52 protein-coding genes (2 of these 52 running past the window's edge) are annotated in these 57,671 nt (G+C 40.6%); 22 read left to right on the top strand and 30 right to left on the bottom strand.

All coding sequences use genetic code 11. The features are described from left to right. Positions 1-618, bottom strand: partial view of an exopolyphosphatase gene (locus G5B43_RS08005; protein ID WP_165294218.1) — the 5' portion only. The gene continues 261 nt to the left of window position 1, outside the view; the window shows 618 of its 879 coding nt (coding positions 1-618); its start codon is at positions 616-618; its stop codon lies off the left edge, out of view. Between the two features lie 142 nt (positions 619-760). Between G5B43_RS08005 and G5B43_RS08010 the strand changes: the two genes are divergently transcribed. From G5B43_RS08010 to G5B43_RS08035, 6 genes are all read left to right on the top strand, one after another. Beyond that, entirely contained in the window at positions 761-1,840 is a 1,080-nt protein-coding gene (locus G5B43_RS08010; protein ID WP_165294219.1) for an agmatinase family protein, read from the top strand. 131 nt (positions 1,841-1,971) lie between these two features. Beyond that, positions 1,972-2,412 (top strand): VOC family protein, encoded by a 441-nt coding sequence (locus G5B43_RS08015; protein ID WP_165294220.1) that lies wholly within the window; start codon positions 1,972-1,974, stop codon positions 2,410-2,412. Positions 2,413-2,650: 238 nt separating this feature from the next. Continuing rightward, a complete protein-coding gene (locus G5B43_RS08020) occupies positions 2,651-2,947 on the top strand; it encodes an HU family DNA-binding protein (protein ID WP_165294221.1) in 297 nt (98 codons plus the stop codon). A 533-nt stretch (positions 2,948-3,480) separates the two neighbouring features. Then, complete coding sequence (locus G5B43_RS08025) at positions 3,481-3,954, top strand: helix-turn-helix domain-containing protein (protein ID WP_165294222.1); 474 nt, start codon at positions 3,481-3,483, stop codon at positions 3,952-3,954. Positions 3,955-4,324: 370 nt separating this feature from the next. Next, the gene (locus G5B43_RS08030) at positions 4,325-7,438 is read left to right on the top strand and encodes a SusC/RagA family TonB-linked outer membrane protein (RefSeq protein ID WP_165294223.1); all 3,114 of its coding nucleotides are present in this window, start codon (positions 4,325-4,327) and stop codon (positions 7,436-7,438) included. A gap of 30 nt (positions 7,439-7,468) precedes the next feature. Then, positions 7,469-8,956, top strand: coding sequence for a RagB/SusD family nutrient uptake outer membrane protein (locus G5B43_RS08035; protein ID WP_165294224.1), 1,488 nt, complete (start codon positions 7,469-7,471; stop codon positions 8,954-8,956). Between the two features lie 61 nt (positions 8,957-9,017). Here G5B43_RS08035 and G5B43_RS08040 read toward each other — a convergent pair whose 3' ends face one another. Beyond that, a complete protein-coding gene (locus G5B43_RS08040; protein WP_165294225.1) occupies positions 9,018-9,689 on the bottom strand; it encodes a tetratricopeptide repeat protein in 672 nt (223 codons plus the stop codon). 283 nt (positions 9,690-9,972) lie between these two features. Here G5B43_RS08040 and lon point away from each other — a divergent pair, with 283 nt between their 5' ends. Both lon and rnhA read left to right on the top strand, forming a co-directional pair. After that, positions 9,973-12,432, top strand: a complete 2,460-nt coding sequence (gene lon, locus G5B43_RS08045) for an endopeptidase La (RefSeq protein WP_165294226.1) — start codon at positions 9,973-9,975, stop codon at positions 12,430-12,432. Positions 12,433-12,494: 62 nt separating this feature from the next. Continuing rightward, positions 12,495-12,983 carry a ribonuclease HI gene (gene rnhA / locus G5B43_RS08050; RefSeq protein ID WP_165294227.1) on the top strand — a complete coding sequence of 163 codons (489 nt, stop codon included), beginning with the start codon at positions 12,495-12,497 and terminating at the stop codon, positions 12,981-12,983. 5 nt (positions 12,984-12,988) lie between these two features. Here the strand turns inward: rnhA and G5B43_RS08055 are convergent, their stop codons facing one another. Continuing rightward, a complete protein-coding gene (locus tag G5B43_RS08055) occupies positions 12,989-13,723 on the bottom strand; it encodes an SIMPL domain-containing protein (protein ID WP_165294228.1) in 735 nt (244 codons plus the stop codon). Positions 13,724-13,952: 229 nt separating this feature from the next. Here G5B43_RS08055 and G5B43_RS08060 point away from each other — a divergent pair, with 229 nt between their 5' ends. Both G5B43_RS08060 and G5B43_RS08065 read left to right on the top strand, forming a co-directional pair. Next, a complete protein-coding gene (locus tag G5B43_RS08060; RefSeq protein WP_165294229.1) occupies positions 13,953-16,694 on the top strand; it encodes a prolyl oligopeptidase family serine peptidase in 2,742 nt (913 codons plus the stop codon). A gap of 178 nt (positions 16,695-16,872) precedes the next feature. After that, on the top strand, positions 16,873-19,062 hold the full coding sequence (locus G5B43_RS08065; protein WP_165294230.1) for a glutamine synthetase III: 2,190 nt from the start codon (positions 16,873-16,875) through the stop codon (positions 19,060-19,062). Positions 19,063-19,109: 47 nt separating this feature from the next. On the opposite strand, the gene G5B43_RS08070 is transcribed toward G5B43_RS08065, so the two are convergent. Further along, positions 19,110-20,147 carry a PmoA family protein gene (locus tag G5B43_RS08070; RefSeq protein WP_165294231.1) on the bottom strand — a complete coding sequence of 346 codons (1,038 nt, stop codon included), beginning with the start codon at positions 20,145-20,147 and terminating at the stop codon, positions 19,110-19,112. Positions 20,148-20,253: 106 nt separating this feature from the next. Here G5B43_RS08070 and G5B43_RS08075 point away from each other — a divergent pair, with 106 nt between their 5' ends. Genes G5B43_RS08075 through G5B43_RS08085 form a run of 3 tightly spaced genes read left to right on the top strand, consistent with a single transcriptional unit; the run spans position 20,254 to position 21,815 of the window. Continuing rightward, positions 20,254-20,808: an NADPH-dependent FMN reductase gene (locus G5B43_RS08075; RefSeq protein ID WP_165294232.1), complete on the top strand. Its 555-nt coding sequence runs from the start codon at positions 20,254-20,256 to the stop codon at positions 20,806-20,808. A 27-nt stretch (positions 20,809-20,835) separates the two neighbouring features. Then, a complete protein-coding gene (locus G5B43_RS08080) occupies positions 20,836-21,414 on the top strand; it encodes a DJ-1/PfpI family protein (RefSeq protein ID WP_165294233.1) in 579 nt (192 codons plus the stop codon). Between the two features lie 17 nt (positions 21,415-21,431). Beyond that, positions 21,432-21,815: a hypothetical protein gene (locus G5B43_RS08085; RefSeq protein ID WP_165294234.1), complete on the top strand. Its 384-nt coding sequence runs from the start codon at positions 21,432-21,434 to the stop codon at positions 21,813-21,815. Positions 21,816-21,891: 76 nt separating this feature from the next. Here the strand turns inward: G5B43_RS08085 and G5B43_RS08090 are convergent, their stop codons facing one another. The 13 genes from G5B43_RS08090 to G5B43_RS08150 all read right to left on the bottom strand — a co-directional run bounded on the left by G5B43_RS08090 (position 21,892) and on the right by G5B43_RS08150 (position 38,594). Further along, the gene (locus tag G5B43_RS08090; RefSeq protein ID WP_165294235.1) at positions 21,892-22,776 is read right to left on the bottom strand and encodes a helix-turn-helix domain-containing protein; all 885 of its coding nucleotides are present in this window, start codon (positions 22,774-22,776) and stop codon (positions 21,892-21,894) included. Between the two features lie 62 nt (positions 22,777-22,838). Next, the gene (gene pruA / locus G5B43_RS08095) at positions 22,839-24,467 is read right to left on the bottom strand and encodes an L-glutamate gamma-semialdehyde dehydrogenase (RefSeq protein ID WP_165294236.1); all 1,629 of its coding nucleotides are present in this window, start codon (positions 24,465-24,467) and stop codon (positions 22,839-22,841) included. A 131-nt stretch (positions 24,468-24,598) separates the two neighbouring features. Beyond that, positions 24,599-25,129: a hypothetical protein gene (locus G5B43_RS08100; protein ID WP_165294237.1), complete on the bottom strand. Its 531-nt coding sequence runs from the start codon at positions 25,127-25,129 to the stop codon at positions 24,599-24,601. 34 nt (positions 25,130-25,163) lie between these two features. Continuing rightward, positions 25,164-28,247, bottom strand: coding sequence for an efflux RND transporter permease subunit (locus G5B43_RS08105; RefSeq protein WP_165294238.1), 3,084 nt, complete (start codon positions 28,245-28,247; stop codon positions 25,164-25,166). Between the two features lie 3 nt (positions 28,248-28,250). Then, on the bottom strand, positions 28,251-29,348 hold the full coding sequence (locus G5B43_RS08110) for an efflux RND transporter periplasmic adaptor subunit (protein WP_165294239.1): 1,098 nt from the start codon (positions 29,346-29,348) through the stop codon (positions 28,251-28,253). 6 nt (positions 29,349-29,354) lie between these two features. Continuing rightward, the gene (locus G5B43_RS08115; RefSeq protein ID WP_165294240.1) at positions 29,355-30,605 is read right to left on the bottom strand and encodes a TolC family protein; all 1,251 of its coding nucleotides are present in this window, start codon (positions 30,603-30,605) and stop codon (positions 29,355-29,357) included. Between the two features lie 69 nt (positions 30,606-30,674). Then, positions 30,675-32,009, bottom strand: coding sequence for a sensor histidine kinase (locus G5B43_RS08120; RefSeq protein ID WP_206367286.1), 1,335 nt, complete (start codon positions 32,007-32,009; stop codon positions 30,675-30,677). Between the two features lie 4 nt (positions 32,010-32,013). Then, on the bottom strand, positions 32,014-32,691 hold the full coding sequence (locus G5B43_RS08125; protein WP_165294241.1) for a response regulator transcription factor: 678 nt from the start codon (positions 32,689-32,691) through the stop codon (positions 32,014-32,016). A 95-nt stretch (positions 32,692-32,786) separates the two neighbouring features. Beyond that, positions 32,787-34,346, bottom strand: a complete 1,560-nt coding sequence (rny, locus tag G5B43_RS08130; RefSeq protein ID WP_165294242.1) for a ribonuclease Y — start codon at positions 34,344-34,346, stop codon at positions 32,787-32,789. 248 nt (positions 34,347-34,594) lie between these two features. Further along, on the bottom strand, positions 34,595-34,885 hold the full coding sequence (locus tag G5B43_RS08135) for a cell division protein ZapA (protein WP_165294243.1): 291 nt from the start codon (positions 34,883-34,885) through the stop codon (positions 34,595-34,597). A 49-nt stretch (positions 34,886-34,934) separates the two neighbouring features. Next, a complete protein-coding gene (locus tag G5B43_RS08140; protein ID WP_165294244.1) occupies positions 34,935-35,243 on the bottom strand; it encodes a hypothetical protein in 309 nt (102 codons plus the stop codon). Positions 35,244-35,278: 35 nt separating this feature from the next. Further along, entirely contained in the window at positions 35,279-37,672 is a 2,394-nt protein-coding gene (gene pheT, locus G5B43_RS08145) for a phenylalanine--tRNA ligase subunit beta (protein WP_165294245.1), read from the bottom strand. Between the two features lie 574 nt (positions 37,673-38,246). Then, the gene (locus G5B43_RS08150; RefSeq protein ID WP_165294246.1) at positions 38,247-38,594 is read right to left on the bottom strand and encodes a helix-turn-helix domain-containing protein; all 348 of its coding nucleotides are present in this window, start codon (positions 38,592-38,594) and stop codon (positions 38,247-38,249) included. A 77-nt stretch (positions 38,595-38,671) separates the two neighbouring features. On the opposite strand from G5B43_RS08150, the gene G5B43_RS08155 reads away from it, so the two are divergent. After that, on the top strand, positions 38,672-39,406 hold the full coding sequence (locus G5B43_RS08155) for a hypothetical protein (protein WP_165294247.1): 735 nt from the start codon (positions 38,672-38,674) through the stop codon (positions 39,404-39,406). A 20-nt stretch (positions 39,407-39,426) separates the two neighbouring features. Next, positions 39,427-39,873 carry an NUDIX domain-containing protein gene (locus tag G5B43_RS08160; protein WP_165294248.1) on the top strand — a complete coding sequence of 149 codons (447 nt, stop codon included), beginning with the start codon at positions 39,427-39,429 and terminating at the stop codon, positions 39,871-39,873. 57 nt (positions 39,874-39,930) lie between these two features. On the opposite strand, the gene G5B43_RS19505 is transcribed toward G5B43_RS08160, so the two are convergent. Both G5B43_RS19505 and rlmH read right to left on the bottom strand, forming a co-directional pair. Beyond that, a complete protein-coding gene (locus G5B43_RS19505) occupies positions 39,931-40,062 on the bottom strand; it encodes a hypothetical protein (protein ID WP_262887169.1) in 132 nt (43 codons plus the stop codon). Between the two features lie 57 nt (positions 40,063-40,119). Next, positions 40,120-40,593, bottom strand: a complete 474-nt coding sequence (gene rlmH / locus G5B43_RS08165; RefSeq protein ID WP_165294249.1) for a 23S rRNA (pseudouridine(1915)-N(3))-methyltransferase RlmH — start codon at positions 40,591-40,593, stop codon at positions 40,120-40,122. Positions 40,594-40,760: 167 nt separating this feature from the next. On the opposite strand from rlmH, the gene G5B43_RS08170 reads away from it, so the two are divergent. Then, positions 40,761-41,354, top strand: a complete 594-nt coding sequence (locus tag G5B43_RS08170; RefSeq protein ID WP_165294250.1) for a riboflavin synthase — start codon at positions 40,761-40,763, stop codon at positions 41,352-41,354. A 19-nt stretch (positions 41,355-41,373) separates the two neighbouring features. Here the strand turns inward: G5B43_RS08170 and G5B43_RS08175 are convergent, their stop codons facing one another. Beyond that, positions 41,374-43,164, bottom strand: coding sequence for a chloride channel protein (locus tag G5B43_RS08175; RefSeq protein WP_165294251.1), 1,791 nt, complete (start codon positions 43,162-43,164; stop codon positions 41,374-41,376). A gap of 16 nt (positions 43,165-43,180) precedes the next feature. Further along, positions 43,181-44,122 carry a hydrogen peroxide-inducible genes activator gene (locus G5B43_RS08180; RefSeq protein ID WP_165294476.1) on the bottom strand — a complete coding sequence of 314 codons (942 nt, stop codon included), beginning with the start codon at positions 44,120-44,122 and terminating at the stop codon, positions 43,181-43,183. Between the two features lie 125 nt (positions 44,123-44,247). Between G5B43_RS08180 and G5B43_RS08185 the strand changes: the two genes are divergently transcribed. Next, entirely contained in the window at positions 44,248-46,416 is a 2,169-nt protein-coding gene (locus tag G5B43_RS08185) for a S46 family peptidase (RefSeq protein WP_165294252.1), read from the top strand. Here G5B43_RS08185 and G5B43_RS08190 read toward each other — a convergent pair. From G5B43_RS08190 to G5B43_RS08210, 5 genes are all read right to left on the bottom strand, one after another. Next, positions 46,413-47,567, bottom strand: a complete 1,155-nt coding sequence (locus G5B43_RS08190; protein ID WP_165294253.1) for an ABC transporter permease — start codon at positions 47,565-47,567, stop codon at positions 46,413-46,415. The genes G5B43_RS08185 and G5B43_RS08190 overlap by 4 nt on opposite strands. Before the next feature lie 13 nt (positions 47,568-47,580). Continuing rightward, on the bottom strand, positions 47,581-48,537 hold the full coding sequence (locus G5B43_RS08195; RefSeq protein ID WP_165294254.1) for an HlyD family secretion protein: 957 nt from the start codon (positions 48,535-48,537) through the stop codon (positions 47,581-47,583). A gap of 2 nt (positions 48,538-48,539) precedes the next feature. Next, the gene (locus G5B43_RS08200) at positions 48,540-49,928 is read right to left on the bottom strand and encodes a TolC family protein (protein ID WP_165294255.1); all 1,389 of its coding nucleotides are present in this window, start codon (positions 49,926-49,928) and stop codon (positions 48,540-48,542) included. Positions 49,929-50,002: 74 nt separating this feature from the next. Further along, positions 50,003-50,563, bottom strand: a complete 561-nt coding sequence (locus tag G5B43_RS08205) for a Crp/Fnr family transcriptional regulator (protein WP_165294256.1) — start codon at positions 50,561-50,563, stop codon at positions 50,003-50,005. Between the two features lie 40 nt (positions 50,564-50,603). After that, positions 50,604-50,915: a hypothetical protein gene (locus G5B43_RS08210; protein ID WP_165294257.1), complete on the bottom strand. Its 312-nt coding sequence runs from the start codon at positions 50,913-50,915 to the stop codon at positions 50,604-50,606. Between the two features lie 111 nt (positions 50,916-51,026). Here G5B43_RS08210 and mazG point away from each other — a divergent pair, with 111 nt between their 5' ends. Continuing rightward, positions 51,027-51,830 carry a nucleoside triphosphate pyrophosphohydrolase gene (mazG, locus tag G5B43_RS08215; RefSeq protein ID WP_165294258.1) on the top strand — a complete coding sequence of 268 codons (804 nt, stop codon included), beginning with the start codon at positions 51,027-51,029 and terminating at the stop codon, positions 51,828-51,830. Between the two features lie 15 nt (positions 51,831-51,845). Here mazG and G5B43_RS08220 read toward each other — a convergent pair whose 3' ends face one another. Continuing rightward, the gene (locus G5B43_RS08220; RefSeq protein WP_165294259.1) at positions 51,846-52,544 is read right to left on the bottom strand and encodes a hypothetical protein; all 699 of its coding nucleotides are present in this window, start codon (positions 52,542-52,544) and stop codon (positions 51,846-51,848) included. A gap of 68 nt (positions 52,545-52,612) precedes the next feature. On the opposite strand from G5B43_RS08220, the gene trpS reads away from it, so the two are divergent. Together trpS and G5B43_RS08230 are read left to right on the top strand one after the other, a co-directional pair. Then, the gene (gene trpS / locus G5B43_RS08225) at positions 52,613-53,614 is read left to right on the top strand and encodes a tryptophan--tRNA ligase (protein WP_165294260.1); all 1,002 of its coding nucleotides are present in this window, start codon (positions 52,613-52,615) and stop codon (positions 53,612-53,614) included. A gap of 3 nt (positions 53,615-53,617) precedes the next feature. Further along, positions 53,618-54,232: a deoxynucleoside kinase gene (locus G5B43_RS08230; RefSeq protein WP_165294261.1), complete on the top strand. Its 615-nt coding sequence runs from the start codon at positions 53,618-53,620 to the stop codon at positions 54,230-54,232. Between the two features lie 11 nt (positions 54,233-54,243). On the opposite strand, the gene radC is transcribed toward G5B43_RS08230, so the two are convergent. Then, entirely contained in the window at positions 54,244-54,930 is a 687-nt protein-coding gene (gene radC / locus G5B43_RS08235) for a RadC family protein (RefSeq protein ID WP_165294262.1), read from the bottom strand. Positions 54,931-55,083: 153 nt separating this feature from the next. Here radC and G5B43_RS08240 point away from each other — a divergent pair, with 153 nt between their 5' ends. Both G5B43_RS08240 and G5B43_RS08245 read left to right on the top strand, forming a co-directional pair. After that, positions 55,084-55,542 (top strand): peptidylprolyl isomerase, encoded by a 459-nt coding sequence (locus tag G5B43_RS08240; protein ID WP_165294263.1) that lies wholly within the window; start codon positions 55,084-55,086, stop codon positions 55,540-55,542. A gap of 13 nt (positions 55,543-55,555) precedes the next feature. Continuing rightward, a complete protein-coding gene (locus tag G5B43_RS08245) occupies positions 55,556-55,960 on the top strand; it encodes a DUF5606 domain-containing protein (RefSeq protein ID WP_165294264.1) in 405 nt (134 codons plus the stop codon). 44 nt (positions 55,961-56,004) lie between these two features. Here the strand turns inward: G5B43_RS08245 and G5B43_RS08250 are convergent, their stop codons facing one another. Beyond that, complete coding sequence (locus G5B43_RS08250; protein ID WP_165294265.1) at positions 56,005-57,075, bottom strand: PA0069 family radical SAM protein; 1,071 nt, start codon at positions 57,073-57,075, stop codon at positions 56,005-56,007. A gap of 57 nt (positions 57,076-57,132) precedes the next feature. Further along, on the bottom strand, positions 57,133-57,671 hold the 3' portion of the coding sequence (locus G5B43_RS08255) for a carbon starvation protein A (protein ID WP_165294266.1). Its footprint extends 1,303 nt past the window's final position; the window shows 539 of its 1,842 coding nt (coding positions 1,304-1,842); its start codon lies off the right edge, out of view; its stop codon occupies positions 57,133-57,135.

Here is a 57,671-nt window from a genome sequence, read left to right on the forward strand (position 1 = left end):
CGAAAGCTTGTTGATATTCCCTCCAGTTCCGATACCATATATTTGTTTATACTTTTTGGTATGATCTTTTATCCATCGTCTCATATCATCCCAAGTATCGGGACTGTCTTGGTTGTCTAATATTCGTATAGTTCCTAAATTAAAAGATTTGGAAGCTACAAGCGTTCCATCCGCGAAAAGAGAAATCTCTGTACTTCCTCCTCCCACATCAATATAGAGATAAACTTTGTCAGCATCCATCTTATCCTGAAGATGGCTATTATAAATAATTTTAGCTTCCTTGCTGCCGTCTATGATTTGAATATCGACTCCCACTTTTTTACATGCTTTTACAATATCCGCTCCATTGTCCGCATCCCGCATGGCAGAAGTAGCACAGGCCATATAGTCAGAAACACGATAAACATCCATCAAATTGCGAAAAGCTTGCATCGTTTTCACCATATTATCAAATTTAGTTTTCGATATATGATGATCTATAAATGCATCATCTCCCAAACGCAAGGGTACACGAATAAGTGCCTCTTTCTTAAATTCAACAGGCGTAGTTTCAGGATTAACCTCTGCAATCAATAATCTAACGGCGTTAGATCCGATGTCTATAGCTCCGTATCTCACAGATAAAATTTTTGATGGTTTTGATTATAACTTTAATAATGTACAATATTAACAAATCCAATATTAATATTGTATTAAGTTAATGTATCATTTTATTTTTATCCTTTCTATTATCTTTACAAAAAAAATCAAACATTAGTCTATGTCTACAAAAGAACAGAAAATAGCAAGTTTTGACCCCTCACAACCGGGATTGGCCGGTGCTAGTATCTATGGTTTACCCTTTACTGCAGAAGAAAGTGAAATTATCGTCGTGCCGGTTCCTTGGGAAGTAACCGTTAGTTATGGTGCGGGAGCATCACTGGGCCCGGAAGCTATTATGGAAGCGTCCTTTCAAGTAGACCTACTTCATCAAGAATTTCCCGAACTATGGAAACTCGGCATCTATCTGGACAAAGCTCCTGAACATTGGCTATCCAATAACAAACGGTACAAAGCGTTAGCCCAACCCATTATTGAAGCTCTGGAAGCAGGAAAGGATATTGAACAAAGCCCCGAACTACAAACAGATTTAGCCGTTATCAACGAAGCTTGTGAGACGTTAAATAGTGCTTTACATCAACGGGTGTCAAATTGGTTGGAAAAAGGGAAAAAAGTAATCCTGCTCGGCGGCGACCATTCTACTCCTTTGGGATATTACCGTGCTTTAGCGGATAGATATCATGATTTCGGTATTCTCCATTTTGATGCCCACATGGATTTACGCATCGCTTATGAAGGTTTTACCTATTCGCATGCGTCTATTATGTACAATGCCATTCAGCTACCCCAAGTCAGCAAATTGATCCAAGTAGGGATACGTGACTTCTGTGAACAAGAGGTTTCCGTTATAAGATCGTCTGACAAAATACATGTTTTTACAGATTCAGACCTCAAAGCAAAACAATTTGAGGGGAAAACCTGGCGACAACAAGTAGATGAAGTTATCAATTTACTTCCCGACAATGTGGCTGTGAGTTTCGATATCGACGCCTTATATCGTTGGTACTGTCCCAACACTGGCACACCTGTTCCAGGAGGACTATCTTATGAGGAAGTGACCTATATGCTGAGCGCTCTGGCTAATTCTGACAAACGCATTATTGGAATTGACCTGGTCGAAGTCTCGCCTGGCGAGACCGATGAATGGGACGGGAATGTCGGTGCACGGCTCTTATTCCATCTATGTGGGGTAATGGCAAAAAGTAACGGATTACATACAGGTACCGCTATTACTTTTTAAAAAGTAATATGCATTCAGGCAGACTACGGTCTGCCTTTGTTATATTTTTCTCTCCATTCTTTTCTTGCCTTATGGCAAGACGTTCCCTTCTCCAAGCGCTTATCTTTGATGTAAACAAAACATCTAAGATCATGACAAGACTACACGCTTACCTCAACTTTAATGGAAACTGTGAAGAAGCTTTTCAGTTTTATCAAACTGTTTTCGGTGGATCATTATTAGGCATCCATCGATTTGGAGATATGCCAGCCGATCCTAATTTTAGTGTCCCGGAGGCAGACAAGAATAAAATCATGCACACGGCATTACAAATTAACGAACATGCGATGATCATGGGTTCAGACTGCATTGAGAGTTTTGGTCAAAAAGCTGTATTTGGCACATCCAACTATATTATGCTAGACACCGACTCACCCGAACAGGCTCGGGAACTACACCACAAACTCAGCGTAAGTGCCCAAACAATGGAAATGGATTTAGGCGAAACATTCTTCGCTGAGCTGTTCTCTTCCTTTATAGATCAGTTCGGTATTGCTTGGATGATTCATTACGAGGGTAACAAAACAATGTAATAATCGATTTCGGCTTCAAAAGCTTATTTTCTAAGGAAAAAAAAATTATTATTATTTAGGATTAATTTTGGTTTAAACGATATTATATTTATATTCGAACCGAAGCAACGATAAGCCTAATGCAACTATAGAAGGGTAGGATATAGATAATTGAGATAAAAAACGATATTGTTATCTAAAATTTATATTTGTGGCATAGAATTAGTACATACACTATAAATCTTAAACTTGAATAATAATGAACAAAACAGACTTGATTAAGCATATTGCCAGCGAGGCTGGAATTACGCAGTCACAAGCAGAGAAAGCCGTTAACAGTTTTACAGGCGCTGTATCTACATCTTTAGCAAAAGGAGAAAACGTTACCTTGATTGGTTTTGGAACTTTTGGTATATCTGATCGTGCTGCTCGCAACGGTAGAAACCCACAAACTGGTGCTACTATCAAAATAGCTGCGAAAAAACTTCCGAAATTTACAGCAGGCAAAGCCCTTAAGGAAGCGGTAGACGCTCCTAAAAAAGGAAAGAAAAAATAGGTAAGTTGTTCAAAAAAAAATAGGGAGCTTTGCTCCCTACTTTTTTTTGAACAACTTACGGCAGCCCCGTTTGACGTGTATACTTAGCGGATTTTAACGAGGCTGCGTAAGTTGGGGATCTTTATCGACTTTAACAGTGGTAGGTAAGTCTCTGTGTTTTTTCCGTTCATACCGGCTGTGTGTCATAAAGTTTGTGTTGTAAACACACTACAAACGGACACATAGACTACTACCACCTATCACCAAATGATAATCTTTCCGTCCTACTTTTTATCAATATATAAAGAACAATTCGATATTAAGGGAGCAAACTCTCCCTTTTTGACGTTTCAAAAATATTAAGCAAATCTTTTTATAAGATTAACATTCAGTTCAACCCTAGCCAACTATTTAGTTACATAAATGCACATATTCGGTTTGCATAGACTAAGATATAGGGTACATTTCAAATATACAACATATTTTATTAAAAGCAAATACCCATCTAATTTTATTTATACAATATTTGCGCAAACAATGATTCTATTTGCGAGGTGCTACGTATCAACCGGGATATACTTATTAGCATCGGCGCGGAACTTCGTGTCCGACGCGAAGCATTGTCTTACTCACAGAATGACATCGCTAATATGACAGGACTTACTGTCAATACAGTCTCTGCCTTGGAAAAAGGAAAGGGCTCTACATTAAACAATTTCTTACTTATTTGCCGTGCTCTAAAAATACAACCCAAGGATGTTTTTGCAAATGATATAGATCTAACGCCGCTCTACAAATTACCACCATCAACGAAGCGCCGAATCGATATTACTAAAAAACTCAACGAACTAGTCAACAATAGCGACTTCTTCTATACACCTAAACGCGTTGCAGAAGTTATCGAAAAACTGAAATCGGACAAAAGCGAAAGCAATAAATTCTCGGTTTACCTCACCGGCTACTGCAAAGAAGGGGAATTGGAATATATCAAGGAGGGCAACATCAAACGCTATGTAAAAAAGAAATAAGTCTGCTGGATACTTGAACGCTAACAATAACTGCTTTCTGCGGATAATGAGATAAACAACTAGACTTATATTAGCTTGATTAGGATAATGATCATGATGACAATTCAAGAATCAATCGGGCATTAATAAATTTATAATCGCTACCGGAAAGTTTACATTATGCTTTTCGATCAGGATCTCGTGGCGGGTGACACTCGTTACTACATCATAGAGAAAAAAATAATTGCATAACAAACCGCAAATAAAGACTACTAAATCTATATATATTATTTATATTTGCACCGCAAACTAAAGAAAGCGGAAACACCCGGCTGTTATGATACCAGCAAGTGTTCGCGCTGAAACAATTTTAATTTTAAATGCCGTATATATGTCTAGAATTACAACACGTTTTTATGCTTATCTGACACTTTTGTTGTTTTTAAGCTTCTCTCCGTCTCTTCGTGGCCAAACACGCACTATACAAGGGACAGTTAAAGATGCGTTTACCGGAGAACCTTTAGCAGGTGTAAGTATTCAGGTTTCTGATCAACTAAACAGCACGTCTACCCAACGAGATGGACGTTACAACTTAGCAGTTGACGATTCCGCTATCGAACTGACATTTTCATATCTGGGTTATGACACGCAACGTCTTCCTCTCACTTCTTCCACAATTGACGTATTGATGGAAGCGTCAAGTAAGGACTTAGACGAGGTCGTAGTTGTAGCCTATGGAACATCGCGCAGAGGAAATATCACAGGATCCGTCAGTACGATTAACAACAAACAGCTTGAAAATCGGCAAGTTTCTGACATTTCAAAAGCCTTTGAAGGACAGGTTCCCGGATTACAGTCTGTAGCTTCGTCGGGGCAACCCGGCACAGGGGCTACCATTCGTATCCGTGGAATAGGTTCCATTAATGCTTCAGCTGACCCGCTCTATGTAGTCGATGGCAGTCCCTATATGGGCGATATCAATGCCATCAATCCGAATGATATTCAATCCGTCAGCGTTTTAAAGGATGCAGCCTCCAGTGCACTTTATGGTTCACGAGGTGCAAATGGAGTCATCATTATTACGACGAAAAGCGGACAAGCGGGCGAAAAAGCTGCTATTAACGTCAACTTTACCCAAGGCGTAACAAATCGAGCAGTTAAAGATTACGAACAGGTAACAACAGACGAGTATTTTATGCTATATTGGGAAGCACTTCGCAATAAAAATCTTTCCAGCAACCTCAGTCCGGAACAGGCTGCCAGAAATGCCAGCAGTACCTTGCTTACTGACTTAAATATTAATCCGTATGGACCAGATTATCCCCAACCCGTTGGGCTAGATGGGCAGTTAGTAGCTGGGGCAAGACCCTTATGGAACGACAACTGGGCCGACGTATTACAACGCACAGGCAGCCGCACACAAGCTGATCTTAATTTGAGCGGTGGCGGCGAAAACCACACCTATTTTATATCGGGTGGTTATCTGAATGAAAATGGAATCGCGATTGAATCCGGTTATAGGCGCTATAATGTACGATCAAACATTGACGCGAAGCTACGCCCTTGGCTGAACGCTGGGGTTAACTTTGCCGGAAGTAGCTCACTTCAAAAGTATCCGCAATCGGAAGACAGTAACACAGCAAACATTATCAATTTCTCCCGACTTGTGCCTTCTTTTTATCCGTATTATAAACGAAACCCAGATGGCAGTTACGAGACGGATGCGTATGATAATAAAATTTGGGATTTTGGTGACTACCGCCCTAGCGGAGCAACTCCTCGAAACAATTTGGCTGCATCCCTCCCGCTGGATAAAAACGATATTCTCCGAGAAAACGTTTCCACTCGGGCATATTTAGAGGCCGTATTGCACCCGGCATTAAAATTTCGGTCCACCTATAGCGTGGATTACATCAACTCCAACACGCACGATTACACCAATCCGCTCTACGGCAACTCCGTCGACCGTGGAGGAACGGTATACAAATCCAATGGACGTACCGTGGGACAAACTTGGAACAACATCTTGACTTTCGACAAGCAATTTGGCGACCATCACCTCAACGTACTAGCGGGGCACGAATATTATGATTTCCATTCAACCAATATTAGCGGAGATCGTGAACGTTTCGTCTTACCCGGGTTTTATGAACCTATTGCTGCATCACAATTGAATTCATTTACAGGGTCATCCTCCGATTATAGGTTATTGAGTTTTTTGGGGCGAGCGGAATATAGCTATCTAAACCGTTATCATCTTTCAGCTTCTTTGCGAACCGACGGTTCATCTCGATTTGCACCAGAAAGTCGATGGGGTACGTTTTGGTCCGTCGGTGGTTCATGGAAAATAGCAGAAGAAAGCTTCTTCCAAGACAAGACACTCATCAACCAACTCACCTTACGCGCGAGCTATGGCGGCCAGGGAAATGATAATCTCGGAACATACTATGCGCATCAAGGTTTATATACAATAGCCAATAATTTAGGCCGAGGAGGTACGATAACTAATCGCCTTCCTACACCAGATTTAAAATGGGAAACAAATCTCAATTTAAATCTCGGTTTAGATATTGCCATACTCCAGAATCGGATCTCGTTGTCTGCGGAGTATTTTAACAGACAAAGCAAGGATCTCCTATTTACTATGCCGCTACCACCGTCGTCCGGCTATAGCGGATATGATGCAAATATAGGTTCCATGAAAAATACAGGTTTCGATATAGATTTACGCACGATACCCGTTAGAACTTCGGATTTTAGGTGGAACCTAGACGTAAATTTCTCTCATTATCGCAACCAGATAACGGAACTCCCCACCGAAAACAACGAACCCTTAGACGCAGGAAATAAACTTTTACGCATCGGAGGTTCTATTTATGATTTTTATATTCCCGAATGGGCTGGTGTAGATCCAGAGAATGGGAATCCATTATGGTACCTAGCTGATGAGGATGGCAACAGAAGCAACAGGACGACTTCAATCCATGGAGATGCAGGGAGATTTATACAAGGGAGTTCGCTACCCAAGCTTGTAGGCGGTATAAATAACAGTTTTTCCTATAAAAGCATAGATTTGTCTGCACTGCTAAGCTTTAGTATCGGCGGTCAGGTTTTAGACAATGATTATCTAATGATTATGCATAATGGGAATACGCCCGGTCGCGCTTGGAGCACGGAGATCTTAAACCGTTGGACACCTGAAAATACGGAAACCGACGTGCCGCGTTTGACGACCGACAACTTGAGTTGGACGTCTACCTCTACCCGATTCCTCTATAGTGGAACATATGCTCGCTTGAAGAATGTTAGTATCGGATACACAATCCCCCAATCCGTCCTATCACGCATAGGAATAGGCAACTTACGGATCTTTGCGCTAGCAGAAAACATATTCACTTTTTATGGACATAAGGGTATGGATCCTGAGCAAACTGTAAATGGAGCAACCTATTATCGATATCCTGCTATACGCACTATTTCTGGCGGGTTACAAATGGGACTATAAACGATATAAAAATATTAAAAACACAGAAAAATGAAACTAACATACATTTATATTGCAATCTTGACGTTATCGGTCTCGACGTCTTGCAGCGACATACTCGATACCGCTCCCACTGACGCTGTTGTGGATACCGAAATTTACAAATCAACGGAGAATATCGAAACTGTTATAGAGGGCACATGGAGATACCTGAACGACACTTATTTTACCTACGCCAATCCGGGTTATACCGCGTTCATGCGAACGAGTGACGCCATGGGAAACGACGTAGCTGTTACCACCAAATACGGCTACCGAGATGCGTACACCTTTAACGAGATGATCAATTCAACGGCATATCGTGTAAGGTCACTCTGGACCTTATTATATAAGGTAATTGACAACACAAACAATGTTATCCATAGAGTCGATGCTGCCGAAGGCAGTGACGCGGACAAGGAGCTTTTGAAAGGACAGGCAAAAGCGCTGCGAGCATTTTGTTATCTCAATCTAGCTTCCTTCTATCAATTCAGTTACCAAAAAGATAAAAATGCGTTAACAGTACCTATCTACACCGAACCAACGACCCGGGAAACGAAAGGAAAGCCACGAGCAAGCTTGGAAGATATCTACCATCTAGTCTTGAATGATCTTAATGACGCATCTACGCTATTGGAAGATTACGAACGTCACAACAAATACCGAATTGATAACCATGTCGTACAAGGATTATTGGCTAGGACTTATTTGAATATGGGATTATGGGAAGAGGCAGCCGAAGCAGCAGAGAATGCAAAAGAAGGGTATGACCTTATGACAGGCGAGGCCTACGGGCAAGGGTTTAATGATGTGGGAAATACCGAATGGATCTGGGGACACGTGCAAACTAGTGAACAAAATACCGCAAGCTATACATTCCATTATTTGGATGTTTCCTCTTCTGGCTCTTATTATTTTAGTTATATGGCCGACCCTTATTTTAAAGATTTATTTGATCCGAACGATATCCGTTATCAGCTCTTCGAATGGGACGGTGAACCTGGAAGAGAAGGTTTTTTGCGATACAAAAAATTTAAATTCAAATCTAATCTAATTGGTGATATCGTATACATGAGATCCGCTGAAATGTGGTTAATTGCAGCCGAGGGTTATGCCCGTGGGGGACAGACAGCAAAAGCAATAGCAGCGCTCAACACCTTGAGGACAGCAAGAACTGCTCCGCTTTATTCAAGTGCTTCCGGAGACTTAATCGATGAAATACTTATAGAACGTCGGAAAGAACTATGGGGAGAAGGTTTTGCCCTTTCTGATATTATCCGCACCCAGAGATCGGTTATACGAAAAGCATTTTTAAACAATGATGGCACCCCCATCCAAGTCGAGGTTACCACACCGGATGGTGAGTTAAAAAAAGTAAACGGGCAGGGGCATCGCGTTGTTAATTTTCCTGATGGCAAAGCTTTCACAGCCAACAGTCGCTATTATATTTTTGCAATTCCAGACGACGAGATCCGCAGGAATCCTAATCTGAACAATTAATTCATTAAAAAAGAGGCGATCCGAGAAAATCTGGATTGCCTCTTTCATCACACAGATATCGCTATTTTAAATTATCCCGATAAACTTTCGCTTTTTTCACCTCCGTTTGGATGTCTTTACGGGAAGCATCATAGCTAAGTACTTTTTCATAATCAGTTACAGCCTTGTTATAAGCATCTGTCGCTTTCGCTTTATTATAATTAGCTGCTCCCGATGTCCCGGTCAAAATACCAAGGTCACGATAGGCTATCGCTCTATTTTGATACAGTTTCGCATCATTTGGTGTAATTGCTACCGCTTTGCTATAATCCTCGATAGCAGTTTTTAATAATTGCTCTTTTGCGGCATTGTCTAATTTACTTCCATTCGCAACCGCCAAATTGCTACTTGCCTTACCTTTATAATAATAGGCTGAAGTATGTTTAGGGTCTAAGGAGATGACTTTTTTAAATGTTTCGATAGCCTTATTATAATCTCCATTATGGAATTGAGAATATCCCAATAAATATTGTACGTCTGGATCGTTTGCTTCCGTAGGAAGTGCTTTTTGTAAGTGGGAAGCTGCTGATTTAAAATCGCCTTCCAATAACGCTTTCTGACCTAAACGAACATTTGGATTGCTATGCTGAGCTTGCTCCTGTCCCTGAACTGTTAATGTAAATAAAGCAAGTGTAGCCGAAGCTAAGCCTAATTTCACTGCTCTCCATGGGTTACTCAAAAATCTCCGTTTCATATAATTTGTTTTATTCTATGCTAATTTTTATTACGCACTATTTCATTGGAATAAATGTCTGCTAAATAGTTTAACAACACAATGCGAAGTTATAAACATTTCCACATTTTATTTATAACATAATGTTTTTGTCATCTGCCTTTTTAACAGGTTTCCCTGTTTACTTAACATAAATGATACCAAATTTTAAAGTTGGCATTTCTCTTGCACATACTGATTCCATAATTACTATCTCAGAAATCAGTTAAAATTCTGACAGATTGTCGGAAGAACACACGCATATATGAATAAAAACGACACATTTGATATCAAACACGTATTTTCTGTCATAAACGAAGACACGGAGTTTTTTCCGTTGTTAAGCTCGCAGGATGAAGAAGAGATGACGAAAGCGGATATACCTGAAATATTACCTATACTCCCCTTAAGGAACACAGTGCTTTTCCCTGGCGTAGTCATCCCCATTACAGTGGGGCGTGACAAATCCATTAAATTAGTAAAGGAAGCTTATAAAGGGGATCGCACGATTGGTGTCGTGTCTCAAAAAGACATGAGTATCGAAGAACCTACGCTAGATCAACTCCATAAAATCGGTACTGCGGCTAATATCATTAAAATTTTGCAAATGCCCGATGGAAATACTACAGTAATCATCCAGGGCAAGCAGCGATTTAAGATAACGGAGATGGTCTCTGCTGATCCCTATTTAAAAGCAAAAGTGGAACGTGTAGCAGAAGATAAACCCAAAGTATCGAGCAGAGAATTTAAAGCCTTGATCTCGTCTATTAAGGAGATGGCACTGCAAATTATCCAGCTCTCGCCTAATCTTCCCAGTGAAGCTGGTCTAGCAATTAAAAATATTGAGAGTCCGACATTTCTGGTGAATTTTATTTCCTCGAATATGTCTCTGGAGATTGAACAGAAACAAGAACTGTTAGAGACAAAAGACTTTGTGAAACGCGCTAAAATCCTATTGGAGCATCTCACGACCGAAATCCAAATGTTGGAGCTAAAAAATCAAATCCAGAACAAAGTCCGGGTAGATTTGGACAAACAGCAACGGGACTATTTCCTGAACCAGCAACTCAAGACTATCCAAGAGGAACTTGGAGGTAACACGCCTGACTTGGAAATGCAAGAGCTGGAAAACCGAGCTAAAGCGAAGAAATGGCCAGCAGAAGTGCAAAAGCATTTCAATAAAGAGTTGGAGAAGCTCGGACGTATTAACCCGGCTGCTGCCGATTACTCCGTCCAGATTAACTATTTAGAGTTATTACTCGATTTGCCTTGGGGAGAGTATACGAAAGATAACTTTGATTTAAATAGAGCAATAAAAGTCCTTGATAAAGACCACTATGGATTAGAAAAAGTTAAGCAACGCATTATCGAATATCTAGCGGTATTAAAGCTTAAAAATGACATGAAAGCGCCTATCCTTTGTTTGGTAGGGCCTCCAGGTGTCGGAAAGACATCCCTGGGAAAATCTATAGCAAAGGCATTGGGACGTAAATATACACGTATGGCACTAGGTGGTATCCGCGATGAAGCAGAAATCCGCGGACACCGAAAAACCTATATTGGTGCTATGCCCGGGCGCATTATCCAATCTCTTAATAAGGCAGGAACATCCAACCCTGTCTTCGTTCTCGATGAGATAGATAAGCTAGGTGCGGATTTCAAAGGAGATCCATCATCTGCCTTGCTGGAAGTATTAGATCCAGAGCAAAACACGAACTTTTATGATCATTATGTAGAGATGGAATACGACCTTTCTAAAGTCATGTTTATCGCTACCGCAAACTCATTGAATGGTATCCAGCCCGCTCTGTTGGATCGTATGGAAATCATTGAAGTAAATGGTTATACAATCGAAGAAAAGATAGAAATTGCCAAAAAACATCTTCTTCCGAAGCAACTTCAGCAACACGGACTTGCAAAAAAAGATATTTCGCTAACTAACAAAGTGATTGAGAAAATCATTGAGGAATATACGCGGGAATCGGGTGTGCGTGGTTTAGAAAAGAAAATTGGCTCTATCGTACGGGGCGTAGCCACACGTATTGTTATGGAGAAGGAATATAATCCGAAAATAACCCCGCAAATGGCAGAGGAGATTCTTGGCGCTCCCCTATTTGACAAAGATTTGTATGAAGACAATGAGACAGCCGGTGTTGTTACAGGACTTGCCTGGACCGCAGTTGGGGGCGATATTCTATTCATCGAATCGAGTTTAAGCCCTGGAAAAGGAAAGCTAAGCTTAACTGGTAACCTGGGAGATGTGATGAAAGAATCTGCTGCGATTGCAATGGCATACCTAAGATCCCATGCGGAAGAGTTTGGTATAGATTATAATGTGTTTGACAAATGGGATGTTAATATCCACGTTCCGGCAGGTGCTACACCAAAAGATGGCCCTTCTGCCGGTGTAACAATGTTAACCGCTCTAACCTCCCTTTTCACACAACGAAAAGTAAAAGAAAAACTGGCAATGACCGGTGAAATCACGTTACGTGGGCGTGTACTCCCAGTTGGTGGTATACAGGAAAAAATATTAGCTGCGAAACGCGCCAATATCAGGGAAATCATTTTGTGCAAGGCGAATGAAAAAGATGTTTTGGAAATCAAGGAAGACTATGTCAAAGATTTGAAATTCCATTATGTAACCAAAATGTCTGAAGTTATTGACATTGCACTTTTAAAGCAGAAAGTTAAGCACCCAAAGGATTTGAATCGTATAAATTAGTTTCATAAGCCCGCGATCATAAAGCGGGCTTTTTATGTAAGAATTATTTATTTTAGTACCCAATGATTGAACTTTATACAGATGGCGCATCAAGCGGCAATCCAGGTCCAGGTGGTTACGGCACGATTTTAAGAACAGTTTATCAAGGTAGCAACCCCGTATTTCAAGGCAAGCTTATCGAAAAGGAATTTTCTGGTGGTTTTAGAAAAACGACCAATAATCGTATGGAGCTTTTAGCGGTGATCGTAGGCCTGGAAGCGCTCAAAAATACCAATCAAAAAGTCACTATATATTCCGACTCCAAATATGTTATCGATGCTATCGAGAAAAAGTGGGTATATGGTTGGATGCAGAAAGGATTTCTAGGTAAAAAGAACAAGGATCTCTGGATGAGGCTGATGATTTTATATAAACAACATCAAATCAAGTTGGTTTGGGTAAAAGGCCACGCCGGACATCCGTTGAATGAACGTTGCGACCAACTGGCCGTAAAAGCTTCAAAAGATAAAGCCAACTGGCAGATCGACTCAGTCTTTGAAGCAACGATATAACGATATTATTTCGCCGTGTAACTTGCTTTTACGGTAATATTCGCTGTCTTATTTCGAGCCGTTGTATTAAAAGCACCCCCATACGAATATTCCTCATTGTCATTTTGCCCCGTGATCTGGAAAATACCTAAATCTGCTTTGATTAAATCTCCTAACGCCGAGCCTGCCTCTGTAGCAATGTTCGCAGCACGTTGTTTTGCGTTTTCGGATGCTTGGGAGATCAATTCCAATTTCAAGTCTTCCAATTTCGAATAGTAATAGTTAGGCGAGTTTGAACTCAACTCGATGCCTTGTGAAATCAACGTGGATATTTCACGCGAAGCATTATCTACTTTATCTAAATCTTTTGATTCGATGCTCACATTCTGCGACAGATTATAACCCGTGAATGTATTATAGCTGTTTCCTTGTCCGTCTGAATGGTAAGAAAACTCCCGGTTGATGTTGACCGCGTTAAATACAATCTCTTTTGGATTAATACCTTGTTGTTCCAAAAATTGGCGCACCAAATCCCTGTCCTTTTTTAACTGTTCTGACGCTGCACTTAAATCCATCGATTTACGGTTGAAGTATGCTGACCATTTTACAATATCCGATTCGAAATCCTTTTTGGCATTTCCCGTAACGTTTATTGTATTGCTGATTTTGTACTTATATTTATAGGCATTCGCCAATACCGCAGCGAAAATCACGATAGCCAGGCCCCCTATGACTGCTGCAATTATACTATTTGATTTCATATTTGTTTTTATATAATGATACGGATGTTTCCCACCAATTTCCATGCCTAATTCATATGAAGATAATTGTTTTCTAAAGGCCATATGGAATATCCAGATTATTTTGATTCGCGCCGTGTTTTGTAAACATGGATAATTAATTGACTTTTTACGTTTTAATTCTTACTTTCAGCACAAATTAGTTAATTCACCCCGATGACACCTGCATGGGCTTGAATAATTCAATCAGATGAAAATTAGTATAACCTCTACGTTAAGTATCTTATTACTCGTATCTACCGGATTTGCACAGAAACGCCCATTAGATCACAGCGTTTATGATAATTGGAAAAGTATTAACAATGCTGAAGTTAGCAAAACCGGACAATTCATCCAATACCAGATTACCCCACAAGAAGGGGACGCGCTGTTCGAGCTCAAAAGTAAGGATAATGAACTCCTTTTTTCTTTACCACGTGTCGCAGACGCAAAGCTTACGCAGGATGAATCTTTTCTTATTGCCAAGATCAAACCCACTTTCGAAGAAACCAGACAAGCAAAAATCAAAAAGAAGAAAAATGCGGATATGCCGAAGGACTCCTTAATTATACTCAATATACAACAACAAGAACAGTGGAAAATTCCCGCGATCAGCACCTACAAACTAGCTCAGAACAAAAATGAATACGTGGCCTTTCTTGGCGCTGATTCCGTTTCTATCCTTCACCTAAGAAACCTTGTTACGGGAGACACATTGAATTTCTGGAAAGTAGACCAATTCGCGTGGAGCCCGAATGAAGATTTTCTGTTATTTTCAAAGAAGAATAAAGCGAAAGATTCCCTTTCAACTGATGCCGGACTCTATATTTTTGACATAGCCAATAAAAGATTAAAAAAAATCAGCAATGGTCAAGGTAATTATAAGGAACTACTTTTCGATGATAATGGTACACAACTCGCCTTTCTCGCTGATAAAACGCCAGAGAAATCCCTTCTTAGAGACTTCAAGCTTTACTACTATACGCCTCAACTTGACACCGCTCACATTATTGCTAGCCAACAAAGTGTTGACATGCCGTCCCGATGGTATGTAAGCGGTGACGGGGAACTTAAATTCAGTGCAAACGGAGAAAAACTGTTTTTTGGACTAGCACCGATCCCGAAAGTAAAAGATACCACATTAGTCGATTTTGAACATGCACAGGTAGACATCTGGCATTGGAAAGACGATTATATACAGCCACAACAGCTTGCCAATCTGAAACGGGATAAAAGCAAAAATTTCCTATCGGTAACTTATCCAAAAAATGGTAATCGCATCGTGCCCCTTGTTGATGACACGTTCAACCACACCCGTAGCACGGACGACGCTAATAACGAATGGATATTGGCTGCATCTGATTTTGGCAAACGCATAGCTTCGCAATGGGAAGGTTTTGCCCTCACCGATATAGATGTCGTATCGACCCTATCCGGCGAAAAACGGACGGTGAAAGAAAACCTAAATGGTTATGCCCATTTATCGCCAAAAGGAGATTTTGTACTCTATTTTGATCGCGAAACCGGTAATTGGCATAGCTACCATATTTCCTCGGGAAGAGTGGTTTTGTTAAACGATGGTTTGCCCGTGAGTTTCGTTGACGAAGAAAATGATTCCCCTACCTTACCAGGCGCTTATGGTATAGCCGGTTGGTCTACAGATGGCAAAGATGTATACATTTATGATCGGTATGATATATGGAAATTTAATTTGGCAGGAAAAGGAAAAGAACTACTCACTAACGGTGAGGGGCGTGCAACCCAAACCATTTTCCGCTATGTCGATTTAAATCAAAACGATAATCCACGATACAAAACAACGCTTATCCCTGACAGACAAAATGTTTTTATCACTGGATTTAACGAAAGCACCAAATATAACGGCGTGTATACAGTAAACACTTCTAAAAACAGAAAACCAAATGAAATCTTTTCTGATGGATATACATTCCGGAACTTTAAACGTGCATTGGATGGCGAAACGGTTATATATACCAAAGAAAATTACACCCATGCTCCCGATTTATATGTAAGCAAACAGTTCAAGAATGAATCCCGTCTTACCGATATCAATCCGCAGCAAGCGACCTATAATTGGGGAACGGCAGAATTGGTACAATGGACGACGCCGTCTGGTTTTGCAGCGGAAGGTATTTTATATAAACCCGAGAACTTTGATCCAAACAAGAAATACCCGATTATTGCTTATTTCTATGAGAAGTTAAGCAATGGACTATATACATATCAAGCTCCAGCTCCCACTCCTTCCCGATTGAATATTCCTTATTATGTAAGTAACGAATATTTGGTATTTGCGCCAGATATACGCTATGAAATAGGCTACCCGGGAAAATCCGCAGAGGAATATGTAAATTCTGGCATGCGTTATTTAGCACAGAATCCTTGGGTTGACTCCACTAAAATGGCTATTCAAGGACAAAGCTGGGGCGGTTATCAAGTGGCGCATCTAATTACGCGGACGGATATGTATGCGGCGGCGTGGAGTGGAGCACCGGTTGTTAACATGACATCTGCATATGGCGGTATCCGTTGGCAAAGTGGTATGTCCAGACAATTCCAATACGAACGAACACAGTCTCGCATAGGGAAGACATTGTGGGAGGACCGTGACCGTTATATCGAAAATTCACCATTATTCTTTTTGGATCGGGTAATGACACCTGTTGCGATTATGCACAATGATAGTGATGGCGCAGTTCCCTGGTATCAAGGCATCGAGATGTTTACGGCATTACGACGATTACAGAAACCAGTGTGGCTGTTAAACTATAATGGAGACGAACATAATCTTATGAAAAGGCAAAACCGAAAAGACATTCAAATCCGGCAAGCTCAATTCTTCGACCACTTCCTCAAAGGCAAACCTACTGCTCCGTGGATTGAACATGGAGTTCCGGCAAAACACAAAGGAATAGACTGGGGATTTGAATAAAAACCTAAAAAAAACAAAAATAATAATGCGACTTCACTAAAAAAGTTGCATTTTTCATTATTACAACCATCAAAAGACAAAATATCTTTATTTTTTTCATTTTTTACTTTCATTTCCAAAAATAAACGTAATTTTACACCGAAAAATCAACCGAAACTATAAAAATATTATAAAAAAAATGTCAAGCCCTAGATTTAAAGCAGCAGAATTAGCCATATCTCGTCCAATGGAGGATATGGAAAAAGTAGAATCATTAAGACCGACGAGTATCTACGGAAAGAACGTCTTCACTATTGCGAAGATGCGAGATCATCTTTCCAAAAGTACGTATAAAGAACTTCTTCAGGTCATTGATGAGGGCACAAAATTTTCAAGGGAACTCGCCGACCAGATTGCTCAAGCAATGAAAACATGGGCTATCAGTAATGGGGCCTCACATTACACCCACTGGTTTCAGCCATTGACAGGAAGTACAGCTGAAAAACACGACGCTTTCTTTGAACCTGATGATAATGGGGAAGCTATCGAAAAATTTACAGGTGATGCCCTTGCACAACAAGAACCGGATGCATCCTCGTTTCCGAGTGGTGGTATCCGTAATACATTTGAAGCTCGCGGTTATACCGCTTGGGATCCTTCTTCTCCTGCTTTTATCTTCGAAACAGCAGCGGGCAAAACGTTATGTATCCCCACGGTATTTGTTTCTTATACAGGCGAATCTTTAGATTATAAAGCACCTTTGCTAAAAGCCGTAGCAGCCGTCGATAAAGCTGCTACCGATGTTGTGCAGTATTTTGACAAATCCGTAACGAAAGTTAATGCTTCATTGGGTATCGAACAGGAGTATTTTCTAGTCGATCTTTCGTTATTCCATGCACGTCCGGATCTTCAAATTGCAGGTCGTACCCTTTTTGGGCATCTGTCCGCAAAAGGACAGCAACTGGAAGACCATTATTTTGGTGCCATTCCAGAGCGTGTATTAGCCTATATGGTCGATTTAGAGAACGAGGCACTAAAGCTCGGTATTCCATTGAAAACCAGACACAATGAAGTAGCTCCTTCTCAATTCGAATGTGCTCCTATGTACGAGGAAATCAACTTGGCTATCGACCACAATCAGCTGTTGATGAACCTGATGGAACAAGTCGCCGTTCGTCATCACTTTAAAGTATTACTACACGAAAAACCATACAGCGGAATCAACGGATCAGGTAAACATAACAACTGGTCATTGATTACCAACACAGGTATTAACTTACTTTCGCCAGGCAAAACGCCGAAAAACAACTTGATGTTCTTGACCTTTTTCGTCAATACAATTAAAGCCGTCTATGAACATGCTGATTTACTTCGCGCTTCCATCGCCAGCCATAGTAATGACCATCGTTTAGGTGCAAATGAAGCTCCGCCAGCGATTATATCTATCTTCTTAGGTTCTCAACTAGATGAGATCCTGGAAGAAGTAGAATCAGCCCGTGTAGCGAAAAAAGTGAAAAACGATGCCAACTTATGGCACGGCATTCCAAAAATCCCAGATTTGAAACTGGACAACACGGATCGTAACCGTACTTCGCCTTTTGCTTTTACTGGAAATAAATTTGAATTCCGTGCTGTTGGTTCTTCTGCAAACTCCGCGTTACCGATGATTGTACTCAACGCTATCGTTGCTAACCAACTTATCGAGTTTAAAACAGAAGTAGATAAACAGATTAAAAAAGGCACTAAAAAAGATTTAGCACTGCTTAACGTCATCCGGAAATATATCAAAGAATCTAAAGCGATTCGTTTTGAAGGTAACGGATATAGTGAAGAATGGGCGATTGAAGCGGAAGCTCGTGGGCTTTCGAATATCAAATCAACGCCTAAAGCGTTAGATGTATATGTTAAAGAGGAAAACCTCACGTTATTTGAAAAATTAGGTATTTATACAAAACGTGAGTCAGAAGCACGCCATGAGATTTTGTTGGAGAACTTCTTTAAGAAACTTCAAATCGAAGCGCGTGTAATCGGTGAAGTCGTAACCAGCCAGATTGCACCGGTATGTTTTATTTACCAAAATGAGCTTATTGAAAACGTAAAAGGTTTGAAAGACTTAGGTTTGCCTAAAGAATCATATAGTTCTCAGATCAATTTAGTAGAGCGTATCTCAAAACATACCAATCTGATTTTGGAAAAAGCGGAAGAGATGCGTCAAGCTCGTAAACGTGCCAATACCATCGAAGATATACGTGAACTTGCCATTGCTTACGATGAGGTGGTCAAACCTTATTTTGACGAGATTCGTTATCACGTAAACAAATTGGAAAAAATTATCGACGATAATAAATGGCCGCTTCCAAAATTGAGAGAGTTGTTATTCTTGAGATAATAAAAATTCAGCGCTACTAACCTCCATTAATATAGTCAGCACCCAACTTATCGTTGGGTGCTTTTTTCATTCACAAAATTCCACCATTCCTTTTCGATCTGTGCTGCATCTTGCTGGCCATCAAATACAAACAGCCTATATTTAAGTGTATAAGTATAATCGGGTTCCAAAAGCCAATCCCGATCTTTCGTCGGAGAAAAATTGATGAATACATTTTCTTTTCCACCATTAGCATTGCGGTCCCAGATACGTAAAGGTTCGGGGTGATTAAAATTCTCGGGATGGGATAAAATAGCCATACCACCATATCCATTTGGTAATAGCTGTCCCTGTACCATACACCAACGTGCTCTACTACCATCTGTGTTTTCCCACGTTTTCCCTTCCGAAGTCAACACGTCGCTGTTACTAGCATTCCAGGATGCTACTGCTCGCCAACCCAGACCACCATATCGGTAAGTAAGCAATCGTAACGGACTCGACGTAGCACAGCGCATTTTGATACTGATGTCAATCCAATAATAATTATGCTGCCCCTCCGGCAAATGGACGTTAACCGTCTGCCACTCATGAAGCGCTACTTCTTCACGTCCATCCGCTTTAAAGACCACATGATCGTGTAGTACTGTATAAGTTGCTTCCCGAGCATTGACTTTATGATCTAGCAACCGAACAAAACGAACCGTTCCTGTCTTTTTATAAAGATTCCAAAAATCAACGGTATCTCCCTTATATAACGTATGCGTCCAAGGATTCCAAATACCATAATGATGATAATGATCACTCGGCTGTATCCGCGTGAGCTGATGCCCCTCTAAGGTATAGATCGGATGGATAAAACCGCTGCGTTGATAGCTACTATCTTGTCCTTTCGGCGGATAAACCGTATTCAAATGGTAAGTAAGTAACGGTTGATCATTCTTAAAAATGGTCAGTACACTATCGACAACTAGTTGAAGGCTATCCGTCCGTTTATCATCATATGCATAACTGAAATGCACGGATCCGCCACATATGAGCATCAAAATACTCGTTATATAGGATAATAAGTATTGTTTATTTGTTACTCGTTTTTGTCTGATCATCAAAATTTAAAACTATACCTACAAACATAACTTTTTATATGAAATCTGTATGGTCTAACACTAAAAAAATAATCATTAAATTTATGCTCTAAAACATCTCATTTTAATGAACATTTTAGCATTCGCTGCAAGCAACAGCTCGACATCAATTAATAAAAAGTTTGTAACCAGTGTTAGCAAATACTACAAGGAGCCCAATGACGTTATAGAAATAATAGATCTTCATGATTTCGAGGCACCTCTTTTTTCCGAGGATTGCGAAAAAACAGATGGGATTCCTTCAACAGCTTATGATTTGGCTAAAAAGATAGACGAAGCAGACTTTATTCTCGTTTCCTTTGCAGAACATAACGGAAATTACAGCGCTGCATATAAGAATATTACCGACTGGGTGTCCAGGATTCCCGGACGCAAAATCTATAATGGTAAACCACTTTTTATTATGGCAACCAGTAACGGAAAACGCGGTGGACAAAGCGTATTAGATATCGCTGCAAATCGTTTACCAAAAGATGGAGCCGATATTTTGGAAATATTTAGCCTACCTCAGTTCTCCGAAAACTTCGAAGATGGTAAAGGCGTTACTAATGTAACATACAGAAGTCAGCTGGAGGCCAAAGTCCGAAAAACAAAAAGAATACTAAAGCAAAAGCTTGATTAAAACAGGTAACTTATAAAATATATTATTATGGCAAAGAAAGTATTATTATTAGTAGGTGATTATGTAGAGGATTATGAAGCCATGGTTCCTTTCCAGGCAATGGAATCCGTTGGGATAAAAGTTGATGCTGTCGCGCCCGACCGTAAAAGTGGTGATACCGTTCCAACCGCCATCCATGACTTCACTGGTGACCAAACCTATAAAGAATTACGCGGACACAATTTTGCTATCAACAAAGATTTTGATAGTATCCACGTGGAGGATTACGATGGATTATATATCGCAGGTGGACGCTCCGCAGAATATATCCGGTTAAACAATCGCGTCATTGAAATCACTAGACATTTCTTCGAGCAAAATAAACCGGTGGCAGCGATCTGTCATGGTATTCAAGTATTGACAACTGCTCGGGTGCTGGAAGGCAGAACCCTCACCGCTTATGTCGCAGTCGGTCCTGATATTGAGCTGGCAGGCGGAACATGGAAAAATATCCCGGCAGACCAAGCCATTGTAGATGGCAACCTAGTTACTTCACCGGCTTGGCCAGGACATCAAGCTATTTTGAAAGAGTTTTATACATTATTGGGTATTACCATAAACTTATAACGAACCCAACAATACAGATGAAAGGAAAAAGAAAATTCTGGATAATTGCTGTCGGTTTAATCGTTCTTTTGGGATATGGAATCTGGGAGGCTTATAACCAACCATCCATTAACGATTTACCGGGTGATTTTGAGGAAGTAGCATTCGTTCGAAACGAACAGAATAAAGGCGGTATTATGCGTGTTTATGCGGTGACTGTGGGCGATATGGCAAACGCAAAATATGACGCCTGCGCAGATATGTTTCCCACCAATGATTACGGCAGCATGACGAAAATTTATTTTTTCGATAAATCAAAACCCTATCCTACCAATTTAACAATCGAACCACCTCATTATGATACAAATCAATATGAAGCGGTCATGATTCTTAAACGAACAGGGTCATCGGAAAAACCTTAACACATATTCCCAAAAATGCATATCCAATTTTAGAAAATTGGATATGCATTTTATTAAAACAAACTATATTCCGTGACTATCCTTTTCGGGTGTGCGTCGCGATAAACTCTTTAGGAGAAACTTTCATGACATGCAGAAATACTCTATTGAAATGAACAGCCGTATTAAATCCACATTGATACGCGGTTTCAGCAATGCCCTCTACTTTATTATTAACCAATAGCTGACAGGCACTTTCAATACGTATTTCGTTGAGAAAAGAAACAAATGTTTTTTGGGTATGCTTTTTAAAAAACTTACAAAAAGCAGTAGGCGTTAGGTAGATGAGCGCTGAAACTTCTTCGATAGATATATTTCTTTTATAATTTTCAATGGCATATTTAATGACTGTATTAATGCGAAGACCGTCTGCGTCTTGAAAATTCACCTTACTCAAACCGGAATACATGGATATAAAATGATCTTCACGAGCCACCAATGCCCTAAATATTTGGATTACATTAATTAGTTTAGATGAACCACTTTCCCTATCCAGTGTTAAAAATAATTCTTTTAAAGATTCAGCAAACTGCTCCGGTAAAAGTTTGCTGGCGTCCAAATTATAAAAAAGAGATTTGATTGCCTGCATTTCCGTCATGTCAAAAAACGGACGTAGCTTTTCTAAAGAGAAAAAAAGATGAATAACATGTATTTTGGACGGTGTTGTAATGCGATCATCTTTAAAAAACAAATGAGGATCGTTGGGTTTGATAAGAAATATTTGATTTTCCAGACAGGGACGTATCAAGTTCCCCAACATAAAAGCCCCTCCACCTTCCACAATATAAGTGATTTGAAACTCCCGATGCCGATGGTAATACTCGTAGAAATTAGTACCGGTGTTATCCATGACATAGAAAGCTTCGTCACCCCGTACAGGCACCGTAAATTCAATTGGTTTTCTATGCTCGGAACTCTTCATGATAAAACAGGGTGTGTCTAAAAACGAACCTGACACCTTTTTAAACACACCCGATATAATAATTAACCTAAGAAAGGATAACGGTAATCTGTTTCCGGATGGAATGTTTCCTTAATGGTACGTGGAGAAACCCAACGAAATAAGTTGATCATCGAACCTGCTTTGTCGTTTGTGCCGGAACCTCTTGCTCCACCAAATGGTTGTTGTCCAACTACTGCTCCTGTACATTTATCGTTAATATAGAAATTGCCAGCCGCATTCCGCAATGCGTAAGTAGCCTCGTCAATCGCATAACGACATTGTGAAATAATGGAACCGGTCAACGCATAAATAGAGGTCTTATCGACCAATTCCAGCGTTTCTTCCCATTTATCATCTTCATAAACATAAATTGTCAATACCGGACCAAACAACTCTTCACTCATTGTCTCGTAATCTGCTTTTTTAGCCAAAATTACAGTAGGATGGATAAAATAACCTTTCGATTTATCATACTGTCCACCGATAACGACTTCCGCATCAGCGGAGCTTTTTGCACGGTCTATATAAGATGTAATCTTATCAAATGCTTTTTCATCAATAACGGCATTGATAAAATTACTAAAATCTTCTGTTCCACCAATTTTAAAGGACTGTATATCTTTCTCCATACGTGTGCGGAGATCACTCCACAACGACTGTGGAATATAAGCACGCGAAGCAGCGGAACATTTTTGTCCTTGAAATTCAAATGCACCACGAACTAATGCTGTGTTTAGTACCGCAATATCGGCCGATGGATGTGCTAAGATAAAATCCTTACCGCCTGTCTCCCCTACAATACGTGGATATGTTTTATAACGATGAATATTTTCTCCTATTGTTTTCCATATATTTTGGAAAACACCCGTCGAACCGGTGAAATGAATACCTGCAAAATCCGGATGTTTAAAGATAACATCACCTGCATCCGGACCAGAAACATATACTAAATTTATCACACCTTTAGGAAGGCCTGCTTCGATAAAGACCTCCATAATTACATTTGCCGAATAAATCTGTGTATTGGAAGGTTTCCATACTACCACATTTCCCATCATCGCTACACAAGAAGGTAAGTTACCGGCAATCGCTGTGAAGTTGAATGGTGTCAATGCAAAAACAAATCCTTCCAACGGACGTTGCTCGACCCTATTCCAAACACCTTTTGCATTCGCAGGAGGTTGTTGGCTATAGATTTCGGTCATATATGCCACATTGAAACGCAAGAAATCGGCCAGTTCACAGGCAGAATCAATTTCAGCTTGGTAAGCATTTTTAGATTGCCCTAACATCGTGGCTGCATTAATTTTGTAACGATATTTAGTAGAAACCAATTCCGCCGCTTTTAAAAAGATAGCAGCACGTTGCTCCCACGGAAGGTTTTCCCATTTCTCTTTTGCAGCCAGTGCCGCGTCGATAGCATCTTCCACATGATTTTTTGTACCTTCATGATAGTATCCCAAAACATGTTGATGGTCGTGGGGAGGTGTCAACTTCGCTTTATTTCCAGTGCGCACTTCTTCTCCTCCAATATACATCGGAATATCCTTCTCTTGTCCTCTTGCTTCTTTTATAGCTGCTTCCAACAAAGTTTTTTCATTTGTACCAGGAGCATACGAATTAACGGGCTCATTAACTGGCGTAGGAACATTAAAAAATCCTTTTAACATAACTGTGCTCTTTTAAATTTGAGATAAAGTTACCTATTCTATAATACGCCAAATTTACGGATTATGTTTTTATATAAACATATATTGACTCGTAGCTGATAAAACAAAAAAAATAATGGAAAAATATGTTGTTAGTATTTTATTTTGAACAAAGCGAAAATTTTAGACCAAAGCCAAATCGGGCCAATCGTTAACAAGCGCCAAATAGCTATCGGTGGAATCTCTGTGGGTTCTTTTTTCGCTTGAAGAGAAGCCCCTACAATGCCAATAAGGGTAAGCACTGTACAAACTAGCCACACCGCAGGGCCACCATCGCGTTCTACATATTCCAACTGAACAATGCAGAAACTCATCACCCCTATGGTGAAAAGCATAGCATACGATAACGTAGGAGCCAGCCGCAAATACAAATAGATGATAACGGCGATATAGAAAGATCCCCAGTTCAAGAAAGTATCCATATTCATACGAACCAAGAAACCCAGCTTAGGGAATGGAATCATCCAGATCAACCCCATTACACCAAAGAACGCTAAAGCAATAAATACGGCGTATACGATTTTATTGCCCGTTGCAAATGTTTGATCCATTTCGTAGAAAATACGGTCTACCGGTCTTTCAAACTTTGGTGTTCCAACGGTCTTTTTCTGTTTTTTGTTCATGCCTCCAAAGGTACAGAATTTCTTTTACGCCCTGTCATTTCCTATTCATCCAATAAAAAATCACCGGCAGCACTGTAAAACTCAAGAGCAGACAGATCAGCAATCCGCCTACAATCATAATAGCGAGTGGTTTTTGGATTTCTGATCCCATACCCGTGGACATGGCAGCCGGTAACAATCCCATCGAGCCCATTAGCGCAATCATAACCACCGGGCGTATCCGACTTTTAACACCGGCATAAATAGCCGGCAAAAGTTCCATCCGTTGACGGAGATTATCTCGTATCACGCCGATTAACACAATACCATCAATCGTAGCAACACCAAATAAGATAATGAAACCGATTCCTGCCGAGATACCAAAGATAGTGCCCGTGATCCATAATGAAACAAATCCACCAATAAATGCAAACGCTAACGTTAAAGAAGACACCAACGTGTCTTTGAAGTTCCCAAAGTTGAAATAGAGCAACAACAGTATCAGCGCGAGGCTGATCGGGACAACCAGTGATAGCTGTTTTGCTGCCCGCTCCTTACTTTCAAACTCGCCCGCCCATTCCATGTAATTTTCTTTAGGCAAAGAAATCTCCTGTTCTACGACATGTTTCGCTTCCGCAATTGTGCTGCCCAAATCGCGTCCGTCGATACTGAACCCAATACCAATATACCGACTATTCCCTTCGCGGTAGATAAAAGCAGCGCCCGTTTCATAACTGATCGTAGCAATCTCCTGTAAAGGAATACCACGGCCATTACTGCTCGGAATTAAAATGTTCTTGATCTTTTCCGGCGTATCACGATAATGTTCGTCGAAACGCAGCACAATATCAAACTGTCTATCTCCTTCATAAAATTTCGTGGCTGCCTGTCCACCTATCGTCATCGCCACGACCGCTTGTACATCGGCAGTAAACAGTCCATATTTTGCCATTTCCGAGTCATGGAGCTGAATGCGCAATTCCGGCAATCCGATATTTTTATAAACATTAATATCCGTGATACCATGTACTTTTCCGATAGCAGAAGCAACTTGATCCGCATAGTCTTCCAGATCATACAAATCATCACCAAATATTTTAATCACCAATGAACTTTTCACGCCCGCGACAAATTCCTCCACATTATCTTGTATTGGTTGGCTGAAACCGAAATTTATACCCGGATAATGTGCGAGCTTCTCCCGCAATTCCTGTATAATATCGTCTTTTTTCACCTTCCGTTCCCATTGCTTCTCGTCTTTCAATTGCACATTAAACTCAATATTAAAGAAACCCGTTGGATCCGTTCCATCATTTGGCCGTCCAGTTTGGGTCAATACAAAATCAATCTCCTCGCATCCCTTTTCCATGATCGCTTTCATTTCATTCGCTAGTCTGGTGGATTCGCGGAGGTTGACGCTATTAGGTAATGTTGCACGAATATAGATTGCACCCTCGTTCAGTTTAGGTAGAAACTCCGAGCCGTAATGCAAAAATTTGAGTAAACAAACGATCAAAATACCTAGAAAAATACCGATGGTCGTCTTTTTATAGCGAAAACTCGTTTTAAATAAGTCAAAAATGGTTCGTTGGAAAAATCGGGTCACGATATTCTCGCGTTCTTCAATATGCTTAGTAAACAAAAGTTTACACATGGCGGGTACATAAGTCAAGCTCAGAATCAACGATCCCAATAAAGCATATGCCAATGTAAATGCCAATGGCGTAAACATTTTCCCCTCCACTTTTTGGAAGGAAAAAATCGGAAGCAATGCGACAATCAGAATAACGAGCGCAAAAAAGATATACGATGCAACGCTTCCCGCGCTTTTTTTGATGACACCGAGCTTACTCATTTTCGCAAAGCGCTCCGGTCCGACACGATGTGATAAACCTGCTAGGGCAACGAATACTGTTTCTACAATAACTAACGTCCCTTCTAACAACAAACCAAAATCCAGGGATCCCATGGAAATCAAGTTTGCCGGTAACCCTTGAATCTTTAACATAATGATGGCAAAGAGGAAAGACAAAGGAATGACAGAAGCTACGATAAAGGTCGATTTCCAATTGTACAGAAAAATAAAAACAATTAAAGAAACCAGTAAAATACCTTCTATTAGGTTATTGGAAACGGTACGGACGGTATTATCGACCAAATGCGTACGATCGATTACCGGTTCGATCCGCACGCCTTCCGGTAATGTCCGCTGATTTAGTTCTTCTATCTTAGTCTTCAGATGCGTAATAACTTCCGATGGATTTTCGCCACGAAGCATGACCACAATCCCTTGTACCAAATCATCTTCATCCCCGAGTCCGACCTGTCCTAAACGCGGCTTATGGGAAATATCCACATCGGCTACATGTTTTATCAATATCGGTGTCGAGCCGTTTAGCTTAATGGTGATATTACCAATATCTTCCAATTTATCCAATAAGCCTACGCCACGCACCACATACGCTTGATCGCCTTGCTCGATGACATCGCCTCCCACGTTGATATTGGATTTTGATACGGCGTCATACACATCCAAAGGCGATAAATCATAATTTTTCAGTTCCGCAGGATGAATCTTGATTTCATAAATTTTCTCCTCTCCCCCGAAACTGACAATATCCGCGACACCGGGAACACTGAGCAGCTCGCGTTCGATAACCCAGTCCTGTAAAGCGGTTATTTCTTTAATGGGCAAGTCGCCTTTGATCACATATCGAAAGATTTCCCCCGTTGCTCCAGAGGGTGGTTCTATTTCGGTACTTGTTCCTTCCGGTAAATCCACACCTGCTAATTTGCTGGATACGTATTGTTGCGCATAGAAATCGTCAACCCCATCTTCAAACTGAACGGTGACGACCGACAGCCCGAACAGTGAAATAGACCGTACATTGGATTTGCGGGGAATACTATTCAGTTCCTTGGTAATGGGCAAGGTAATCAACTTCTCCATTTCCTCCGCGCTACGTCCCGCCCATTGCGTAATGACACGGGCGCGTGTATTGGTGACATCCGGAAAAGCCTCTACCGCTGTATGACGCAGCGCATAAATACCACCAAACAACAATACCATTACAGCAAATAGGACCAACGTGGTATGCTGCAACGAAAAAGTAACGATGCTTTGTACTAGCTTCTTCATTTTTTATTTATTCAGCTGCTCAAATATTAGCAAAGCGTTTGAGCCGACGACCCGCTCATTTGGCTTTAATTTTTCCTTTATAAAGGTATACTCCTCGTTAAGCCCCACAGTCGATATAGGTCTTATTTCCATATCACAACTGTCCCGATATACGACGACATATTCTTTGTTATTGCTAAATACTTTCGCGGTGTTTGGAATCGCAAATGCGTTTCCTTTCTTATTTTTTAAGTCAATAATAATATCCGCGCTCAACCCTGGCATTAAATCCAATTGGGGATTTGCCAATACAACCCGCGCTTTGAGCACATGTTCGTTATCATCAAAGGCATTGTATATTTTATCTATTTTTCCGGTATAAAACTTATCTGGATAGGCTACCGTACGAACTTTCACAGGATTGCCTAGTGCGACATGACGTAAATTGCTAGCATATATATTCACCATTACCCATACCTCTTTCAAATTGGAAATCGAAAACAGGGGTGCGCTGTCCTCGGTCACATTTTGACCCGGACTGATCGATTTTTGAATAATGTAACCATCCTTTGGTGCGAGAATATGAAAGGCATCTTTTCCTGCCGCTCTATAAAGCGATAAACTTTCGGTAACTCTATCGAGCTCAATCACAGCACTTTCCAATTCATGTTCAGCAGCAAGGACATCCGGTGCCGCTAACAGTCCGTCTGCAGCAAGTTCCTTTTTACTTTTAACTTGTTTTTCCAACAAGCTAATTTGATTTTGTTGATATCGCTGTTGTTGATAAAGTTCCTGAATCTGGGTAGATTTTATCGTTGCCAAAACTTGTCCTTTGTGCACTTGGTCGCCCAACTCAAAACCGACCCTGTCTACCACGCCCGATAGTAGGCTACGAAACGCTACCATATCATTTTCGTTGTACTCTATCTTTCCCGATAACGTCAACTGCTCTGTAACCGGACGCTCTTCTACAGCAATAATCTCTGTCGATTGACGTAACCCTGCATTCATACAAAACGTTGCTGGTTTTTCTACTTCCGACCGCTTCTCATCTGCTTTAGGCGTACACGAGATTAATGCACAACATATCCCGATGAAATGCCCATAAATTATCTTCCTCATAACTTCTTAAAAATCCTTACCGATTAGATATTGTAGCTCCTCGAACGTGTTGTTGTAATCTTGCCACAAGTCCAGAAATGCTGCTCTTGCTTCCCGGTGAGATTGCACATAATCCATAAATTCCATTAATGTGACTTGACGGTTCTCCAAATGTTTACGGTAATTATCTATGATACCATCCTGTCCTTCTTCCATTCCGTCAGTCCACTGATTTAATACGTTTTCGTATTTCAAAAGTTGATTTCTACAGCGCAATACCGTTTGTTCCAACTCCCGTTGCAACGCCGTATACGTGAGATGCTCTTGATCTATCTGGTGTTTAGCTTTCTGTATATTTCCTTTGTTTCTGTTAAAAACAGGCAAATCCACCTGTACTCCCAAACCAATAAAGTCTTGCATAATATTCCCACCACGGTCATATCCCAGTTGTAGCGTTACGTCTGGTGTTCGTTGTGCTTTTTCAAGTTCCAGGTGCTGTTTCGCCATTTCGATTGCCGTGGACTGCTTTTTAATACCGATATTTTGCTCAGCAATCAAATTGGTTATATCTTTAGGCACCAACAGGGTGCGGCTTACAAATGACTCCGCCACCGATAGCTTCTCTATTTCCAAATCGTTTATCCCCGTCAGCACGCGCAAGGTGGATAAACCCGCTTCGGCATCTGCTTCTAGCTCTGCCAGATCTTTTTGCATACGCAACAATTCGTTATGTACACGATTATAGTCTGCTTTGGACACATTTTCCTGCTGAACCTGCCGTTGGTATTGTTTTTCCAATTGCTGAAATAACTTCACCATATCGACGAGTTGGGTTTGGCTATGTTTTAGGGTTGCCAGATGATGGAAATGTTGGCGAAGCTCCTTTCTTAATTCCCGGACGAGTTCTTCAAATTCGTAGACGGCCATACGATGTTCCAATCGTTTGATGGCAACCCGTTTCTTTCGTTTACCGGCTGTTTCAACTAATTGCTCCAATTCTACAGACACTTGCTGGGTTTTACCGTAACTTCCAAAAAGAGGAGATAACGTTTCACTACCCGCATTCGCCCAAAGATTTACCTCACTAACGGCTAAACTAGGATTTGCCCACACCTTTTCCTGTACAATCTCTGCTTCTGCCTTGCTGACATCAAATTTCGCTGCCAACAATAAGTAGTTTTCCTTCAAGAAGCTTGCCTCCAGTTGTGTCAGGCTATAGGATTGCGCCCTGCTAAGCGATGCAACGAAAAAGAATAAAATAACTATGTAAAATCTCACCTCAAATTTATTTCCGGCAAAGTTAGGCGGACAATATTAAGGTAAACTTTAAGGTAGATTAGAGTTTGATTAGAAATACAATTGGACGGTCGTCCCCTTCTCGCTCGATAGAATATTCATTTCGATATGATGCAATGTAAAAATAATATTTGCCATCGATAAGCCTATACCTTTTCCCTGATATTTTCGCGCATTGTCCGCGCGATAGAAATTCTGTAGAATATACTGTATATCATTTTCTGGAATGCCGATTCCTTGATCGATGATTGCCATAACCAGTTTACCGTCTTGTTCCTGAAAAAGAACACGAACCACTTGGTTATCCGAATATTTAATGGCATTTTCCAATATATTTCCGAAAGCAAGCTCCAACAATTTATCGTTCCCATCCACCGTTAGCAGGCTATTGTTTTTCACCTGGATATCCACCTCAATACGTGCTTCGTGATAAAGTATCATATTCTCTATCACCTGCCACATCACCTCGTCCACACGAGTGGGTAGTAACTCGAAGTTGGTCTTCGCGCCGGAGAGGAGCATCATTTGTTCGAGCGTATCCTGCAAATCCAATGTATATTGCTCTAATTGGGCAATAGTATTTTTATATTCTTCGACTGAGCGCGGCTTGCTCTCCGTCACTTCAAGGGTACCTAGCAAGGCAGTTATAGGCGTACGCAACTCATGCGAGACATAGTCGATGAAGTTCTTCTGTACATGGAATGTCTCCGCAATACGCTTTACAAAATGATTGTAGGTTTTTACCAAATCTTCGATTTCAGCATACGTTTTAGTCAGCGATAGCGGTTTATTAAAGTTTTTACTATCCCTTTCCCGGATCTGGTCTATAATCTTGATAATAGGCTGGTAGGCAATATGACTTAAATACCTGGAGAATAGAAAGATGAACGCTACACCGGATAGGAAAACAGCAATAAGGATGTGAAAGAGGGAGAGCATCTGCGCATTAAATGCGTCTTTCGACTCGCGGGTGACGACAACAAAATCCCCTTGATTGTCCCGATAAAAAATGCCATTGTAGAAAAAAGAGTCCGTTTTGAAAAAACCATTTTCGACACGACGTACCTCGGCTAAAAAATCAGGAGAAATCTGTTCGGTCGTCGACATGTCCCCGTTAAATACCTGATCTAGACTGTCAAATACGACAATATTCTGTCTCGAAATCGTCCGATGCAATTGGCTTTTTACATTAGCATGCTCCAAAAATGACAATTCATCCTGTTCCAGGTAGTAAATCGCGGCCAATAGTGATTTGCTTTCTAACGATTGACGTTCTTTTCGTTCCATCTGCGCATAGTACGAAAAGTAGATCACGACGGAGAAAATCAGCATAATGACACCAAATATTACAACAGCATATAGAGACAGCCTGTGCTTTAACTTCATATCACTAACCTTTAAACATATAACCTACACCTTTTACTGTAAAGATATATTTCATATCCTCCCTTTCAATTTTGCTCCGTAGATAGGATATATATACATCCACAACGTTTGTATGATTATCAAACGTAATACCCCACACCGCATTTAATATCTGTACCCTACTTACGGTCTTCCCTATGTTTTCGACCAGATAAATAAGTAACTTATATTCTCGAGGAGATAACTCTACGTGCTGCCCTGCTAATGTCACTTTATATTGCTCCCGGTTAATTTGTAATTGCCCAAATTGCAACTCGGCTTTCGGTGTTTCTAATTGCTCATATTGTCGCCTACGTGTAAGCGCCCGAACGCGGGAGATCAGTTCATCAAAATGAAAGGGTTTGGTTAAGTAATCGTCAGCCCCATAGTCCAATGCGGATATTTTGTCCTGCACGCTGTTCAACGCACTTAGCATCAGGATAGGCGTATATACTTTTTTATAACGCAAGGCTTGTAAAAGCTGTACGCCATCCATATCGGCCAACATAATATCCAAAATAATTAAATCCCACTCGATATTGATGTATTGTTTTAATACATCTTCCGCATTTTTACATAAAGTGACCAGATAACCGCACTCTTCCAATCCTTTCACCAGAAAATTACTGATTCGATTATCGTCTTCTACTACAAGAATTTGCATAAGCTGGTATTTATCCAAAAATAAGGAATTTGGGGGGAAGACAAAAAAAGCTGCCTTTTCGAGGCAGCTATACTTTTGATCTATTTAACAATTAACTATTTCGCATAGGCAACCGACCTGGTTTCGCGAATAACCGTTACTTTGACTTGGCCCGGATACGTCATCTCTGTTTGGATACGGTTGGATATATCCGCTGCCAGAATCTCTGCCTGGGCATCAGAAACTTTCTCTGATTCGACGACGACGCGCAATTCGCGGCCCGCTTGAATAGCGAACGTCTTTTCCACTCCAGGATAAGAAAGAGCAAGCTCTTCCAGTTCTTTCAAACGCTTAATATAGCTTTCTACCACTTCGCGACGTGCACCAGGACGCGCACCCGAAATCGCATCACATGCCTGGACAACAGGCGAAATCAAGGAAGTCATCTCTATTTCATCGTGGTGTGCGCCAATAGCATTACAAACATCCGGGTGTTCCTTGTATTTTTCTGCCAATTGCATACCTAAAATAGCGTGTGGCAATTCCGGATTGTCGTCAGGCACTTTTCCGATATCGTGCAGAAGACCTGCCCGTTTAGCATGTTTTACGTTTAAGCCAAGTTCTGCCGCCATCGTCGCCGCAAAGTTGGCCACTTCACGCGAGTGTTGTAACAGATTCTGTCCGTAAGAAGAACGATAACGCATTCGACCAACCATCCTTATCAACTCCGGATGAAGACCATGTATACCTAAATCGATTGCCGTACGTTCGCCAATTTCAACGATTTCATCTTCAATCTGTGTACGTGTCTTCGCCACAACCTCTTCGATTCGAGCAGGGTGAATACGTCCATCAGTAACTAATCTGTGTAACGACAAACGAGCGATCTCACGGCGCACTGGATCGAATCCAGACAATATAATCGCTTCCGGCGTATCGTCCACAATGATTTCCACACCCGTTGCCGCTTCCAAAGCACGAATGTTTCGTCCTTCACGACCAATAATACGGCCTTTTATTTCGTCATTTTCTATGTTGAAAATAGATACCGTATTTTCAATAGCAGATTCCGTTGCTGTTCGTTGAATCGTCTGGATGACTACTTTTTTCGCTTCTTTGGAAGCTGTCAATTTCGCTTCATCTACGATATCCTTGATTTGCATGATAGCTTGCGAACGCGCTTCTTCACGCAGCGAGTTGACCAACTGTTCCCGAGCTTCTTGGGCAGACAAACCAGCAATTGTTTCCAACTGTTTGATGTGTTGGTTCTTCAATTGATCTACTTCTTCCGATTTTTTCTCGTTGAGTTCAATCAAATGGTCAAGCTTCTTGCTTTTGTTGTCTAATTCTTGCTTTTCCCGATTAAGACTTTCTAATTTTTGATTTAGCGACTGCTCTTTCTGCCGAATCGTATTTTCTTTTTGTGCTACGGCACTATTACGTTGGCTAACTTCTTTTTCGTGTTCCGCTTTTAGTTGCAGAAACTTCTCTTTTGCCTCTAAATTACGTTGTTTTTTGTGGTGCTCGGCTTGTTGTTCAGCCTCTTTAATAATACGCTCCGCTTTCTCCTGTGCCGTCTGTTCTTGTTTTTTGAAGACTGCCTGCAACAAAAAACGACCGATAACAACACCTATAATAAGCGAAACTATGATCGAAATAATAGTAATTAAATCCATTGTTTATATATATGTTATTCTAGTTTGTTCAAAAAAAAACCGCAATTAAATGTAACAGGTCCCATGTATTATTAAACTTCGATTACACATGATTTGAGCAATTGATCATGACCTAGATGGCTTTCGCAAAATGGTCTACATCTTGTTTTCGCTCGTGATATTGAAGCGTTAAGTTTAAAATAGTGACAACCCGAATTTAATTGCGGCAAATTCGTCGTTATAAAGCTCTAAAATAAAGAACGATATATTTATTTTCTAAAGAAATCCGTTAATATAGCATCCAATTCGTGAACCTTCTCTTCCAATCCATCCTCATGTTGTTGTGCGTTGCGCTCTGCTTTAATCATTCCTGTAGCGTACTGCAAGACACACATAGACAACAAGTCTTGTTTATCACGAACTGCATAATTTTCCTGCAATTCCTTTATTTTTTCATTAATTAATTTCGCAGCGTACCTAATCACTTCCTCCTCTGCTGTATCTACCCTTAACGGATAAACACGGTCTGCGATATTTATTTTTATGGAAATTTCTCCCATGTTTTTTGAGCTTAAATAACGTAACAGGCTTCTATATCTACTCTACTTTCTACTTCAATAAGCCTATACATCTGTCTATTTCTCGCACAAAATCGTTAATTTTTTGCTTTGTGTCAAGTATTTTTTCATTTATAGCTTCTTTATCTACCTCCGAGTCGTCCAATGTTTTTGCAACTGCCAAAGCCTTAACCTTTTCCTCCAGCTGATGTACTTTATCTGTACTTGTCTGAAACGCTACCTGTAAAGATTGTACTTCGAGCTTTAACAAATCATTTTCTTCCTGTAAGGCCTCGCACAACTGAATAAGATTCTTCGTCTTCTCGACGATAACATTCATTTGTGTAGATAATCCAGCCATATAATCTTTTCGCAATTAATCGTTAAACGTGTCCATTAGCGCACTACCGCACCAATCTCTTGTTCAAAGTTAAGCATTAATTTTTTAATTATGGCGTCAATTTGTTTGTCATTTAACGTTTTTTCTTCGTCCTGCAACGTAAAACTTAAAGCATAAGATTTCTTTCCTTCCGGAAGCCCTGAACCTTTGTAGACATCAAAAATATCAACCTCTTTTAGCAATTTACGTTCGGTTTTCGCGGCTATTCTGGTAAGTTCTTCAAAGGTCACCGCATCATCCATCAACAGCGATAAATCCCGTCGCACCGCAGGAAATTTAGACACCTCTTTATATTTGATCGTGTTCTTACGGATTACCTTCATGACCAGGTCCCAATCAAATTGAGCAAAGTAAACCTTTCCATCCACATCTGCTTTTTTTAGATTAGCAACGGAGACAGCACCCAACGTCACCAGAACCTTCTGCCCTTTCTTATAATCCAATCCGTAATCAAAATACTTTCCATCCGTTTCCTGTAGCTGCACTCCTTGGATATTCAAACGTTTGACTATCGCATCAACAGCAGCTTTCAGATGATAAAAATTCGTCTTTTTACTTTTTAAACTCCACTGTTCCGCCAGTTGATCGCCGGCTACACACAACGATAGATTCTGTCGCTCGCGATATCCCTCGTCCGTTTTGAAATACGTTTTACCATACTCAAAATACTTAGCGTTCGGGCTTTTGCGCTTTTGATTGTAGGCTACGGTTGTCAAGGCTGAAAACAGTAAATTCTGACGCATCGTATCCAAATCCGAGCTCAATGGGTTTACCAAACGAACAGCTGTTTGTTCGTCCTCCACAAACGATAATTTCGTTAGGGAGTTGTTCAATATTTCGCGGTAGCCATTTCCTATCAATAAATCGGCAACTTGATTCAATACAACTTCCTTGTCTGGTTTCTCGGTTGTGTTTAAAGAAGATTTAATCTGTGGCTTTAATTCAATATTGTTATAACCGTAGATACGTAGCACCTCCTCGATGATGTCTACCTCGCGCGTAACATCCACTTTGTAAGCAGGTACGCTTACGGTAATTTCTTCACCACTCTCTTCCGAAATACCGATTCCCAGTGCTTCGATAATAGCTTTAATCTCGGTATTTGGTATTTCCTTCCCGATCAATTGCCGCACCCGACGATAATCAACAGAGAATATAAATGGCGAAACCGGAGCCGGATAGCTGTCTGTTACAGCCGAAACGACCTGACCACCGGCAATTTCTTGAATCATCAGTGCCGCTTTTTGTAACGCATACACGGGCATATTAGGATCTGTACCGCGCTCAAAACGGAACGAAGAGTCTGTTTTTAATCCATGACGTTTCGACGTTTTCCGTACCGATACCGCATCAAAGTAAGCAGACTCCAAGAAAATACGTGTTGTTGTTTCGTTAACACCGGAATACTCGCCTCCAAAAACTCCGGCGATACACATCGGCTTTTCTGCGTCTGCAATCACTAAATCTTCCGAAGAAAGCTTTCTTTCTATACCATCCAATGTCTTGAAAGGTTCATTTTCATTAGCATAACGTACTACTACCTTATTTTCTGCAATCCTCGCAGCATCAAATGCATGCAGTGGTTGCCCTAAATCGTGCAATATATAGTTTGTAATATCTACAATATTATTGATCGGACGCACGCCGATGACATTCAATTTTTCTTTCAGCCAGTCGGGTGACTCTCCTACGGTGATATCGGAAATAGTCACGCCAGCATAACGAGGGGCTGCCGTAGGTGCTTTTACCTCTACCTGTACACCTACGTCTTTTCCTTCTTGAAAAGCGGAAACATCAGCTAGTGTATAAGGTTTACGGAAATATGCAGCCAAATCACGGGCAACGCCTAGATGAGACGCAGCATCTGCACGGTTCGGCGTCAAACCGATTTCATATCGAAAATCATCTTGTACATTAAAATAATCCTTCACGCGAGAACCTACGACTGCATCAGCGCTCAGCTCTACAATTCCGGCATGTGAAGTTCCTAAACCGATCTCGTCCTCACCGCATAGCATCCCTTCAGAAACTTCTCCCCTAATCTTCGATTTCGTAATTTTAAACGGTTCTCCATTCGCAGGGTGGCAATAAGTTCCCACAGTGGCCACAATCACCTTCAGGCCTTCCCGTACATTAGGTGCGCCGCAAACGATATGCAACAACTCCGAGCCACCAATGTCTACTGTTGTGACCTTCAATTTATCCGCATTGGGATGTTGCCCGCACGTTTTCACCTCTCCTACAACCAACCCTTCTAGACCACCCGGGATGCTCTGCACCGTCTCTAATAACTCCACTTCCAGTCCGATATCCGTCAAAATCAAGGATAGCTCTTCCGGTGTTTTATCTATGTTTATGTAGTTCTTAAGCCAATTATAGGAAATATTCATTTTAGAATCTTTATTTTAGGCACAAAGATAGTTTTTTTGGCGTGTTCGGTAAAACGTTTTCTGTTGATGCTACCGAAAACGTTGATTTTTTTGGCGAAAATACATACCTACACGAGAGAAATTTGAACGGATTTTTAGTAGAAAAACGATGTCTTAACGCTATAAAAGCGCTTTTTAAACAAAAAAAATCAGAAAACAATGGGGGTAGAAGTACATGTACAATGAGCCATAAGTGATTAGCAACGAGCCAGAACACCTGTACAATGACGCATAAGTGATTAGCAATGAACCAGAACACATGTACAATGACGCATAAGTGATTAGCAGTGAACCAGAACACATGTATAATGACGCATAAGTGATTAGCAACGAGCCAGAACACATGTACAATGACGCATAAATGATTAGCAACGAGCCAGAACACATGTACAATGACGCATAAATGATTAGCAATGAACCAGAACACATGTACAATGACGCATAAGTGATTAGCAATGAACCAGAACACATCACCGGTGAGCTTTCGATATACACCGTCTCTGCAACGTTTAGTGTTGGTTGGTTTATTAGAATCCTATTTTCGTCTGCGGATCATTTTTCGTTCTTCGCTGGGCGAAAACCCCAAAAAAGCTTTGTAACAGGTAGCAAAGTGTTTGGCATTACAAAAATATACTCTTTCGGCAATCTGCTTGATGGTGAGGTTAGGCCTTTTATGTAAGAGTTCCCGACCTTTATGCAAACGAAGTAAACGGATATACGCATGAAGTTTAACACCACTTCCTTCAAATGCACGGCTCAGATTTCTGGTTGAACAGCCAAGAGCAGCAGCAATACGGTGCCGATCCAGATCGGGCTCCATATAGTGTTCTAATATATACGCACACGCCCGACGATCAAGAGTATCCAGTTTTTCTTCTGACATAGGAATCTAAGATAGGAGATTTTCTCTAAAATCAAATTTAATCCTTACTTTTAGGCTCTTTTTAGGGTGGAGAAACAATGAGTATAAGCAATAACAACAACAAACAGCGGGATAGTCTATTAGGAGACCTAGAAAAAACCATCGTTGTCAACCAATTGATGGGCACTGTGTTTTCCGAACGGGATGAACAGTGGCGAGATCAGTTTTTGAGTCATATTGATGAGGCAAACCTAAAGCTTGGTGAACCAGAAGTAGCCATTAGCAAAGACGGTTTTCCTTATATCCAACTCCAGACAGTAACCACCGGCGAGAGTTTTCAAGCTTTTGTTATCAACAACCAATTAGACACCATATTAGAACAAGGGTTTGGCATCGCTATCAATGCGCATTTGGATCGACCTGATTGGATTTTTTCCTATGGTGATTTAGCAAATCTTAAATTAAACGGTTCTTTTTATACCGATAACAGTGTCTTTTCCAATCCAGAAGAATACCTAGGCATCAACAAAGATGAGGAAATTTTGGTAGGACAACCTTCTGAAGAGGTTTTCCCCAATTTTCTTAGAAGACAAATTCGCGAGTTTTTACAATATTCTGGGGTCAAGAATCCAAAAATCATGTTAATAGCCCGTAATTATACGGATGAAGAACGTGCATCGCAGGATCTGGTATTCAATATCATGCCCACGCAATTTGCTTCGGAAAAGGATTTTAACACCATCATGAATACCATCCAATGGTTTCTACCTAAGCACTACTCTTTTTTCGGCGTGGATGAACTGGCCATCGAAAACGGATTTCAACCCCTTTAACAAAATCAAAATAAACTCAAATGTATTTTAATGTACGCGTTTACGGTCTATTGATTACAGATACAAAGGAAATTCTTATTAGTGACGAAAAGACCCTCAACGTGTCTTTCACGAAGTTTCCGGGTGGCGGACTTGAATATGGCGAGGGATTGATCGATGCTCTAAAACGGGAGTTCATGGAAGAGTGTCAACTGGAAATCGATATCGTCCGCCATATATACACAACAGATTTCTACGAAAAATCCAGTTTTAATGATAGTCAAATTATTTCTATCTATTATCAAGTACAGGCTAAAAGTCCAATCCTATTCGATATAAAAACAAGTCCTTTTGATTTCTCCAAAGAAAAACAACAAGAAAAAATGGAGGTGTTTCGGTTTATGCCGATTGATGGCCTACAAGAAGCGGATCTCACATTCAAAACAGACAAGATGGCATGGCATCAATTCAAAGAATTGATTTTGTAGAGACGCAATTAACAGACCCCCTGACGAGTTCATAAAAGATAATCGCGTCTCTCTACTTTATCTCAAAAAATACGCCAGTGCGATAACGACAACAATCCCCACAATAATAATAATCAGGTTCCGTTTACCATCATTATCCGATTCCGCACTTTTAAATTTATAGTCTCTTTTGAATTTATTCATATCCATAATTGCCTCCTTTTTCTATGGTGATGATAATAACTGTAAATTTACATAAAAAATTATTTATTCGTGGTGATAGGGTTCGCCCCTTAAGATAGTAAATGCTCTATAAAGCTGTTCTACAAAAAATAAACGGACCATCTGATGGGAGAATGTCATTTTGGACAAAGATAACTGTTGATTGGCTCGCTTATACACTTCATCCGAGAAACCATACGGCCCACCGATAATAAACACGATATGCTGAACAGAGCCAACCATTTTCTGTTCCAGAAAATTCGCAAACTCGATAGAACGAAATGCTTTTCCACGTTCATCTAACAATACCACAAAATCCCCATTATTCAATTGCTTTAAGATAAGCTCGCCTTCTTTAGTCTTTTGTTGGTCCTGCGTTAGGTGTTTGGCATTTTTAATATCGGGAATAACGGAAACATCAAAATGTACGTAATGCTTTAGCCGTTTTACGTAGTCTTCTATTCCCGTTTTGACAAAACTCTCATCTGTTTTCCCTATGCACAATAATGCTACTTTCATTGAAATTACCTATAAATTGTAGTACTAAAAAAGCCTGGGAGTAATCTGGCGATTTCCCAGGCTTTAAAAATATGACCTCTTGTTAGAGGTAATCAACCTAAACCTATGACAAAGGTATAAAAAAAAGAAAATATAAAAAAAGTTATATTTGCAAAAAGACGAAGATTATGTTTACCGGCATTATTGAAACTGTGGGAACAGTTACCAAGATCGAAAAAGAATTAGGGAATTTGCACTTTTTTGTGCAATCCCATATTTCTAATGAACTGAAGATTGACCAAAGCGTGTCTCATAATGGTGTATGCTTAACGGTTGTAGGAATCGAAGAGGACGTTCACAAAGTAACAGCGATACAGGAAACATTGCTGAAATCAAATTTAAGTGCGTTAAAAATTGGTGATTTGGTTAATCTAGAGCGTTGTACGCCCGCTAATGGTCGATTCGACGGTCACATTGTGCAGGGGCATGTAGATCAAACAGCACGATGTATTGCGAAGGAAGAACAACACGGGAGCTGGCTTTTCACCTTTACCTATGAACCTCAAGAACAAAACATCACGGTGGAAAAAGGCTCTATTACGGTAAACGGAATTAGTCTGACGGTGGTCAACTCATTAATCAATCAATTTTCTGTAGCTATTATTCCATACACTATTGAACATACCAACCTGCAACAGGTTAACGTGGGTGACACCGTTAATCTGGAGTTTGATATTATAGGAAAGTATGTCTCCAAGATGATGGCTATGCGTCGTTCGTAATTAGTTACGAATTATAGTTTCACTCCAAATAATGCCCTTGTCGAACTAATAAAGCTCGATATTTATTGAATACGCTGGATTTCGAAATAAATCCCAGATATCGGTCATTTTCGTCAAGAACAGGCAGTATCCATACATCGTCTTTGTTCATTTTCGTCATCACAATTTCCATGTTCTCTTTGTCCCGTACTACATCGTTTGGTTTTTGAGCTAATTGTTCGAAAGCTTTATCTGCCCCTTCCTCTTCACCTAATAAAATGGAAAAAAGGCGTTCGCTGTAAATTGTCCCCAACAATTTACCATCGTCATCTACAATCGGGAATATATTACGTTTTGAATGTATAATATCTGATTTCCGATCGAGCGGTGTTTCATTCGGCCGCAATATGATAAAATTTGTTTCCAAGACATAGCGGAGTTTCATCATACTCAACACAGTTCGATCTTTATCTTCATAAGAAAGCAGGTCGCCTGAATCCGCCAATACTTTCGTATAAATGGAATGTTTGAGTATCGAACGATTGATAAGATAGGATATAGATGTAACTAACATCAATGGCACCATGAGTGTATACCCACCCGTAATTTCCGCAATTAGAAACAAACCTGTTAGCGGGGCGTGCATAATACCCGCTAACGCACCTGCCATACCTGCCACCACAAAATTGGGCACATTGAGCATCACAACACCGGTCTGATTGATGCCGTAAGCGAAGGCAAAACCAAGAAGCCCCCCCATCACCAAACTCGGGCCAAACACTCCCCCGTTTCCGCCGCCGTTTAGGGTAAAAAGCGATGCCAAAGATTTTGCAAATAATGTCAAAACGGTATAGCATACAATAACACCCGCCATATGCCTGTAATCGGCAAAGAGACTATTCTTCACGATAGCATCAAACTGTCCATCCAGCATTTGTTGAATGGTAAGGTACCCTTCACCATATAACGCCGGAAAGATGAAAATCATCAGTCCAAGCGATATGCCACTAAACCATACTTTATGGTAGGGATTACGGATTTTAGAGAACCAGGATTTTACCGTTGTGCTTATTTTTGCAAAATAAACCGTATACAATCCTACAATGACAGCCAGTAATATATAGAAGATAAGTGCACCTACCTCCCATTCGGTACTGGCCGTATGAAAAAGAGGTTCACTATATAACAATCGCGAAACAACGGAAGCTAACGCAGCGGAAATCAACAAAGGAATAAATGCGGGTATGGAAAACTCGGGCAACAAAATTTCAATGGCAAAAATCATCCCGGCAATAGGGCTATTAAATGCGCCCGCAATTCCAGCTGCTGCACCGCAGGCTAACAGCATGGTAATTTCTTTATATTGTAAGCCGAAGAAACGCCCTGTATTGGAACCGATGGCCGAGCCGCTATAGGCAATAGGAGCTTCTAATCCGCATGAACCACCGAATCCAACGGTGATGGCACTCGTTACGATTTGCGAATAAACATTATGTGGTTCTATACGGCTGGATTTCCTCGATATGGCGTAAATAATAGGTGTGATGCCATGTTCAAATTTTTTCTTTTTGAGGAACTTGCGTACATATAATACACTTAACAAAATACCAAGTAACGGCAGGATCAAATAAAAAGAATATTTATAATGCCATTCAATGTCATTCTGCAATGTGGCGGCAATAAAATGTGTCAGACCTTTTAATAGGGCAGCCGCCAATCCCCCAATAATCCCGACGAGAAAAGCCAGTATAATCAGAAAATTCCGGTTTGAAATCTTCTGCATCCGCCACCGGTTCAATTCGTCTAATTTTTTTCTAATATTTATGCTCATATTGACATGGCCTCCTTTAGAGGTCAAACCCCATTACTTCCCTCTTCTTTTTTGTTTTGAAACGCTCGGGCACAATATCTAAAATTTCATTTTTCAATGCATTCACCGCCTGCTTCTTCACAAAGTTGGATGTCGTTACCAAGCTGATTTCTCGTACGGGTTCTGGCATTTTGAAATACCTTACGTGATTAAGCTGGTCTTCATCATATCCCAAAATACTCATTTCGGGCAATATAGTAATTCCTCCATTGATATCCACCATCCGCTTCAATGTCTCCACACTACCCGTGTTATATTCAAACGTTCCGTCAGCTGCTTGATTATGCTTATAATGACAAATATTCAACACTTGCCCTCGCATACAATGCCCCTCATTAAGAAGCCATAACTTTTCATTGGAAATTTCGTCTGCTGTCACTATCTTTTTTTCATATAGTGGACTCTTTTCTGAGACATACGCGACGAAGGTTTCGTAATACAACTGTGTTTCCTCGATACCTGCCTCTTGTAAAGGCGTGGAAAGAATACCACAATCTAAACGCCCCATCTTAAGTTCCTGAATGATCTTTTCTGTGGTATATTCCCATATCTGCAATTGCAATTGCGGATATTTTTGTAATATCCTGGTCAGCACATCGGGAAGCAAATAAGGTGCTATGGTTGGAATAACACCTAGTTTTAATTCACCAGAAATTACCCCTCTCTCCTCTTGCAATAGTTCTCCTATTTTTTTGCTCTCGTTCAACACAACACGTGCCTGTCGGATGATCTTTTCGCCTATTTCGGTCGGTACGACAGGCTGCCGGCTACGGTCAAATATTTTCGCTCCCAACGATTCTTCCAATTTCTGAATCTGCATACTCAACGTAGGCTGTGTTACATAGCAGTGCTCTGCCGCAGCAACAAAACTACGGTATGTATCCACAGCTATAATATATTCCAATTGCACCAGTGTCATCCTATCAATTTTAGCTATGCAAAGGTACATTTTATTTGAGAAGATGTGAATTTGTTACAACTTCACAAATTTACGATTCACCAATTAATGCTTAACTTTGGGGAGAAGCTAAAATTTGGAAGTTTATGATCAAACTAAAAGCAAAAGGTAGCCTGTTATGTGCCTTTTTATTAGGAGCCAGTGTATTCAACTTTTCCGCATCCATACCCGATGAAGGGATGTTTCCGCTCAGCGAGCTTAGCCGAGCAGGATTAAAAAAGGCGGGACTAAAGATAGCGGAGAAAGACATCTATAACCCCGGGCAAATCGGATTGGTAGACGCACTGGTACAGGTAAGTGGTTGTTCAGGTTCTTTTGTGTCCCCTAACGGTCTTATCATTACCAACCATCACTGTGCATTTAGTGCCGTGCAGCTAGCGAGTTCACCCGAATTTAACTATTTGAAAAATGGCTTTGTTGCACAATCCTACGAACAAGAGATTGAAGCTGAAGGCTTAACCATCCGCATTACGGAATCCTACGAAGATGTATCAGAAGAGATTTTAAGCGCGGTAGCTTCTATTAGCGATCCAGCAGAACGCATCAATATGATCAGTAAAAAGCGGTCTGAAATTGCAAAAAGAGCAGAGACGGACAATCCAACCATTAAAGCGGAGGTATCCGAAATGTTCATCGGCAAAAGCTACGTACTTTTCCGTTACAAGACAATCGAAGATGTACGTCTAGTTTATGTCCCTCGGCAAGATATCGGTGAATTCGGAGGTGAAACAGACAATTGGGTGTGGCCGCGGCATACGGGAGACTTCTCTTTTCTACGTGCTTACGTAGCACCAGACGGATCGTCGGCAAAATACGCCAAAGATAACGTGCCTTACCAACCTAAAAAACACCTCAAAGTGAATCCAAAAGGCGTCAACGAAAATGATTTTGTGTTCATATTGGGGTATCCAGGCAGAACATTTAGGCACCGTCCGGCTCAATATATCGAATACCAACAAAGGTATTTACTGCCTTACACGTCCGAACTCTATGATTTTCAAAACCAGCAAATGTTTGCAGCGGGAAAAGAAGATCCGAAAACGGAACTGGCGCTGGCAACACGTATCAAGCGAATCGCGAACGTCATGAAAAACTATCGTGGTAAACTGAAAGGGCTTCAGAATTTGGATTTGGTAGGCGACAAACGAGAGGAAGATGAAGCACTAACAAAATTCATTACCAGCAAACCCGATCTCCAAGCTAAATACGGCACATTGATGGCCGACATCGATAAGCATTACCAAGCTGTTTTTGAGGTCGCTCCAAAAGAGCTTTGGTTCAATAACATTTATAACAGTATATCTTTGCTTCGGATAGCTTATACGATAAACGATTTTAAAGAAGCTATCCTCAAGCAAAATGGACTTAACACACAAGAAGAGGTATTCGCACTTAACATTAATCAATTACGGGAATATTTAGACAACATCTACGGTAGCTACCATCTTACGGTCGACAAAAATATTGGACGCCGTATGTTTGAGGACGCCTATCAATTAGATGGCCCCAACCAACTAGATTACTTCGTCAAGAAAAACTTCACCAATAAAGAGGAAGCGGGAGATTATATAGTAGCAGCTTTAGACAAGTCCAAACTTAACAGCAAAGAGACGCTCTACAACACGGTATTAAAAGATATCCAGTCGTTAAAGAATTATAACGATGATTTACTAACAATTCTAAAAGAGCTGGATGCTGAGCGCGAGGTATTCAATGCTGAGCAAAAACGACGTGAAGGCGTTTTAAATAGACTTATGGGAGATTATGTAGCCGTGAAGGAAAAATACCAGTCAAAAAACTTTATTCCAGATGCGAACTCCACGCTACGCCTTACTTTCGGCAATATCAAAGGATACAGTCCTGCCGATGCCACGTATATGAGTCCGTTTACAACAATAAAAGGGCTTATAGAAAAAGGAAATTCGGGGTTACCCGAATTTGAATACCCCGAAAGTATTAAAGCAGCATGGTTGGAAAAAAACTTCGGTGCATATGTAAAAAAAGATCTCAACGATGTTCCAGTCAATATCCTCTACAATATGGATACAACCGGTGGAAACTCTGGTTCGCCGATTATGAATGCGCATGGTGAGCTCATCGGTGTTAACTTTGACCGTGCCTATGATGCGACGATAAACGATTTTGCCTGGAGCGAAGATTATAGCCGCTCCATCGGTGTAGATATCCGTTATGTATTATGGATAGCCGATAAAATCGACAATGCGCAATTCATTTTAAAGGAAATGGGGATTTAGCGACGAGTCACTTTCCGTATCTTCATGGCCAGCACTACAGTGGCAACAATAAAGCATACCGCAGCAATAATGGCCATGGCGATTAAACCGCTATAGGTATGGTAATTTTCTCCGTGCTGAATAAACATAACCCTAAAAATGCGTAAGTAGTGGGTGGACGGAATGATATCCGCAATAAGCTGTACCCAGGTTGGCATCAAACTAGACGGCCAAGTGAAACCACTTAAAATGAATGCTGGTGTTGCGATAACCATCAATATTTCCGTGGCTTTCAATTGCGACGGCAAAACGATACTGACCAGAACACCGATAAAACATACGGCCAACATAAACACGAATGTACACAACACAAACCACCAAAAGTCGGCATGCAGCGGCATCTCATACCATTTTCCAAATCCCCAATACAAGACCAATATACCAATGGACATGAGGAGATAAGGAATAATCTTGACAAAGATAAGTCCTACGGGATTCCGCATTCTCTGCGCTAATTCGACAAAGGTGCCGTTTTCAAATTCCGAGGAAAAAGATAACGCCAATCCCAACAATAGTACCTGTTGCAATACAATAATCAATACACCCGGAAGCATAAAATACAGGTAGTTACCACTTCGGATATTCTGCCTGACCATCGTCGTTTTGAAAGGTTCGTATTGTTCAGCTGCAATCTTGGCAGGAACGCCTTGTTTCATCTGCGTTTCTATTTGTACGCCGGCTTTCAGTGTCATGGCACAAACATTCACCGCCATGGCGGCTGTATTGGAAGTCAGAGTATTGGAACCATCCACAAAAATGGTCACTTCCGGAACCCGCTTTTGCTGGACACCTGCGGCAAAGCCCTTCGGGATATGTACGATAACCGTTGCATCATGTTCAATAGCAATCTCCTTTGAATCAAACAGCGATGGCAGCATACGCACCACCTTGATGCTTTCGTTGTCGTTCATCATGTCAACAAAAGTAGCGCTCAACGGACTATTGTCCTCGTCGACAACAATGATCGGCATTTCCGTTACTTTCCCTTGTTGATACACATGCCCTATCAATACACCATAGAGAATCGGTGCGCCGATAAAGAGCATCATCAGCACACTGTTGTTGAAAAAGAGCTTAAACTCGCGTTGAATGAGTTCGATAATTTTTTTCACGTTCTAATCCTTTCTATGGTGCTTGAAGAACAACCAGCGTCTTTGTTAACAAATCACTTACCTCTGCATGATCTTGAGGCACTACTTTAACCTCAAATACCGTCAATTGGTTATCATAGTCCGGATAAGCTGTAGAAATATTCGCATACGAGCTCAATGCTTTCATCGCTACTACCCTACCTTTGATTTCTTTATTATCCAAATAAGGCACGCGCAGGATAACTTCACTTCCTCTATTTAATTTACCTACTCTATTTTCAGGAACGGTAAACCGGAAATAAGTCGCATTGTTAATATAGCCATTGATAACAGCATATCCAGCAGTGGCGAGTTCCCCTACGTTTAAATTAACAGTTTCCACACTCATATCCTGCGGAGCGATAAGGTATTTTTCCCGTGCGGCTACCTTAACCTCCGCTACCGCCCCTAAAGCACGCTCTTTCTGACCTAATGCCATAACCTGCTGCTCGTAACGAGCACCATTCCGCGCCTCTTCCATTTCCGCTTGCGCCGCAAGGTATTGATTTTTCGCTCCTTGGTATTTGGCGTACGTTTCATCATATTGTTGCTGCGACACTAAACTGTCACGCAATAAGTTTTTCAAGCGATTGATAGATTTCTCGGCGAATTCATATTGCTCTTTTAATCCGTCTACCTTAGCCTGCAATTGTACCAATTGCCCGCGTGTAGCACCTTTTGTCGCCATATTATATTGTGCTTCGGCAGATTGTAGAGCGCCTTGTGCCTGCTCTGCTTTTGCATCTACTTCGGGGATATCCAATATCACCAACGTATCTCCTGCATGTACAAACTCTCCTTCTTGAACACGTATTTCCGCCACCTTTCCGGGAACTTTCGTCACAACCGTTATCTGTTCACGTTCTACTTTTCCTTCCAAAGGCTTCTCCCGAACTTCATTTTTGCAAGCAAAAAATAAGAAAGCCAAGGGTATAAGGTACAACTGTTTCATTTCTATTCGTATATGGTTTGTAATAGTTTTCCTGATGTATGTAATAATTCCAATGCCACTGCCCGTTGCTGCAAAACATGGCTGTAAAAATTAAGATTGACTTTATACCACTCATTTTCGGTTGCCAACAGTTCCGTTACGTCAATCAAACCAGCTTCATACTGCTTCGAAGCCATCTGCAAATTATTTTGGGCAACTTTTACCTGCTGGTCACCGACTTTCAATTTTTGATTGCTAGTGGTATAACTGACTTTATTTTTATCCAGCAACAGATTTAATTTTTCCGTTGCGTCAAGAAGCTTCGTTTCATTAATGGCTTGATCTAATTGTACTTGCTTTACCTTATTTCGGTGCTCCCCACCGTTAAAGATATCCCATCTCACCCCCACGCCAACCATAAAGTTAGGCCTACCTTTTAGATAGTTGGTGGAAAGATCGATATCACCTACTATGGGTCTGTCTTTAATGGTTAAATTCGTGTTATGAAGATTCAAATAGCTCGCTGAGCCGAAAGCAAAAACCGTCGGCAGTGACGCTCCTTTCTCTTTTTTATACAGATATTCATAAGCTTTAGATGACGCATCCAACGCTTTTAATTCGGAACGCTCTTCCACTCCCGTTGGTACATCCGATAAATAGATGGGCGAAAGATTATACAATACCTCTTCTACTGCTGATGTCGACAAACCTGTTTCTTGTTGTATTTTTTTGACCAGTAACGCACGATTTCCAGCTAACTCCACCTTTTTTTCTTCCAATTCCAACAGAGCAAGTTTAAGTTTATCCCGATCATATGGTATAGCCAATCCATTTTCGATCGCCTTGTTCACTTTCTCCTGCTCTTTTTTCAGTCTCCGCTCGGAATCTACGATCAATTTATCCACCTCGTTCAACAACATCAGCTGATCGAACGTAGACGCAATCTCCTTTGCCATTCCCTCTTTTCCCGCTTCGGCCAGATAACCTTGTGCCCGTGCCTTTTCCTGGAGGGCACGTTCGCCATTGGGTATCTGCAATCCCGAAAAAATAACTTGCCTTACAGATACACCCGCATATGCAGCTTGTGATCTAAGGTTAAAATCTGTCGCACCGTCAAATAGTCCTAGATTCAATACCGGTAGATTGAGTGTAGGAATATCAAGACTCCCATTGTTATACATAAAACCATACAAGCCTGTCGCTGATACATGAGGCAGTTTATTTGCTTTCACACCCTCCGCTTCCAGGTTCGCTTTATCTACTTCGTAGTTTTTGAGTTTCAGATCGTGATTGGCCTGAAACGATTGCTGTATAATTTCTTTTACTTTTGGATCTATAATGGATTGTGCCCGCCCCGTTTGTTGAAAAGCAATGCTAAACATAATAAAGATCCATCCCCATTTTTTTACCATAACTTGTTTTATTTATCGCGAAACAAATATCTGATTTATATGCCTTGCTTTTTTTAAGATATCTTAAAAAGTGATTAGCGTTGTGATCGAATCACACTGAGTGTCTGCTGAGAAATTCCTAAATAAGAAGCGATATCTCCCAATGGAGCACGAAGGAGTATATCCGGGTGCTGCTCCGTTAATTTTTGATAACGCTCCTGTGCTGTTTCAAATTGTAAGCTTTGTAATCGAGCAGAAAACCCAATCAATGCTTGTAGCAATATCGTTTGTATAAGTTTATTCATGGCTATAGAATGAGATGCAAGTTCCGCTATTGCATCAAACGGGATTAATGTAATGATCGATGGCTCCAGCGCTTCAATACCGTACATTGATTTTTTGTGATAGAATACACTTTCTGTACCTGCTGCAAAAGTTTGCTCTGAAAAAAAATAATGGGTAATAGCTTTACCCGATTTATAGTAAAACATTCGAACCAACCCTTGCTCAATAAAGAACACCTTTCGCGAATAGTGCGCTGCATCTAGAATGATATCTTTTTTCAAATAACGCTTCGTGACAGCCACTTGCTCAAGGTGTTCTAACAGGTCATCTGTCAAACCAAATGTGGTTTTTAAATAGGGAATCAACTGCATTCCCTAAAATAAGATAATTTATGTAAAAAAACGAAACTACCTATGCCTTACTACCTGTTTTATATTTGATTTCCAGTGCTAATATAATATCCCGTTTTTTGCCTTCTATCAAAGATAAATTCCCGGCAACAAACACACCTTTTTTACCGTTATTGCTATTTGAAATACCATAGACGGTCGATTCATCGTCCGGATTAGACGCTCCTTCATAACGATAAAGATAATCAATCTGATAATTGTCTGCATCCTCTAATATTTCGTCAAATTCCACGTTAAAATCTATGGTATATCCCATCTCTTTCAATCTAGCTAATGCTACGTCCGTAGTTTCATAATTGTGCTTTGTTTCCATAATATCTAAAGTTTGTCTTATTTAATAAGATAACACACCAAAGGGTAGTTCTGTTTTCGTATTTTTTGGCTAGCTTTGGACATCTTTGTTAAACTAGGTCGTAAAACAATCATGGCATATCCTATACCCGAACCTCAATACACGCCCGGAAAAGCGTTCGAAAGATTAATTACCATCCTGGATACACTCCGTATTGCCTGCCCATGGGATCGAAAACAAACGATGGAATCATTAAGGCATCTTACCATGGAAGAGCTGTATGAGCTGACGGATGCGATTCTAGAAAAAGACTATGACGAGATAAAAAAAGAGCTGGGCGATGTAATGCTACATCTTCTTTTCTATGCTAAGATTGCCGATGAGCAACAGCAGTTTAATACGGTAGACGTATTGAACGCCATCTGTGATAAGCTAGTCGTCCGGCATCCGCATATTTATGCGGATACACAGGTAGAGAACGAGCAAGATGTAAAAAACAATTGGGAGTCTATCAAACTAAAAGAGGGAAATAAGTCTGTTTTATCCGGCGTACCGAAAGGGTTGCCTGCTCTTGTAAAGGCTTATCGTATTCAAGATAAAGTACGAGGCGTCGGTTTTGATTGGGATGACAAAACCGAAGTTTGGAAAAAGGTGGAGGAAGAATTGACAGAATTTAAAAATGAATTCAACCTTACAGACGACGCGGCTGTTGACCAGGAGAAAGCTGAAGCAGAATTTGGTGATCTGCTATTTTCTTTAATTAATTACGCACGACACCTCGGCATCAATCCAGAAAATGCGTTAGAACGTACGAATAAAAAATTCATACAACGATTCAGCCATTTGGAAAAACGAGCTGCTGAAAACGGACAGAACCTCAAAGAAATGACCTTAGACGAAATGGATGTGTATTGGAATGAAGCGAAGAAATTATAGGTTAAAAAATACACATCAAGGCTCATCACAATCTAAAGTATCTACTTTAACAAATAGTTTATGAAACTGCTGCATTTGTGTACCATCATAGTTAATATGGTGTACCGAATCGTTCGCACTATTCCACCAACCATATACTAATACATAGTCGAAAGCACGATCTAACCTATCAGCATGTTTCATTGTAGCTTCATAGTTATGCCATAGATATTCCGGCGTACTATTATTTTTCATCTGCTCTTTTATTACATGTTTGTAGGCTTCCAGCAAATCATCACCTCCTTTATGAAGTGCTTCTGCATATTCCCTCGCTTGTGTGTCCTTTTCCACTGCCGCGATCAACGATTCGGGTTCTTCCTTCGCTTTCTTTTGTACTTTCTTTAAGGCATACGTCTCCCGCAAATAACGTAATACGTCCTTTTTCAAACGTTGGAAATAATGTGTTTGGACAATCTGTAAGTTCTCTACGGATGTTATCACACTATCATATCGGATGGTTAACTCTTCAAATGTCCCTTTATCATGAACGTAATGACTGGTACGAAAAAGGTTATATGTATCGATGAGTTGCTGTTCTGTATATTTTTTGCTATTGTAATATCCCTTATATGTACATAATTCATCGTCGAATGTCCAAGTTTTCGTTTGGGCAATGGCGAAATTTAAGAGAGATACCACTATAAAAGATCCTATCGAAATTTGTTTTAACCGCATAACGTCCATTTATGAAACTAATATAGCGAGCTTGCCGTTAATTACCAATTAATCCGTAAATTCGCGACATGAAAGAAACTGTTGTTAGCGGTATCAGAAGTACCGGTAAGTTACATTTGGGCAACTACTATGGAGCGTTGAACAATTTCGTCAAAATGCAGCACGAATACAACTGCTTCTTCTTCATAGCAGACTTGCATTCCCTAACTACACATCCTACTCCTGAGCACTTAAATCGTACAGTAAGAGAAGTTGTAGTGGAATATTTAGCAGCGGGCATTGATCCTGAACAGTCCACGATATATGTACAATCGGACGTTCCGGAAGTAGCGGAGCTCTACTTATACATGAACATGAACGCCTATTTGGGTGAATTGGAAAGAGCCACCGCATTCAAAGATAAAGTTCGGGCTAATCCCGACAATGTAAATGCCGGTCTTTTAACATATCCGGTGCTGATGGCTTGTGATATCCTGATCCATCACGGCACGAAAGTTCCCGTAGGGAAAGACCAAGAACAGCATTTGGAAATGACACGTACATTCGGTAACCGTTTTAATAGGTTGTACAACGTCGAATATTTCAAGGAGGCTTTTGCTTTTTCTTATAGTGATAAGCTAGTTAAAATCCCGGGGCTAGACGGTAACGGAAAAATGGGTAAATCCAATGGTGAGGCAAGTTGTGTATATTTAAGTGATTCACCCGAAGCGATCCGCAAAAAAGTGATGCGTGCGGTATCTGATGCCGGCCCTACAGAAATGAACCAAATAAAGCCAGAGCCTATACAGAATCTGTTTGATTTGATGAAAGTAGTCTCTACATCGGATACTTTACAACATTTTGAAGACTTGTACAACAAGTGTGAAATACGTTACGGTGATTTTAAAAAACAGCTTGCCGAAGATATGGTGCTGGCTACTGAACCTGTGCGTTCACGCATTCAAGAAATTTCCAATGACGACGAATACGTTAAAAAAGTGATTCGGATGGGTGCTGAGAAAGCACACGAAAGTGCTGCTAAAACAATAAAGGAAGTACGCGAGATCATTGGAATTAAAAAATTGTATTAAAATATGCATATAGCAATTGTAGGAAATATCGGAGCAGGAAAAACGACTTTAACAGAACTGATCGCACGTCATCTTAATTTTGAAGCGCAGTTTGAAGCGGTGGAAGATAATCCTTATTTGGAGGACTTTTATAGCGATATGAAACGATGGGCGTTTAACCTGCAAATATTCTTTCTAAATAGCCGTTTTAGACATATTGTTGATTTGCAGAATCGCGGTATCAATATGGTTCAAGACCGGACAATTTACGAAGATGCTTATATTTTTGCCGAAAATCTATATGATATGGGACTTATGAGCGCACGCGACTTTGAGAACTACAGTAATATTTTTCAGAGTATCGTTCACTATATCAAAGCACCCGATTTGTTGATTTATCTACGGGCTTCCGTACCAACACTGGTCAGCAACATTCAAAAAAGAGGGCGTGATTATGAGTCAGCTATCCGTTTAGATTACCTCTCCAAACTCAATGAAAAATACGAAAAGTGGATAGGCAATTATAACGATGGAAAGCTGTTGGTGTTAGACAAAGACAATCTCGACTTTGCCAGTAAACCCGAAGATTTAGGGCATATCATCCAAAAAATCGAAGCCGAAATGTTCGGACTTTTTTAACACGGCATACTTTATAGCAGCCCTTCATCACGGAAACTGAAATAAGCGTTATCTGTAAAAATAACGTGGTCGTTCACCCGGATATCCATCAGTTCTGCAGCAGCAACAATTTTCTTGGTGATTATTTTATCGGCATTGCTAGCTCGTAATGTACCTGATGGATGGTTGTGAACCAAGATAATGGAGTTTGCCTGTACTTGCAACGCAAATCGCAGGATAACCCGTATATCGACTGGCGTTGCATCATTACCGCCGCGGCCTATTATTTTCTTATCTAACAATTTACAGCCTGTATTTAGATAGATTACCCAAAACTCTTCATGGGGCAGGTCTTGTATATAAGGACCAAAATAATCGTAAACTTTCTTGCTGCTGTTCAAGACGGAAACAGTCTCCGGTTCCATCTCTTTTCGACGGCGTCCTAGCTCCAACGCGGCAATGATACTGATTGCCTTTGCCTCTCCAATTCCTCGATAACGGCATAGGTCGGGGACTTCCAGTCTGGAGATATTATTTAAATTATTTTGGGCATCAGATAGTATGCGACGACATAGTTCGACGGCGGTTTCTTTTCTAGAGCCGGAACCGATCAGGATGGCCATCAACTCTGCATCTGTCAAGGCCCTTCTACCTTGCTCTAATAGTTTTTCACGTGGGCGATCTGCTTCTGACCATTCCCGGATGATTAGTTTTTCCATGTCAACAAGTATATAACGGCACACTAAAGTTACTATTTTTTTTAGCAAAAACAAACTTACTGGCACAAAACGCATTAACAATTCTTAACCGATTCAAGTCCTGCATTTCATAGAGAAACTTTATCTTTGCAATTCCATATAAATATCAAAACAATGAGTAAAGCGATTATCAAGACAGAAAAAGGCGATATGACTGTGCAATTTTACACGGAAGACGCTCCAAATACGGTAGCCAACTTTATTAAATTGGCAAAATCTGGTTATTACGACGGGTTAGCATTTCATCGCGTCATCCCCGATTTCGTTATTCAGGGAGGTTGTCCCAATACTCGCGAAGGAGCGACAGGCATGCCGGGCACAGGCGGTCCCGGTTACAAGATCGATTGTGAATTAACAGGAGATAATCAATATCATGACAGAGGGGTATTATCGATGGCACATGCGGGAAGAAATACCGGCGGTTCGCAATTTTTCATCTGCCACAGCCGTAATAATACAGCGCATTTAGATAGAAACCATACCTGCTTCGGAAAAGTTATTGAGAACGTAGATGTTGTAGACGATATCCGTCAAGGAGACCGCATCCTGGGAGTGGAAATTATTGAAGAGTAAAACCTAAATAGACATGAATTTAAGAGCTTTAGTATCAGTTACCGGAAAACCGGGTCTTTTTAAATTGATTGGCCAAAGTAAAAGTGGATTTATATTGGAAACGTTGGATGATAAAAAAATAAAATCCACCGTTAACCTATCAACTACTAAAATGGCTACCTTGGAAGATATCACCATTTATGGCGAGGAGGAGGAAATACGGCTGATTGATGTATTTGAAGCCATCAAAGAAAAAGGTGGTGATACACCCGATATAAAGGATGGAAAAGCATTGCGGGAATTCTTCCGTGAAGTAGCGCCGGGACACGACGAATCAAGAGTCTATTCTTCTGATATCAAAAAGATTATAACTTGGTATAATATTATAAAGGAATTGCCTTTATTTGAAGAAGAAGCGCCAGAACCAATCCAACAATAATATTTATGTAGAGATGCGGATACCGCGTCTCTACATCTTTTATATCAAAACAACCGCAATTGCGCATCACGATTCGGTCTTTCAAATAAATCAGTACGCAAAATCGGATATTCTCGCTGCCCCATATATTTTTTGACCGCGACCTTGAACAGCTGACGTATACCCTCTGCCGTTTCACCATCCCCACGTATTCTCCTTCCCCATTGACTATCGTTGAGCTTACCTCCGTGACACGCCTCTATACCGTGAATAATCTTTTCTGCCCCATCTGGATAATTCTTATACACCCAGTCTTTAAAAATATTTGCTATCGCTCCGTTTAGACGCACAATGGTATAACTAGCCCATCTTGCTCCTACATCAGCGGCCCGTTTTATTAATGCCGGCATCTCATCGCTGTTTATTCCAGGGACAATCGGGGCAATCATTAACGAAACAGGGATATTCTTCTCTGCCAATTTTTCAATTAGCTTTAGCCGTGCCCCCGCAGTTGCCGTTCGCGGTTCCATCTTCCTTCTCACTTCTTCCCGCAAGCTGTTAATCGTGACCGATACACTGACCAATCCTAATTCGGCAAGAGCTGCCAACAAATCCAAATCGCGAAGCATAAGCACGTTCTTGCTGATCATCATAACCGGATGTTTATAGGTTAGAAAAGTGTTTAAGAGTTGACGGGTAATCCTCAATTTACGTTCGATCGGCTGATAACAATCTGTATTTCCCGACATAAAGATAGGCTCTGGAACATAACTCTTCTTGGCAAATGCTTTCTCCAGTAATTCCACAGCATTATATTTCACCAAGATCTTCCGTTCAAAATCCAGCCCGGCACTGTAACCCCAGTACTCATGAGAATTGCGGGCATAGCAATAAATACAGCCATGCTCACAACCTTGATAAGGATTTAGCGATTGGTAAAACCCAATATCCGGACTATCTACCTTAGATAAAATTGCTTTCGGATATGTCGCTATAATCTTCGTGGAATCAGATGTTAAAAAGGGCTCATCCAATCCTTCTATATATTCCTGCACGTAGCTATGCCCGAAAAACTTATTGTTGGGATTTAGTTGCGCCCCTCTTCCCTTAAAATATTCTTCTTCCTTTAAATCCATACACAAAAATACTAAAAATATTAGTTTTTTATTATATATAGACAGAGAATATTTATCTTACCTTTCCACTAACTCCTTAACGGTATCACCATAACGATCCACTTTATCGGCTCTCATTTTTGTCAAGCGATGCCATCGTTTAAACGTATTGATAAAAACAATCAACATTAACACCATTGCTAACAAAGCCAATGACGCCAATAGGTATTGTCCTTGCGGTAAATAAATAAAACGAACCTGTTCATAACCTGCCCAGAACGTAATAATCGCCATAAATACGCCCGGTATTGCTGCACACAACGCATACTTGCCTCGGTTAATACGGATCAACATAGTTGTACAGACGATAAGTCCACAAGCTGCCAGTAGCTGGTTACTGATCCCGAATAATGGCCATATACTGCTTACGTTGCCGGTATAGACCAAATATCCCCATGAAAATGTAAAAATAAAGCTGCAGATAATAATGCCGGGCATCCAGTTCTTGTCATTAAATTTAGGCATTACTGTCCCCAGCATTTCCTGCAAAAAGAATCGTCCTACTCGCGTACCCGCATCTATTGCGGTTAAAATAAAGACCGCTTCAAACATGATGG

The organism is Sphingobacterium sp. SGR-19 (genome assembly GCF_011043555.1).
Lineage (GTDB): Bacteria > Bacteroidota > Bacteroidia > Sphingobacteriales > Sphingobacteriaceae > Sphingobacterium.

What these genes read in the sequence shown, in the direction of transcription:
- G5B43_RS19505 (WP_262887169.1), bottom strand. Translation starts at nt 40,062, where the DNA reads ATGGATATGAATAAATTCAAAAGAGACTATAAATTTAAAAGTGCGGAA.
- G5B43_RS08100 (WP_165294237.1), bottom strand. Translation starts at nt 25,129, where the DNA reads ATGAACAAAAAACAGAAAAAGACCGTTGGAACACCAAAGTTTGAAAGA.
- G5B43_RS08170 (WP_165294250.1), top strand. Translation starts at nt 40,761, where the DNA reads ATGTTTACCGGCATTATTGAAACTGTGGGAACAGTTACCAAGATCGAA.
- G5B43_RS08110 (WP_165294239.1), bottom strand. Translation starts at nt 29,348, where the DNA reads ATGAGGAAGATAATTTATGGGCATTTCATCGGGATATGTTGTGCATTA.
- G5B43_RS08035 (WP_165294224.1), top strand. Translation starts at nt 7,469, where the DNA reads ATGAAACTAACATACATTTATATTGCAATCTTGACGTTATCGGTCTCG.
- G5B43_RS08230 (WP_165294261.1), top strand. Translation starts at nt 53,618, where the DNA reads ATGCATATAGCAATTGTAGGAAATATCGGAGCAGGAAAAACGACTTTA.
- G5B43_RS08090 (WP_165294235.1), bottom strand. Translation starts at nt 22,776, where the DNA reads ATGAAGAGTTCCGAGCATAGAAAACCAATTGAATTTACGGTGCCTGTA.
- G5B43_RS08245 (WP_165294264.1), top strand. Translation starts at nt 55,556, where the DNA reads ATGAATTTAAGAGCTTTAGTATCAGTTACCGGAAAACCGGGTCTTTTT.
- rnhA (WP_165294227.1), top strand. Translation starts at nt 12,495, where the DNA reads ATGATTGAACTTTATACAGATGGCGCATCAAGCGGCAATCCAGGTCCA.
- G5B43_RS08200 (WP_165294255.1), bottom strand. Translation starts at nt 49,928, where the DNA reads ATGGTAAAAAAATGGGGATGGATCTTTATTATGTTTAGCATTGCTTTT.
- G5B43_RS08070 (WP_165294231.1), bottom strand. Translation starts at nt 20,147, where the DNA reads ATGATCAGACAAAAACGAGTAACAAATAAACAATACTTATTATCCTAT.
- rny (WP_165294242.1), bottom strand. Translation starts at nt 34,346, where the DNA reads ATGGATTTAATTACTATTATTTCGATCATAGTTTCGCTTATTATAGGT.
- G5B43_RS08075 (WP_165294232.1), top strand. Translation starts at nt 20,254, where the DNA reads ATGAACATTTTAGCATTCGCTGCAAGCAACAGCTCGACATCAATTAAT.
- trpS (WP_165294260.1), top strand. Translation starts at nt 52,613, where the DNA reads ATGAAAGAAACTGTTGTTAGCGGTATCAGAAGTACCGGTAAGTTACAT.
- G5B43_RS08120 (WP_206367286.1), bottom strand. Translation starts at nt 32,009, where the DNA reads ATGAAGTTAAAGCACAGGCTGTCTCTATATGCTGTTGTAATATTTGGT.
- mazG (WP_165294258.1), top strand. Translation starts at nt 51,027, where the DNA reads ATGGCATATCCTATACCCGAACCTCAATACACGCCCGGAAAAGCGTTC.
- G5B43_RS08195 (WP_165294254.1), bottom strand. Translation starts at nt 48,537, where the DNA reads ATGAAACAGTTGTACCTTATACCCTTGGCTTTCTTATTTTTTGCTTGC.
- G5B43_RS08030 (WP_165294223.1), top strand. Translation starts at nt 4,325, where the DNA reads ATGTCTAGAATTACAACACGTTTTTATGCTTATCTGACACTTTTGTTG.
- G5B43_RS08140 (WP_165294244.1), bottom strand. Translation starts at nt 35,243, where the DNA reads ATGGCTGGATTATCTACACAAATGAATGTTATCGTCGAGAAGACGAAG.
- G5B43_RS08160 (WP_165294248.1), top strand. Translation starts at nt 39,427, where the DNA reads ATGTATTTTAATGTACGCGTTTACGGTCTATTGATTACAGATACAAAG.
- G5B43_RS08135 (WP_165294243.1), bottom strand. Translation starts at nt 34,885, where the DNA reads ATGGGAGAAATTTCCATAAAAATAAATATCGCAGACCGTGTTTATCCG.
- radC (WP_165294262.1), bottom strand. Translation starts at nt 54,930, where the DNA reads ATGGAAAAACTAATCATCCGGGAATGGTCAGAAGCAGATCGCCCACGT.
- pruA (WP_165294236.1), bottom strand. Translation starts at nt 24,467, where the DNA reads ATGTTAAAAGGATTTTTTAATGTTCCTACGCCAGTTAATGAGCCCGTT.
- lon (WP_165294226.1), top strand. Translation starts at nt 9,973, where the DNA reads ATGAATAAAAACGACACATTTGATATCAAACACGTATTTTCTGTCATA.
- G5B43_RS08185 (WP_165294252.1), top strand. Translation starts at nt 44,248, where the DNA reads ATGATCAAACTAAAAGCAAAAGGTAGCCTGTTATGTGCCTTTTTATTA.
- G5B43_RS08020 (WP_165294221.1), top strand. Translation starts at nt 2,651, where the DNA reads ATGAACAAAACAGACTTGATTAAGCATATTGCCAGCGAGGCTGGAATT.
- G5B43_RS08220 (WP_165294259.1), bottom strand. Translation starts at nt 52,544, where the DNA reads ATGCGGTTAAAACAAATTTCGATAGGATCTTTTATAGTGGTATCTCTC.
- G5B43_RS08240 (WP_165294263.1), top strand. Translation starts at nt 55,084, where the DNA reads ATGAGTAAAGCGATTATCAAGACAGAAAAAGGCGATATGACTGTGCAA.
- G5B43_RS08105 (WP_165294238.1), bottom strand. Translation starts at nt 28,247, where the DNA reads ATGAAGAAGCTAGTACAAAGCATCGTTACTTTTTCGTTGCAGCATACC.
- rlmH (WP_165294249.1), bottom strand. Translation starts at nt 40,593, where the DNA reads ATGAAAGTAGCATTATTGTGCATAGGGAAAACAGATGAGAGTTTTGTC.
- G5B43_RS08080 (WP_165294233.1), top strand. Translation starts at nt 20,836, where the DNA reads ATGGCAAAGAAAGTATTATTATTAGTAGGTGATTATGTAGAGGATTAT.
- G5B43_RS08180 (WP_165294476.1), bottom strand. Translation starts at nt 44,122, where the DNA reads ATGACACTGGTGCAATTGGAATATATTATAGCTGTGGATACATACCGT.
- G5B43_RS08085 (WP_165294234.1), top strand. Translation starts at nt 21,432, where the DNA reads ATGAAAGGAAAAAGAAAATTCTGGATAATTGCTGTCGGTTTAATCGTT.
- G5B43_RS08040 (WP_165294225.1), bottom strand. Translation starts at nt 9,689, where the DNA reads ATGAAACGGAGATTTTTGAGTAACCCATGGAGAGCAGTGAAATTAGGC.
- G5B43_RS08055 (WP_165294228.1), bottom strand. Translation starts at nt 13,723, where the DNA reads ATGAAATCAAATAGTATAATTGCAGCAGTCATAGGGGGCCTGGCTATC.
- G5B43_RS08060 (WP_165294229.1), top strand. Translation starts at nt 13,953, where the DNA reads ATGAAAATTAGTATAACCTCTACGTTAAGTATCTTATTACTCGTATCT.
- G5B43_RS08150 (WP_165294246.1), bottom strand. Translation starts at nt 38,594, where the DNA reads ATGTCAGAAGAAAAACTGGATACTCTTGATCGTCGGGCGTGTGCGTAT.
- G5B43_RS08175 (WP_165294251.1), bottom strand. Translation starts at nt 43,164, where the DNA reads ATGAGCATAAATATTAGAAAAAAATTAGACGAATTGAACCGGTGGCGG.
- G5B43_RS08125 (WP_165294241.1), bottom strand. Translation starts at nt 32,691, where the DNA reads ATGCAAATTCTTGTAGTAGAAGACGATAATCGAATCAGTAATTTTCTG.
- G5B43_RS08015 (WP_165294220.1), top strand. Translation starts at nt 1,972, where the DNA reads ATGACAAGACTACACGCTTACCTCAACTTTAATGGAAACTGTGAAGAA.
- G5B43_RS08205 (WP_165294256.1), bottom strand. Translation starts at nt 50,563, where the DNA reads ATGCAGTTGATTCCCTATTTAAAAACCACATTTGGTTTGACAGATGAC.
- pheT (WP_165294245.1), bottom strand. Translation starts at nt 37,672, where the DNA reads ATGAATATTTCCTATAATTGGCTTAAGAACTACATAAACATAGATAAA.
- G5B43_RS08065 (WP_165294230.1), top strand. Translation starts at nt 16,873, where the DNA reads ATGTCAAGCCCTAGATTTAAAGCAGCAGAATTAGCCATATCTCGTCCA.
- G5B43_RS08250 (WP_165294265.1), bottom strand. Translation starts at nt 57,075, where the DNA reads ATGGATTTAAAGGAAGAAGAATATTTTAAGGGAAGAGGGGCGCAACTA.
- G5B43_RS08010 (WP_165294219.1), top strand. Translation starts at nt 761, where the DNA reads ATGTCTACAAAAGAACAGAAAATAGCAAGTTTTGACCCCTCACAACCG.
- G5B43_RS08155 (WP_165294247.1), top strand. Translation starts at nt 38,672, where the DNA reads ATGAGTATAAGCAATAACAACAACAAACAGCGGGATAGTCTATTAGGA.
- G5B43_RS08210 (WP_165294257.1), bottom strand. Translation starts at nt 50,915, where the DNA reads ATGGAAACAAAGCACAATTATGAAACTACGGACGTAGCATTAGCTAGA.